At 70.9% G+C, this 55,372-nt stretch carries 50 protein-coding genes, 3 tRNA genes and 1 pseudogene (1 of these 54 only partly in view); 23 read left to right on the top strand and 31 right to left on the bottom strand.

Features of this window, described 5'->3' with window-relative positions; all coding sequences use genetic code 11:
* Positions 1–140: 140 nt before the first annotated feature.
* The 4 genes from ACFVX4_RS02495 to ACFVX4_RS02480 all read right to left on the bottom strand — a co-directional run bounded on the left by ACFVX4_RS02495 (position 141) and on the right by ACFVX4_RS02480 (position 5,790).
* Complete coding sequence (locus ACFVX4_RS02495; protein WP_389971160.1) at positions 141–2,072, bottom strand: ABC transporter ATP-binding protein; 1,932 nt, start codon at positions 2,070–2,072, stop codon at positions 141–143.
* Positions 2,072–3,805, bottom strand: a complete 1,734-nt coding sequence (locus ACFVX4_RS02490) for an ABC transporter ATP-binding protein (protein WP_389971158.1) — start codon at positions 3,803–3,805, stop codon at positions 2,072–2,074. The genes ACFVX4_RS02495 and ACFVX4_RS02490 overlap by 1 nt, the downstream gene beginning before the upstream one ends.
* Before the next feature lie 169 nt (positions 3,806–3,974).
* Positions 3,975–5,420 (bottom strand): FGGY family carbohydrate kinase, encoded by a 1,446-nt coding sequence (locus tag ACFVX4_RS02485; protein WP_389971156.1) that lies wholly within the window; start codon positions 5,418–5,420, stop codon positions 3,975–3,977.
* 70 nt (positions 5,421–5,490) lie between these two features.
* On the bottom strand, positions 5,491–5,790 hold the full coding sequence (locus ACFVX4_RS02480) for a YtxH domain-containing protein (RefSeq protein WP_266419535.1): 300 nt from the start codon (positions 5,788–5,790) through the stop codon (positions 5,491–5,493).
* Between the two features lie 193 nt (positions 5,791–5,983).
* On the opposite strand from ACFVX4_RS02480, the gene ACFVX4_RS02475 reads away from it, so the two are divergent.
* The 6 genes from ACFVX4_RS02475 to ACFVX4_RS02450 all read left to right on the top strand — a co-directional run bounded on the left by ACFVX4_RS02475 (position 5,984) and on the right by ACFVX4_RS02450 (position 10,431).
* A tRNA-Asn gene (locus ACFVX4_RS02475) sits at positions 5,984–6,056 on the top strand.
* A 5-nt stretch (positions 6,057–6,061) separates the two neighbouring features.
* A tRNA-Asn gene (locus tag ACFVX4_RS02470) sits at positions 6,062–6,134 on the top strand.
* Positions 6,135–6,367: 233 nt separating this feature from the next.
* Positions 6,368–6,441 (top strand) — tRNA-Ile (locus ACFVX4_RS02465).
* Positions 6,442–6,895: 454 nt separating this feature from the next.
* The gene (locus ACFVX4_RS02460) at positions 6,896–7,096 is read left to right on the top strand and encodes a hypothetical protein (protein WP_389971153.1); all 201 of its coding nucleotides are present in this window, start codon (positions 6,896–6,898) and stop codon (positions 7,094–7,096) included.
* 128 nt (positions 7,097–7,224) lie between these two features.
* A complete protein-coding gene (locus ACFVX4_RS02455) occupies positions 7,225–9,108 on the top strand; it encodes an ABC transporter ATP-binding protein (RefSeq protein WP_389971151.1) in 1,884 nt (627 codons plus the stop codon).
* Between the two features lie 57 nt (positions 9,109–9,165).
* Positions 9,166–10,431: an MFS transporter gene (locus tag ACFVX4_RS02450; protein WP_389971149.1), complete on the top strand. Its 1,266-nt coding sequence runs from the start codon at positions 9,166–9,168 to the stop codon at positions 10,429–10,431.
* 16 nt (positions 10,432–10,447) lie between these two features.
* Here the strand turns inward: ACFVX4_RS02450 and ACFVX4_RS02445 are convergent, their stop codons facing one another.
* The 3 genes and pseudogenes from ACFVX4_RS02445 to ACFVX4_RS02435 form a co-directional block, all read right to left on the bottom strand.
* Entirely contained in the window at positions 10,448–11,866 is a 1,419-nt protein-coding gene (locus ACFVX4_RS02445; protein WP_389971147.1) for a carboxyl transferase domain-containing protein, read from the bottom strand.
* A complete protein-coding gene (locus tag ACFVX4_RS02440) occupies positions 11,859–13,379 on the bottom strand; it encodes an acyl-CoA synthetase (RefSeq protein WP_389972072.1) in 1,521 nt (506 codons plus the stop codon). Before ACFVX4_RS02440 ends, ACFVX4_RS02445 begins: the two co-directional genes overlap by 8 nt.
* Positions 13,356–13,930 (bottom strand): annotated as a pseudogene (locus ACFVX4_RS02435) (MFS transporter); the annotation flags it as partial. The pseudogene ACFVX4_RS02435 and the gene ACFVX4_RS02440, both read right to left, overlap by 24 nt.
* A gap of 207 nt (positions 13,931–14,137) precedes the next feature.
* Here ACFVX4_RS02435 and ACFVX4_RS02430 point away from each other — a divergent pair.
* Positions 14,138–14,569, top strand: a complete 432-nt coding sequence (locus tag ACFVX4_RS02430) for an Lrp/AsnC family transcriptional regulator (RefSeq protein ID WP_389971145.1) — start codon at positions 14,138–14,140, stop codon at positions 14,567–14,569.
* Here ACFVX4_RS02430 and ACFVX4_RS02425 read toward each other — a convergent pair.
* From ACFVX4_RS02425 to ACFVX4_RS02410, 4 genes are all read right to left on the bottom strand, one after another.
* Positions 14,547–16,145: a GAF domain-containing protein gene (locus ACFVX4_RS02425; RefSeq protein ID WP_389972070.1), complete on the bottom strand. Its 1,599-nt coding sequence runs from the start codon at positions 16,143–16,145 to the stop codon at positions 14,547–14,549. The genes ACFVX4_RS02430 and ACFVX4_RS02425 overlap by 23 nt on opposite strands.
* 32 nt (positions 16,146–16,177) lie before the next feature.
* The gene (locus tag ACFVX4_RS02420) at positions 16,178–17,215 is read right to left on the bottom strand and encodes a rod shape-determining protein (protein ID WP_389971143.1); all 1,038 of its coding nucleotides are present in this window, start codon (positions 17,213–17,215) and stop codon (positions 16,178–16,180) included.
* Between the two features lie 148 nt (positions 17,216–17,363).
* Entirely contained in the window at positions 17,364–17,924 is a 561-nt protein-coding gene (locus ACFVX4_RS02415) for a hypothetical protein (protein ID WP_389971141.1), read from the bottom strand.
* A complete protein-coding gene (locus tag ACFVX4_RS02410; protein WP_389971139.1) occupies positions 17,921–18,400 on the bottom strand; it encodes a MarR family winged helix-turn-helix transcriptional regulator in 480 nt (159 codons plus the stop codon). The genes ACFVX4_RS02415 and ACFVX4_RS02410 overlap by 4 nt, the downstream gene beginning before the upstream one ends.
* A gap of 151 nt (positions 18,401–18,551) precedes the next feature.
* Between ACFVX4_RS02410 and ACFVX4_RS02405 the strand changes: the two genes are divergently transcribed.
* From ACFVX4_RS02405 to ACFVX4_RS02390, 4 genes are all read left to right on the top strand, one after another.
* Complete coding sequence (locus tag ACFVX4_RS02405; protein ID WP_389971137.1) at positions 18,552–19,571, top strand: NADP-dependent oxidoreductase; 1,020 nt, start codon at positions 18,552–18,554, stop codon at positions 19,569–19,571.
* An 89-nt stretch (positions 19,572–19,660) separates the two neighbouring features.
* A complete protein-coding gene (locus tag ACFVX4_RS02400; protein ID WP_266419559.1) occupies positions 19,661–20,089 on the top strand; it encodes an organic hydroperoxide resistance protein in 429 nt (142 codons plus the stop codon).
* A gap of 114 nt (positions 20,090–20,203) precedes the next feature.
* Entirely contained in the window at positions 20,204–20,998 is a 795-nt protein-coding gene (locus tag ACFVX4_RS02395) for an EI24 domain-containing protein (protein ID WP_389971135.1), read from the top strand.
* A gap of 15 nt (positions 20,999–21,013) precedes the next feature.
* Positions 21,014–21,622 carry a LysE family translocator gene (locus ACFVX4_RS02390; RefSeq protein WP_389971133.1) on the top strand — a complete coding sequence of 203 codons (609 nt, stop codon included), beginning with the start codon at positions 21,014–21,016 and terminating at the stop codon, positions 21,620–21,622.
* 21 nt (positions 21,623–21,643) lie between these two features.
* On the opposite strand, the gene ACFVX4_RS02385 is transcribed toward ACFVX4_RS02390, so the two are convergent.
* Positions 21,644–23,602: a flavin monoamine oxidase family protein gene (locus ACFVX4_RS02385; protein ID WP_389971131.1), complete on the bottom strand. Its 1,959-nt coding sequence runs from the start codon at positions 23,600–23,602 to the stop codon at positions 21,644–21,646.
* A gap of 119 nt (positions 23,603–23,721) precedes the next feature.
* A complete protein-coding gene (locus ACFVX4_RS02380; RefSeq protein WP_389971130.1) occupies positions 23,722–24,318 on the bottom strand; it encodes a TetR/AcrR family transcriptional regulator in 597 nt (198 codons plus the stop codon).
* A gap of 152 nt (positions 24,319–24,470) precedes the next feature.
* Between ACFVX4_RS02380 and ACFVX4_RS02375 the strand changes: the two genes are divergently transcribed.
* Positions 24,471–26,942, top strand: coding sequence for a glycoside hydrolase family 3 protein (locus ACFVX4_RS02375; protein ID WP_389971128.1), 2,472 nt, complete (start codon positions 24,471–24,473; stop codon positions 26,940–26,942).
* A 47-nt stretch (positions 26,943–26,989) separates the two neighbouring features.
* On the opposite strand, the gene ACFVX4_RS02370 is transcribed toward ACFVX4_RS02375, so the two are convergent.
* Complete coding sequence (locus ACFVX4_RS02370; protein WP_389971126.1) at positions 26,990–27,988, bottom strand: aldose epimerase family protein; 999 nt, start codon at positions 27,986–27,988, stop codon at positions 26,990–26,992.
* 11 nt (positions 27,989–27,999) lie between these two features.
* Positions 28,000–28,908: an SGNH/GDSL hydrolase family protein gene (locus ACFVX4_RS02365; RefSeq protein WP_389971124.1), complete on the bottom strand. Its 909-nt coding sequence runs from the start codon at positions 28,906–28,908 to the stop codon at positions 28,000–28,002.
* 351 nt (positions 28,909–29,259) lie between these two features.
* Here ACFVX4_RS02365 and ACFVX4_RS02360 point away from each other — a divergent pair, with 351 nt between their 5' ends.
* Entirely contained in the window at positions 29,260–29,754 is a 495-nt protein-coding gene (locus ACFVX4_RS02360) for a DUF3145 domain-containing protein (protein WP_356477923.1), read from the top strand.
* 178 nt (positions 29,755–29,932) lie between these two features.
* Here ACFVX4_RS02360 and fabF read toward each other — a convergent pair whose 3' ends face one another.
* The 5 genes from fabF to ACFVX4_RS02335 all read right to left on the bottom strand — a co-directional run bounded on the left by fabF (position 29,933) and on the right by ACFVX4_RS02335 (position 34,804).
* Entirely contained in the window at positions 29,933–31,195 is a 1,263-nt protein-coding gene (fabF, locus tag ACFVX4_RS02355; protein ID WP_389971122.1) for a beta-ketoacyl-ACP synthase II, read from the bottom strand.
* A 77-nt stretch (positions 31,196–31,272) separates the two neighbouring features.
* Positions 31,273–31,521, bottom strand: coding sequence for an acyl carrier protein (locus ACFVX4_RS02350; protein ID WP_014045780.1), 249 nt, complete (start codon positions 31,519–31,521; stop codon positions 31,273–31,275).
* Positions 31,522–31,585: 64 nt separating this feature from the next.
* The gene (locus tag ACFVX4_RS02345; RefSeq protein WP_389971120.1) at positions 31,586–32,587 is read right to left on the bottom strand and encodes a ketoacyl-ACP synthase III; all 1,002 of its coding nucleotides are present in this window, start codon (positions 32,585–32,587) and stop codon (positions 31,586–31,588) included.
* 13 nt (positions 32,588–32,600) lie between these two features.
* The gene (locus ACFVX4_RS02340) at positions 32,601–33,515 is read right to left on the bottom strand and encodes an ACP S-malonyltransferase (protein ID WP_389972068.1); all 915 of its coding nucleotides are present in this window, start codon (positions 33,513–33,515) and stop codon (positions 32,601–32,603) included.
* A gap of 89 nt (positions 33,516–33,604) precedes the next feature.
* Entirely contained in the window at positions 33,605–34,804 is a 1,200-nt protein-coding gene (locus ACFVX4_RS02335) for a PucR family transcriptional regulator (protein ID WP_389971118.1), read from the bottom strand.
* Positions 34,805–34,920: 116 nt separating this feature from the next.
* On the opposite strand from ACFVX4_RS02335, the gene ACFVX4_RS02330 reads away from it, so the two are divergent.
* Positions 34,921–35,577: a pirin family protein gene (locus ACFVX4_RS02330; protein ID WP_389971116.1), complete on the top strand. Its 657-nt coding sequence runs from the start codon at positions 34,921–34,923 to the stop codon at positions 35,575–35,577.
* 52 nt (positions 35,578–35,629) lie between these two features.
* Here ACFVX4_RS02330 and ACFVX4_RS02325 read toward each other — a convergent pair whose 3' ends face one another.
* Positions 35,630–36,220 (bottom strand): GNAT family N-acetyltransferase, encoded by a 591-nt coding sequence (locus tag ACFVX4_RS02325; protein ID WP_389971114.1) that lies wholly within the window; start codon positions 36,218–36,220, stop codon positions 35,630–35,632.
* A 190-nt stretch (positions 36,221–36,410) separates the two neighbouring features.
* Between ACFVX4_RS02325 and ACFVX4_RS02320 the strand changes: the two genes are divergently transcribed.
* A complete protein-coding gene (locus ACFVX4_RS02320) occupies positions 36,411–37,676 on the top strand; it encodes a DUF4157 domain-containing protein (protein WP_389971112.1) in 1,266 nt (421 codons plus the stop codon).
* Between the two features lie 69 nt (positions 37,677–37,745).
* On the opposite strand, the gene ACFVX4_RS02315 is transcribed toward ACFVX4_RS02320, so the two are convergent.
* Together ACFVX4_RS02315 and ACFVX4_RS02310 are read right to left on the bottom strand one after the other, a co-directional pair.
* A complete protein-coding gene (locus tag ACFVX4_RS02315; protein WP_389971110.1) occupies positions 37,746–38,012 on the bottom strand; it encodes a DUF397 domain-containing protein in 267 nt (88 codons plus the stop codon).
* Complete coding sequence (locus ACFVX4_RS02310) at positions 37,972–38,820, bottom strand: helix-turn-helix transcriptional regulator (protein ID WP_389971108.1); 849 nt, start codon at positions 38,818–38,820, stop codon at positions 37,972–37,974. The genes ACFVX4_RS02315 and ACFVX4_RS02310 overlap by 41 nt, the downstream gene beginning before the upstream one ends.
* An 85-nt stretch (positions 38,821–38,905) precedes the next feature.
* Between ACFVX4_RS02310 and ACFVX4_RS02305 the strand changes: the two genes are divergently transcribed.
* Positions 38,906–39,340 carry an ATP-binding protein gene (locus ACFVX4_RS02305; protein WP_389971106.1) on the top strand — a complete coding sequence of 145 codons (435 nt, stop codon included), beginning with the start codon at positions 38,906–38,908 and terminating at the stop codon, positions 39,338–39,340.
* 6 nt (positions 39,341–39,346) lie between these two features.
* Here the strand turns inward: ACFVX4_RS02305 and ACFVX4_RS02300 are convergent, their stop codons facing one another.
* Positions 39,347–40,168, bottom strand: a complete 822-nt coding sequence (locus ACFVX4_RS02300; RefSeq protein WP_389971104.1) for a serine hydrolase domain-containing protein — start codon at positions 40,166–40,168, stop codon at positions 39,347–39,349.
* Positions 40,169–40,238: 70 nt separating this feature from the next.
* Here ACFVX4_RS02300 and ACFVX4_RS02295 point away from each other — a divergent pair, with 70 nt between their 5' ends.
* Positions 40,239–40,700: a MerR family transcriptional regulator gene (locus ACFVX4_RS02295; RefSeq protein WP_389971102.1), complete on the top strand. Its 462-nt coding sequence runs from the start codon at positions 40,239–40,241 to the stop codon at positions 40,698–40,700.
* The gene (locus ACFVX4_RS02290) at positions 40,700–41,716 is read left to right on the top strand and encodes an aldo/keto reductase (protein WP_389971100.1); all 1,017 of its coding nucleotides are present in this window, start codon (positions 40,700–40,702) and stop codon (positions 41,714–41,716) included. Before ACFVX4_RS02295 ends, ACFVX4_RS02290 begins: the two co-directional genes overlap by 1 nt.
* A 54-nt stretch (positions 41,717–41,770) precedes the next feature.
* On the opposite strand, the gene ACFVX4_RS02285 is transcribed toward ACFVX4_RS02290, so the two are convergent.
* From ACFVX4_RS02285 to ACFVX4_RS02260, 6 genes are all read right to left on the bottom strand, one after another.
* Positions 41,771–42,817 carry an alpha/beta hydrolase gene (locus tag ACFVX4_RS02285; protein ID WP_389971097.1) on the bottom strand — a complete coding sequence of 349 codons (1,047 nt, stop codon included), beginning with the start codon at positions 42,815–42,817 and terminating at the stop codon, positions 41,771–41,773.
* Between the two features lie 180 nt (positions 42,818–42,997).
* Positions 42,998–43,681 carry a response regulator transcription factor gene (locus tag ACFVX4_RS02280; protein WP_266419621.1) on the bottom strand — a complete coding sequence of 228 codons (684 nt, stop codon included), beginning with the start codon at positions 43,679–43,681 and terminating at the stop codon, positions 42,998–43,000.
* The gene (locus ACFVX4_RS02275; protein WP_389971094.1) at positions 43,678–45,018 is read right to left on the bottom strand and encodes a sensor histidine kinase; all 1,341 of its coding nucleotides are present in this window, start codon (positions 45,016–45,018) and stop codon (positions 43,678–43,680) included. The genes ACFVX4_RS02280 and ACFVX4_RS02275 overlap by 4 nt, the downstream gene beginning before the upstream one ends.
* 118 nt (positions 45,019–45,136) lie before the next feature.
* Positions 45,137–46,105 (bottom strand): DUF4429 domain-containing protein, encoded by a 969-nt coding sequence (locus ACFVX4_RS02270; protein WP_389971092.1) that lies wholly within the window; start codon positions 46,103–46,105, stop codon positions 45,137–45,139.
* An 85-nt stretch (positions 46,106–46,190) separates the two neighbouring features.
* A complete protein-coding gene (locus ACFVX4_RS02265; RefSeq protein ID WP_389971090.1) occupies positions 46,191–47,402 on the bottom strand; it encodes an alpha/beta hydrolase in 1,212 nt (403 codons plus the stop codon).
* A 267-nt stretch (positions 47,403–47,669) separates the two neighbouring features.
* On the bottom strand, positions 47,670–48,335 hold the full coding sequence (locus ACFVX4_RS02260; RefSeq protein WP_389971088.1) for a TetR family transcriptional regulator: 666 nt from the start codon (positions 48,333–48,335) through the stop codon (positions 47,670–47,672).
* Positions 48,336–48,452: 117 nt separating this feature from the next.
* Here ACFVX4_RS02260 and ACFVX4_RS02255 point away from each other — a divergent pair, with 117 nt between their 5' ends.
* Entirely contained in the window at positions 48,453–50,063 is a 1,611-nt protein-coding gene (locus ACFVX4_RS02255; protein WP_389971086.1) for an MFS transporter, read from the top strand.
* A 188-nt stretch (positions 50,064–50,251) separates the two neighbouring features.
* Entirely contained in the window at positions 50,252–50,629 is a 378-nt protein-coding gene (locus ACFVX4_RS02250) for a peptidase inhibitor family I36 protein (protein ID WP_389971084.1), read from the top strand.
* Positions 50,630–50,750: 121 nt separating this feature from the next.
* Here the strand turns inward: ACFVX4_RS02250 and aceE are convergent, their stop codons facing one another.
* The gene (aceE, locus tag ACFVX4_RS02245) at positions 50,751–53,492 is read right to left on the bottom strand and encodes a pyruvate dehydrogenase (acetyl-transferring), homodimeric type (RefSeq protein ID WP_389971082.1); all 2,742 of its coding nucleotides are present in this window, start codon (positions 53,490–53,492) and stop codon (positions 50,751–50,753) included.
* A gap of 471 nt (positions 53,493–53,963) precedes the next feature.
* Between aceE and ACFVX4_RS02240 the strand changes: the two genes are divergently transcribed.
* The 3 genes from ACFVX4_RS02240 to ACFVX4_RS02230 form a co-directional block, all read left to right on the top strand.
* Complete coding sequence (locus ACFVX4_RS02240) at positions 53,964–54,401, top strand: DUF3052 domain-containing protein (RefSeq protein WP_114244351.1); 438 nt, start codon at positions 53,964–53,966, stop codon at positions 54,399–54,401.
* Positions 54,402–54,634: 233 nt separating this feature from the next.
* Positions 54,635–55,093 (top strand): peroxiredoxin, encoded by a 459-nt coding sequence (locus tag ACFVX4_RS02235; protein ID WP_266419646.1) that lies wholly within the window; start codon positions 54,635–54,637, stop codon positions 55,091–55,093.
* A gap of 146 nt (positions 55,094–55,239) precedes the next feature.
* Positions 55,240–55,372, top strand: partial view of a TerD family protein gene (locus ACFVX4_RS02230; protein ID WP_037696943.1) — the beginning only. Its footprint extends 443 nt past the window's final position; 133 of the gene's 576 nt are visible here — the first part of the coding sequence; it begins with the start codon at positions 55,240–55,242; its stop codon lies beyond the right edge, outside the window.

The following is a 55,372-nucleotide window of genomic DNA, read 5'->3' as shown; positions in this document are numbered from 1 at the left end:
GAAAGGAGGAAAAAAACACCAAAAGAAAAGGAGGAACCCACCCCTCCAAACACCCCTACCACCCCCCCAGAAAAAGAAAAAACACCCCCCCCCACCCCGCGACCCCCCCCCGGGCCCTCGGGTCCGAACGGGCGGTGTTCCTAGTCGACTTCGGCGACCGCCTGCGCGAACTGCGCCGAATACAGCCGGGCGTAGGCGCCCTCGGCGTCCAACAGCTCCTCGTGCGTGCCCTGTTCGACGATCGAGCCGTTCTCCATCACCAGGATGACGTCGGCGTCCCGGATGGTGGAGAGCCGGTGCGCGATCACAAAGCTCGTACGGCCATGGGCCAGGCGCGCCATCGCCTTCTGGATCAGGACCTCCGTACGGGTGTCGACGGAGCTCGTCGCCTCGTCGAGCACCAGGATCACCGGGTCGGACAGGAATGCCCGCGCGATGGTGATCAGCTGCTTCTCGCCCGCGCTGACGCCGGAGCCCTCGTCGTCGATCACCGTGTCGTAGCCGTCCGGCAGCGTACGGATGAACCGGTCGGCGTGGGCCGCCTTCGCCGCCTCCTCGATCTCCTCACGGGTGACCTCGCGCGACGCTCCGTACGCGATGTTGTCCGCGATCGAACCGCCGAACAGCCAGGTGTCCTGGAGGACCATGCCGATGCCCTGCCGCAGCTCGTCGCGCGACATCTTCGTGACGTCGACCCCGTCCAGCGTGATCCGGCCGCCCGTCACCTCGTAGAACCGCATCAGCAGATTGACGAGCGTGGTCTTGCCGGCCCCGGTCGGGCCGACGATCGCGACCGTGTGACCCGGCTCGACGTTCAGCGACAGATCCTCGATGAGCGGCTTCTCCGGGTCGTAACGGAACGACACCTTCTCCAGCGAGACGCTGCCCCGCAGCTCCTCGGGGCGCTCGCGCTCGCCGGGCGCGGGGTCGGCGCCCTGCTCCTCGGCGTCCAGCAGCTCGAAGATCCGCTCGGCCGAGGCGACACCCGACTGCACCAGGTTCGCCATCGAGGCGACCTGGGTCAGCGGCATCGAGAACTGCCGCGAGTACTGGATGAACGCCTGCACGTCACCGATCGACAGCGACCCCGAAGCGACCCGCAGACCACCCACGACGGCGATCAGCACATAGTTCAGGTTGGAGACGAACATCATCAGCGGCTGCATGATCCCGCTGTTGAACTGCGCCTTGAAACCGGCCTCGTACAGCGCTTCGTTCTGCTCGGCGAAGTCCCTCGCGGACTCCTCCTGCCGGCCGAAGACCTTCACCAGGGTGTGCCCGGTGTACATCTCCTCGATGTGGGCGTTGAGCTTGCCCGTCACCTTCCACTGCTGCACGAACTGCGGCTGCGAGCGCTTGCCGACCTTCGTGGCCACGACCACCGAGAGCGGCACCGTGACCAGGGCGACCAGCGCCAGCAGCGGCGAGACCCAGAACATCATGACGAGCACGCCGACGATGGTGAGCAGGGAGTTGATGAGCTGGCCCGTCGTCTGCTGCATCGTCTGCGAGATGTTGTCGATGTCGTTCGTCGCCCGGCTGAGCACCTCGCCGCGCTTGGCCCGGTCGAAGTACGACAGCGGCAGCCGCGACAGCTTCGTCTGGATGTCCTCGCGCAGCTGGAAGATGATCCGGTTGATGATCCGGATCGACAGCCGGGTCGCCACCAGCATCAGCAGGCCGGCGCCGACATAGACCGCCAGTGCCACCAGCAGGACGTCGCCCACCGCACCGAAGTCGATGCCTCGACCGGGGACGAAGTCCACCCCGGAGAGCATGTCGGCCAGGCCGCTGCTGCTTTTGCGCAGGCCCTCGATGGCCTGGTCCTTGGTCGTCCCCTCGGGCATCTCCCGGCCGACGACCCCGGCGAAGATCAGGTCGGTCGCCCGGCCGAGGATCTTCGGCCCGACCACCGACAGGGCGACGCTCAGCACCGAGGCCGCCAGCATCACGTACAGCGGGGTCTTCTCCGTCGCGAAGCGCCTCAGCAGCCGCTTCGAGGACCCCTTGAAGTCCATGGACCGGTCGGTCGGCGCCCCGCCCGCCATCATGCGTCCGCCAGGCCCGGCCATTACGCGGCCTCCGCTTCCGTCAGCTGGGAGAGCACGATCTCCCGGTACGTTTCATTGCCGTCCATCAGCTCGTGATGGGTGCCCGAGCCGACGACCCGGCCCTCGTCCAGCACCAGGATCCGGTCCGCGTCGCGGATGGTGGACACCCGCTGCGCCACGATCACCACGGTCGCCTCGGACGTCTCGTGCGTCAGCGCCCCGCGCAGCGCGGCGTCGGTGGCGTAGTCGAGTGCGGAGAACGAGTCGTCGAAGAGATAGATCTCCGGGCGCTGCACCAGCGTCCTGGCGATGGCCAGACGCTGCCGCTGCCCGCCCGAGACATTGGTGCCGCCCTGCGCGATCGGCGCGTCCAGACCGTGCTCCAGCGCCGTGACGAACTCCTTGGCCTGCGCGACCTCCAGCGCGTGCCACAGCTCCTCGTCGGTCGCGTCCGGATTTCCGTACCGCAGGTTCGTCGCGACCGTCCCGGAGAACAGATACGGCTTCTGCGGAACGAGACTCACGGTCTTCGCCAGCAGCGCCGGCTCCAGCGTCCGCACATCCGTACCGTCGACCAGCACCTGGCCGTCCGTCACATCGAACAGCCGCGGTACGAGCCCGAGCAGCGTCGACTTCCCGCTGCCCGTCGACCCGATGATCGCGGTGGTCTCGCCGGGGCGGGCCACCAGATCCACCGACCGCAGCACCGGCTCCTCGGCGCCCGGGTAGCGGAAGTCCGCGCCGCGCACCTCCAGATGACCGTGGGCGCGCAGCTCCCGGACCGGCTTGACCGGCGGGACCACGCTGGACTCGGTCTCCAGGACCTCCTGGATGCGCTCGGCACAGACCTCGGCGCGCGGCACCATCATGAACATGAAGGTGGCCATCATCACCGACATGACGATCTGCATCAGATAGGCGAGGAAGGCGGTCAGCGCGCCGATCTCCATGCCGCCGCTGTCGATGCGCTGGGCACCGAACCAGAGCACGGCGATCGACGAGACGTTCACGACCGTCATCACGGTGGGGAACATCAGCGCCATCAGCCGGCCCGTGGACAGCGCCACGTCCGTCAGCTCGGTGTTGGAGCCGCGGAACCGCTCCTCCTCGTAGCCGTCACGGACGAAGGCGCGGATGACCCGGTTGCCGGTGATCTGCTCGCGCAGCACCCGGTTCACCGTGTCGAGTCGCTCCTGCATCGTGCGGAACAGCGGACGCATCCGCTTCACGATGAGGCTCACCGCGATGCCGAGCACCGGCACCACCGCGAGCAGTACCGCCGACAGCGGGACGTCCTGGCCGAGCGCCATGATGATGCCGCCGACGCACATGATCGGGGCCGACACCATCAGGGTGAAGCTCATCAGCACCAGCATCTGGACCTGCTGGACGTCATTGGTCGTACGGGTGATCAGCGAGGGCGCCCCGAATCGTCCGACCTCACGGGCCGAGAACGACTGCACCCGGTCGAAGATCGACGCCCGGACGTCACGGCCGAGCGCGGACGCGGTACGGGCGCCGAAGTAGACGGCCCCCATGTTGCAGACCACCTGGCCGATGCTGACGGCGATCATGATGCCGCCGAATTCGAGGATGTAGCCCGTGTCCCCCTTGACGACACCGTTGTCGATGATGTCGGCGTTCAGGGTGGGCAGGTAGAGGCTGGCGCAGGTCTGCAGCAGTTGGAGGAGGACCAGCAGCAGGATGGGTTTTCTGTACGGACCGAGATAGGCCCGCAGGAGTTTTATGAGCACGCGTGTCTCTCGGAGTCGGCAGAGGGCGGGAGTCGACCCATTTTCCGGCACCGGGGGCCGCGACTGCGAGTAATTTTATTCAAGACCAGGTCAAAAAACAGACCGAGTACACAAGTGGAGGGGTTCATCTCCACCGGTGTACCCGGTCATATCCGCACAGGTGGACGGCTCAGGTTGCGGAGTCGAACGCTCCGGGATGGATCTGGTCCCGCGTCGCCACGTACTGCTGGCGCACCGCCTGCCCGACCGCCAGCTCGTCGCCCGGCTCCAGCACCTGCGCCGCGGCGCCCTGCCAGGCCGGGGGAGTGAGCGGATCGGCCGTCCCTTGCGAGACGCCCAGCGCCCAGGCCGCCTGCCGGGCCGCGCCCAGCGCCGCGTACTCGGCGGGCTGCGGCACGACCACCTGCGTACCGAACAGCGCCGGAGCGAGCCCCTGCACGGCGGGCAGCTCGGCAGCCGCCCCCAGCAGGAAGACCCGCCGCACCTCCACGCCCCGGCCGCGCAGCACATCGAGCGCGTCGGCCAGCGAGCACAGCATCCCCTCGAACGCCGCCCGCGCCAGATGCTCCGGCTTCATCGACTCGCGCCGCAGCCCGCACAGCGTCCCCGCGGCATGCGGCAGCTGCGGCGTCCGCTCGCCCTCCAGGTACGGCAGGAGCACCAGCCCGGACGCGCCCGGCGTGGACTTAAGCGCCAGCGCGGAGAGCTCGTCGAGGCCCTCCACGCCGAGCATCTCGGCGGTCCCGCGCAGCGCCCGTACCGCGTTGGACGTGTGCACCACCGGCAGGTGCTTCCCGGTCGCGTCCGCGAACGAAGTGATCATCCCGGTCGGATCGGACAGCGCCTCGTCATGCACCGCCATGACCGAGCCCGACGCACCCAGCGACACCACCGCGTCGCCGACCCCGACCCCGAGCCCGAACGCCGCCGCCATCGTCTCGCCGGTCCCCGCGGAGATCAGCAGCCCCTCGGGCGTCGTCCCGGCCGCGTCGGCGGGACCGAGCACCTCGGGCAGCGCGGCCTGGTGCCCGAGCGCGAGCTCCACCAGATCGGGCCGGTAGGAGCCGGTGTCCGCCGACCAGTAGCCGGTGCCGGACGCGGCACCCCGGTCGGTGGTCCGCCGGGCGGGACGCCCCAGCAACTGCCAGACCAGCCAGTCGTGCGGCTGGAGCACCGCGGCCACCCGCTGGGCCGCCTCCGGCTCGGTCCGTGCCAGCCAGCGCAGCTTCGACACCGGCTGCGCGGCCTGCGGCACCGCCCCGACCGCCTCGGCCCAGGGCTGCCGCCCGCCGAGTCCGTCGATCAGATCGGCCGCGGCGACCTGCGCCCGCTTGTCGTTGCCGAGCAGCGCCGGGCGGACGAGGTTGCCCTGGCGGTCCAGTGGCACCAGGCCGTGCTGCTGGGCGGAGACGCCGATGGCCTGCACCCCTTCGAGCAGCCCGTCGGTGGCGGCCTCGCCGAGCGAGAGCAGCCACGCCTGCGGGTCGACCTCGGTGGCCTTCGCCTCGACGGGGTGTGCGGCGAACCCCCGGCGCAGCACGGCGCCCGTGTCCGTATCGCAGACGACGATGTGTGTGAAGGCGGAAGAACTGTCCAAGCCGGCGACTATCCCCATGCCCAAGATTCTGCCGCACCGCCGGAGCTTCTCCGTACCGGTTGGTGCGGCAGCGGTGGGGACGGTCCGGCTAGGTGTTGGTGGTGCCCCAGTCGTCCTCGCCGTTCCGGCCGCGGTCCCGCAGCGAGCGCACCCGGTCGGCCACCGAGGCGGGGACCTTGTCGCCGACCTTCTCGCTCACCGAGTGGTACGCCTTGCCGGCCAGATCGCGGCCGCTCTGCGCCGCGGACTCGGCGGTATTGCGCACGGCCGGATTCTGGGCGAACTGGCGTGCGGACTTCTTCAGCTGCTCGTAGCGCTCGCGCCCGGCCCGTGTCCCGATCACGTATCCGAGGGCCAGTCCGGCGATGAACGTGAGCCGGTACCGCATGGCTGCCACCCTTCCTTGCTCAGTGCGACGCTCAGTGCGACGTGTGCTGCCCGCCTACCCGCGGGCACCGGAGATCACCCCGGGGGATACCGATTGGCAAAGCACCCCCCTGCTTGCGCTAATGTATGTGTCGCAGCGAACGCGCGCCGCCCGGCAGCAGCCAGGTAGGTAGGGTTCGGTGCATACGCAGCAATCCCCTGTAGCTCAATTGGCAGAGCAGCCGGCTGTTAACCGGCAGGTTACTGGTTCGAGTCCAGTCGGGGGAGCGCGATCCCCTGTAGCTCAATTGGCAGAGCATTCGGCTGTTAACCGGAGGGTTACTGGTTCGAGTCCAGTCGGGGGAGCGGAACGGAAGAGGACCCCGAGGGGTCCTTTTTCGTATGTCCGCCGACGGTCGTCACCGTGGTGCGTGTGGGATGCGTGTGACTCTTTCGCGTGTACTTCGCTCCCTCCGGAACCGGACGGCCGACGGCGAGGTCTTCATGGTCATGCGAAGCCGACCATCCGGAGCGAGAGATCGTATGACCGGCTATGCTGCGGCAGACGGCGCGCACACTTGTACGCGCCACGCCGAAAAGGGGCGGTAGCTCAGCCGGTTAGAGCAGCGGACTCATAATCCGTCGGCCGTGGGTTCGAGTCCCACCCGCCCCACTGCCGATGTTCCGGCAGAAACGTTATGACCTGCGTATACGTAGGCGCGAGGGCCCTCACGGATTCCGTGGGGGCCCTCACCATAGCCCCGTAGCAAGATCAAGTGGCCGCTCCCCGGCCCGGCGGGTCGTGCCGGTGAGGTCCGGCCGGGGCCCGCCCGTTCCGCGTCGAAGCGTCAGTGCGTCGGTGCGTCAGTGTCCGTACGGGCGGCCCCGATTGTGCGCGGCCGGGCGATGGCCGTGGCGGTGTCGTGAGGTGTGGGGCGCCGTCGGTCGCCCCGACGGATGTCCGGAGAGTCACTTATGACAACGCTCTGAAGGGCTGCGGTATTTCGTCCCTTTTTATCCTTGATTTCGGCTTCTACGACTTGTTGGCCTCAGGGGTCGGACGTAGTGTCGAAAGTGCCGCAGCAAGAGCAAGGAGCGGCGCAACGAACTCCCCAGAGGAGGCGAAGATGAACGTACGCAGCATCTTCGACTACAGGGGCCACGGCGGTGGCGGTGGCTACGGTGGCGGACGCGGCTTCGGACGCGGACGCGGTGGCTACGGACGCGGCTTCGGCTTCGGACGCGGACGCGGCGGTTACGGCCGCGGCGACGGCGGTGGCGGACGTGGCGGTTACGGCCGCGGCGGCGGCGGTGGGTGGGGTTACTGACCCGACACCCCCGACACCATCCCCGAAACGAGGCAGGCTCGCGCTGCGGCGCGGGTCGGTCTCGCGGTTTTGGGGTCCGCGCCTATGGAGATGGTCCATAGTCCGAGCACTTCTGTGACGTGACGCCCATGCGCCTCAGCAGCTCGTCCCGGCGCTCAGCGCCCCCCGAAGAGACTTCTCAGGACTCGGTGACGGATGTCCCGATCCGCACGGATCCCATCAGCATCGTCGTAGCGTTCCGGCGCTTCTGGCCACTGACCAAGGGTGACCGGCGCTGGCTCATCCTCATTCTCCTGTGCGCCGTCCTGGCCGCCATCGCCGAGACCATCACGGTCCTGCTCTTCGCCAAACTCACCGACACCGCTCTGCAGACCGGCTCCGTCAGCGCTTTCTGGAAGCCTGCCGGCCAGTGGCTCGCCGTGGCCGTCATCGGTGCAGTGGTGGGGTATCTGGGCAACTCGCTCGCCGCCTGGGTCGCCGAACGCTTCGTGATGAGGCTGCGGGCACGGGTATTCGGACATCTTCAGACGCTTCCGCCGCACTTTTACCAGCGCAATCGCCGCGGTGACCTGGTGGAGCGGCTGACAGGTGACGTGGAAGCCATCGAAGCGCTCGTGGTCTCCGGCATCGTCGGGGCGGCATCGGCCGTGTTCAGCACGCTCTTCTACGCCGCCGCCGCGCTGTGGCTGCGCTGGGATCTGGCCCTTGCCACCTTTGTCATGGTGCCGCTCTTCTGGTTCACGACCACGCGTTTCGCCGGGCCCCTGCGCGCGGTGTCCCGGCGCGGTCGGGCGGCGGACGGTGCCATCACGGCCGTGGTCGAGGAGACGTTGGTCAACGTCGTCATGACCCAGGCGTACAACAGGCAGCACGATGAGGAGGAGCGGCTTTTCAGCAAGGCGCGTATCCGGCTGAGGACAGCGGTGAAGGCCGTCCGCCTCACCGAGTTCTACGAGCAACTCGTCGAGGTCCTCCAAACGTTGTGCGTCCTGGCGATCATCGGTCTGGGGGCGTGGGAGATCTCCCGGCACCGGATGACGCTCGGACAGCTGCTGGCCTTCGCCGCCTTCATCGGCTACCTCTACCCGCCGATCCGCTCGCTGGGCCAGCTCGGCCTGACGGCCACCGCCGCGACCGCGGGCGCCGAACGACTGCTGGAGATCCTCGACGCCGAGCCCGCGGTCACCGACCCGGGCGATTCCGTGCCCGTGCCGCCGCGGAGCCGGGCGCTCGGCGAGGTGGAGGCGCGTCAGGTGTTCTTCCACTACCCCGGCAGCGACGAGATGGTGCTCCGGGACCTCTCGTTCTCCGCAAGTCCCGGGGAACTGCTGGTCATCACCGGCCCCAGTGGTGCGGGCAAGTCGACCCTGGCGGCGCTGCTGCTGAGGTTCTACGACCCGGACGCCGGCAGCGTACGGCTGGACGGGGTGTCCGTGGACCGGCTGCCGCTGCCCTACCTCCGGCAGAACATCACGCTGCTGCCGCAGGACACGCTGGTCCTGCACGACACCATCGAGAAGAACATCGGCTGCGGAAGCCTCGACGCGAGCCACGACGATGTGGTGCGGGCCGCGCGGGCGGCCGACGCCCACGAGTTCATCCAGGTTCTCCCGGAGGGATATGACACAGTCATTTCCACCGGCACCTCCCGGCTCTCCGGCGGCCAGTTGCAGCGCATCGCCATCGCCCGCGCCATGCTGCGCGACGCGCCCGTTCTCCTCCTCGACGAGCCCACCACCGGACTGGACCGGCTGGCCGCGGAACGCATCCTCGAACCCCTGCGGCGGCTGGCCCGGGGCCGCACCACCATTGTGATCACCCACGACCTGGCCCTGGCCGCGGACGCCGACCGCATCCTCGTCCTGGACGAGGGGCGGCTGGTGGAGTCCGGCACGCACACCCAACTTCTCGACAGGAGCGGCCTGTACGCCACACTGTTCGAGCGCCGCACCCACCCGCACAACGGGACCGCGTACAAGCCTGCCCGGACGTCAGGGATCCACTGGAGGTAGCCGGTCCCCGGCACCCAGCCATAACGGCACGGCCCGACCCGGTCGTTACTATCCGGCGTGACCGAAACGACCGAAGAACCCGCCGCCCGCCGCCGCATATTCGCCGACCTGACACCGCTGCGGAGCTCCCCCGACTACCGGCGGCTCTGGTTCGGGAACACGGTCTCCTGGGTCGGGCAGGGGATGACCTCGCTCGCCGTGTCGCTCCAGGTCTACGACATCACCGGGTCCGCCTTCTCGGTCGGGCTCATCGGACTCTGCTCGTTCCTGCCGCTGGTCGTCTTCGGGCTGTACGGCGGGGCCGTCGCCGACACCATGGACCGCCGCAAGCTGGGCCTGGCCAGCTCCGCCGGGTCGTTCGTGCTCTCCGTCGCCCTGGTCGCCATCACCGTCGCCGGGGTGGAGCAGGTGGGGCTGCTGTACGCGGTCGTCGGCCTCCAGGCGGCCTGCTTCGCGGTCAACGCGCCCGCCCGCAGCTCGATGATCGCCCGGCTGCTGCCGCCCGAGCAGCTGCCCGCCGCCAACGCCCTCACCTCCATGACCAGCACCACCGGCACGCTGGTCGGGCCGATGCTCGGCGGGCTCGTCGTCGGCTGGTGGGGCTACCGGGCCGCGTATACCGTCGACGCCATCACCTTCACCGCCTCGCTCTACGCGATGTGGCGGCTGCCCGCCATGCTGCCGCAGCGCGAGGAGGGCGCGGGGGACAAGCGGGCGTCCGTCGCGGACGGGCTGCGCTTCCTCGGGACCAGGCCCAATCTCCGGATGACCTTCTTCACCGATCTGTGCGCCATGCTGCTGGCCCACCCCCGGGCGCTGTTCCCCGTCGTCGCCGTCCTCTGGTACGGCGGCGACGCGAAGACCACCGGACTGCTGGTCGCCGCCCCGGCGCTCGGCGCGCTGCTCGGCGGGGTGTTCTCCGGCTGGCTGGGGCGCATCCGACGCCACGGCCTCGCCGTGCTGCTCGCCGTCGCCTGCTGGGGCACCGCCATCGCGGTCTTCGGCCTGACCCGGCAGCTCTGGCTCGGGCTGCTCTTCCTGGCGCTCGCCGGGTGCGCGGACACCACTTCGATGGTCTTCCGCAACACCATGCTCCAGGCGGCCGTGCCGGACGAGATGCGAGGGCGGCTCCAGGGCGTGTTCATCGTCGTCGTGGCGGGCGGGCCGAGGCTCGGCGACTTCCTGGCGGGATCGGTCGCCGACCTGACCTCGCCCGGCCTGGCGGTGACCGGGGGCGGGATCGCCTGTGTCGTCGCCGTCTCCCTGCTGGCGCTGCGGTGGCGCGGGTTCGCGCGGTACGACGCGCGGGACCCCCAGCCGTGACCGCCCCGCCCGCGCCTCACCCCCGCGGCACGTCCCCGGCTCCGTCCCGCGGCCCCACCACCGAGCGGGCGAAGCCCAGTTCCACCAGGTCCTGGGGGCGCAGCCGCAGCTGGTCGGCCGTGGCACGCACCTCGTCCGGGGCGCGCTTCAGGATCGCCGCCGCCAGCTCCGGGGCGATCACCGAGAAGTAGCTGTCCCGGGTGACATGGGTGTTCCCCGGTGCCGCGAGGGCCAGCGCGCCGCCCGAACCGCCCTCACCTATCACCAGGGTGGTGACGGGGACCCGGGCCTCCGCCAGCGCCGCGAAGGCGCCTGCGATGGCGGCGCCCGCGCCCGCCCGTTCCGCCTCCGCGTCGTTCGCCGCGCCCGGGGTGTCGATCAGCGTGAGCACGGGAACGCCGAGCCGGTCGGCCAGCCGGATCACCCGCGCCGCCGTGCGGTAACCGGCCGGGCGGGTCGCGGTGCCGCACTGGGCCACGTACGCGATGGACCGGCCGCCGCGCCGCCCGAAACCGCAGAGCAGCCCCGGGTCCGTACCCCCGCAGCGGTCGCCGCCGAGCGGGAGCCGGTGGGCGAAATAGGCGTCCAGATACGCCTCGGCGCGCGGCCGGGCGGGCGAGCGGGCCTGCCGGACCGCGTCCCAGCCGGTCACCGGAAGGCCGGTGGCGGACAGGGCGTCCGGCACGGGGGCGGGGAGCGCCGGGGAGCCCGGGGCGTGGAGCGCCCGCAGCCAGTGGGCCACCGTCCCCGGGAGCTCGTCCGGCGGGACGACCGCGTCGATCTGGCCCGCGGCCAGCTGGCCCTCGGCGGTGTACGCGTGAGGGTCCGCGTCCGGGGGCCGTACCCGGGAACCGGCGAACCCGACCTGGGCGCCCGGCAGCGCCAGGATCACATCGGCGCCCGCGCCCAGCGTGGCCCAGCCGCCCCCCGTCGTCGGGTCGCGCAGGACCGCGAGCTGCGCGGGGCCCGCCGCCCGCAGCCGCGCCGAGGCACGGGCCACCCGCTGGAGCTGGGTCAGGGCGACCATGCCCTCCTGCATCCGGCTGCCGCCCGTCGCGATCAGCGAGACGAGCGGCAGCGCCCGGGTCCGGGCGGCCTCGTACGCGGCCTCCAGCCGGTCCCCGGTGCGCTGCCCCAGCGAGCCGCCCAGGAACCCGAACTCGAACGAGACCAGCACGCAGGCCCGGCCGCCGACCGAGGCGAGGCCGTGGACGACGGACTCCTCCTCGCCGGTACGGGCGGCGGCGCGGGCCCGGGAGTCCGCGTACCCGGCCCAGGCGAGGGGCCCGTCCCCGGCGCCGTCACGGCCGGGCGCGGCGGCGTTCCCGGGCTCCCCGGGCTCCCCGGGCTCCCCGGGCTCCCCGAGCCCCCCGAGCTCCTCGAAGTCCGCGGTGAGTGCCGCGATCGCCGCTCTCGCCGTCAGCCGGTCAGGCATGGAGCGACCGCTTCATGATCTTGCCGAGGTCGTTGCGGGGCAGCGCGTCCAGGTAGCGGACCGTGCGCGGGCGCTTGTGCGGGGACAGCTGGGCGGCCACATGGTCCGCGAGCGCGTCCCCGGACGGCGGCGACGCCGGGTCGGCCGGCACCACCCAGGCGACGATCCGCTCGCCCAGATCCGGGTCCGGCTCACCGGTGACGGCGGCCTCGCGGACGCCGGGGTGGTCCAGGAGCGCGTTCTCGATCTCCCCGGCGCCGATCTTGTAGCCGCCGCTCTTGATCAGGTCGGTGGCCTTGCGCCCGACGATCCGTACGTAGCCGTCGGCATCCCGGGTGGCCATGTCCCCGGTGCGGAACCAGCCGTCCTCGGTGAGTGCGGCGGCCGTGGCGTCGGGGCGGTTCAGATAGCCGGTGAAGAGGTTCGGGCCGCGCACCTGGATCTCGCCGATGGCATCGGGTCCGGCACCGTCCTCGGCGAGGACGGTGCCGTCCTCCTCGACCAGGCGGAGCTCCACGCCACGCAGGGGCGCGCCGACCGTTCCGGGGCGCGGTTCGCCGTCGGCCCGGACGCCCGTGTTCATCAGGGTCTCCGTCATGCCGTACCGCTCGATGACCCGGCGGCCGGTGGCCGTCGCGATCCGCTCGTGGTCGTGCACCGGCAGTGCGGCCGACCCGGACACCAGCAGCCGGGCTCCGGCCAGTGCCTTCGCCAGTCCGGCAGCCCCGGGGCCGGAGCCGTCGAGGGCCTCGGCCAGCCGGTGGTACATCGTCGGTACGCCGAAGAGCATGGTGCCGCCGGACGACAGTTCCCGGGCCACCTCGTCGGTGGAGAACCTGCCCAGGTGCCGCACCGATCCGCCCCGCCGCAGCGGCCCCAGCACGCCCAGGATCAGGCCGTGCACATGGAACAGCGGCAGGGCGTGGACGAGCACGTCGTCGCCGGTCCACTGCCAGGCGTCCTCCAGCGCGTCGAGCGAGGCCGCGATGGCCCGCCGGGGCAGGATCGCGCCCTTGGGCGGGCCCGTGGTGCCGGAGGTGTAGACGATCAGCGCGGGGGACTCGGGGGAGGGCTCGGGGAGCGCGGCGCCGGCGCCCTCCCCGGCCGTGTCGACGTCGATGCGGTCCAGCGCGTCCAGCACCGGCGGGAGCGTGTCGCCCGCCCCGGCCAGCACCACGGTCGGTTCGCTGTCGGCCACGATGTGGGCGAGTTCGCGCGTCCCCGTCTTCGGGTTGAGCGGAACCGCCGGCACCCCGGCACGCAGCGCGGCCACGACGGCGACCACCGTCTCGGGGGTGGGGGTGGCCCAGACGGCGACCCGCCCGGCGCCGGCGAGACGCGCGGCGAGCGCGGTGGAGGCGGTGGCCAACCGGTCGTAGGTCATGGTGTGTTCGCCGAACCGGGTGGCTTCCCGGGTCGAACCGTCATCCGGCACAAAGAGAAGAGGAGTCACCCACCGCACCCTAGGCCCTGTCCCGAACGAGAGACCCTGGTCCCGCTGGAGTCCCCGCATGCGGCCGTACGCGTACACGCACCCCGCGAGCGCCAGGTCCGACAGCAGCATGAAGCCGATCGAGTACGAGCCCTTCGCGCTGTAGATCGCACCCATCACCAGCGGCGGCACGAAGCCGCCCAGGCCGCCCATCGCGCCGACGATCCCGGTCACGCTGCCCACCTTCGCCTGCAGCGTCACCTGCGAGACCAGGGCGAAGACGCTGCCGCTCGCGGTGCCCGGGCCCGCCGCCATGCAGAGCAGCGCGATCGTGCCGCCCGGGGCCAGCGGCGGGTCGAAGGCCTGGACGATCGCCATCAGGGCGGCCAGGCCGAGCGCCGCCGCCGTGACCACGGCCGGGTGGACGCGGTCCGAGAGCCAGCCGCCGATCGGCCGGAAGATGACCGTGACCAGGGCGAACCCGGCGGCCTTCGTGCCGGCGTCGGTGGGTGAGACAGGTCGTACCAGGTCTTCAGATACGTGGGGAGATAGACGCCGAACGCGACGATTCCGCCGAAGCCGATCGCGTACAGCGCGTACAGCGCGGACAGCTCCCAGGTGACCCGCAGGTTGCGGTAGGCGGCCGAGGACGGCGCGTCGACCGTGGTGGGGGACTGCTTGACAGCTGTATACACCCCTTCAGTCGTGGGCGGGCGCAGGCCCTGGGCCCGCCGGAATGCGCCGAGCGGGTCACACGCGGCGGGCCGGGAGCGGGGGCGGGATGCCGCCGGGCGCGACTTGCCCAGTCACGAACCGGAAAAAGCTGCGACAATCGCAGTATGGACCGTCTGGACAGAGAAATCCTCGGCGTCCTCCAGGAGGATGCCCGGATCTCGTACCGCGACCTGGGCGTACGGGTCGGGCTCAGCGCCAACGCGGCGGCCGACCGGGTACGCCGACTGCGCCGCGACGGTGTCATCCGCGGCTTCACGGTGATCATCGATCCGGCCGCCGACACCCGTACCGGCCTGGTCGTCTTCATCGATGTGACGCTGCGGATCGATACGACGAACGAGGTGTTCGAGCGGGCCGTGCTCGCCCTGCCCGGCATCACCGAAGTGGTCCATGTGACCGGCGGCCACGACTATCTCGTACGGGCCACCGTCGCCGACACCGCGGCCCTGGACGGCCTGCTGCGCAGGCTCAAACGGGAGGCGGGGGTCGCCCACTCCAGCACCCGGGTCGCGCTCAGAGCGGCGCCTGCCAGGTGACGGTCGACGGGCGCGAGCCGTCCTCCTCGCGCCCGTCGTCGGCGACCGTCAGCCGGACCGCGGCCCGCCCGTCCGGCAGCTCGGCCGTCGCGTCCACCTCCACCTCGATCGCCGACACCCCGGTCCGCCGGTGCGCGGACGCGAGGGCGCTCCGCAGCGCGGCGAGCAGCTGCCGGTCCACGGGATCCCGGACCAGTGCGTCGACCGCCCCGGTGAAGTGCACCGACGGCGGGAAGCCGAGTACGGCGGCGGCGCCCCCGGTCTCCCGCAGCACCCGGCCGCGGAAGGTGGCGGGGACCTCGGCAGGCGGCTGCTGAAGGGCGAAGATCGCCGTCCGGACCTCCTGAATGGTGGAGTCCAGTTCGTCGACGGCCCTGCCCAGCAGCTCGTCCGTCTCCGGGGCGGCGGCCCGGCGGCGGGTCGACTCCAGCATCATCTCGGTCGCGAACAGCCGCTGGACCACGAGGTCGTGCAGATCGCGGGCGATCCGGTCCCGGTCCTCGTACACCGCGAGCTGTTCCCGGTCGTGCCGGGCGTCCGCCAGGACCAGCGCGAGCGCGGCCTGCGAGGCGAACTGCGTGGCCAGCAGCCGGTCCACGGCCGTGTACGGGCGGTCGCCGCGCCGCCGGGGCAGGGCGAGGGTGCCGATCAGCTGCCCGCCGCTCTGCAACGGCAGCATCATGCTGGGGCCGAACCGGGACCGCACATGTGTCGTCATCCGCGGGTCGGTCGCCGAGTCCTCGATGAACACCGGCTCTCCGCCAAGCAGTTGGACCAGCACCGCGGAGCCGGGCTCGATCGCCGTACCGACGATCCCGGCCGGGTCGTCGAGCGTGGACGCGGTGACGATCTCCATCCCGCCCGCCTCGTTCGGCTGGAGGATGACCCCGGCGCAGGCGTCGGCGAGCGCTCTGGCCCCTTCGGCGACGGTCATCAGCGCGTCGGCCGCGCTCCCGCCGGTCAGCAGCGCGGTGGTGACGGCGGCCGCCCCCTCGATCCAGCGCTCCCGCTGCCGGGCCGCCGCGTACAGCCGGGCATTGGCGATCGCGATGCCGGCCTGCGCGGCCAGCGCCCTCAGCACCGCCGCGTCCGAATCGGTGAAGCCGCCGGTGTGCTTCCCGGTGAGGCAGAGGTTGCCGAAGACCTGGTCGTGACCCTGGATCGGCGCCCCGAGGAAGGGACGCGTCGGCGGATGGCCGGGCGGTACACCGCCGGCCCGCGGGCCGGCGGCCGGATCGTCGCGGTGCGACGGCTCCGGCTCGTCGGCGAGGACGCCGGGCATCCCCGGGTGCCCGTCCGGGAGCCGGCCGATCCGCTGCCGCTCGGTGTCGTCGAGCCCCGAGGTGTACAGCTCACCGATGGTGCCGTGCTCCGGGTCGAACATGCCGAGCGCGCCGTACCGGGCCCCGGTCAGCGCCGTCGCGGTGTCCACGATCTGCTGGAGCATGGCCCGCAGTTCGAGATCGGAGCCGATGCCGAGCACCGCTTCCAGAAGCATCGACAGCGGGGGCTTCTCCGGGACGGGGGCCGCAGCGGCGGCCTTCTCGCCGGACGGCCCGGCGGCCGTGTCCGTCATATCGTCGGTCATACGCCGCACCCCCGGGGTGCTCAGCAGGCGAGCGGGTCGAGGACCATCGGCTCGATCTTTCCGTCCAGCATGGCACCGAGCCCCAGTACCGCGCAGACGTCCGGACGTTCCGCGATGTGCACCTGCATGCCCGTCGCGTCCCGCAGCATCTGGTCGAGACCGGGCAGCAGCGCGCTCCCGCCGACCATCATGATTCCGCAGTCCACGAGGTCGGCCACCAGGTCGGGCGGGCAGTTGCGCAGGATCGCGCCGAGCCCGTCCAGGACCGCGGTCAGCGGTGCGTGGATGGCCTGGCGGAGGGCGGCGGTGTCGACCTGCGCCGAGCGGGCCAGACCGGTCGCCACGTCACGGCCGTGGATCTCGGTCGTGGCGGGCCCCTGCGCGGTCAGATCGCTGCCGCTGAGCGCCAGTTGCAGCGGGCGCAGGGACTGGCTCGGCAGCATCAGCGAATGGTGCTGACGCAGATGCTGGATCACCGCGTGGTCGATGGCGTCGCCGCCGACCGGGATGCGTACGGCGCTCACGATCGAACCGAGCGAGAGCACCGCGATCTGGGTGGTCGCGGCCCCGCACACCATGATCATGGTGGCGGTCGGCTGCTCGACCGGCAGCCCGCAGCCGACGGCCGCCGCGATCAGGGTGTCGACCAGTTCGACCCGACGGGCACCGATCCCGACCAGCGTCTCGACGGCGGCCCGCTGGGCGAGCGGGTCGCTGTCGTGCGGCGTGCAGGCGGCGGCCCGCAGCCGGGGCTTGCGGCGCAGTTGGCGGCGGAGCTTCTCGCCGAGCAGATGGCGGAGCATGCGCTGGGCCATCTCGATGTCGATGACGGTTCCGCCGGAGACCGGGCGGGCCACCCGGATGTAGTCGGGGGTGCGGCCCGTCATCTTTTCGGCGAGCGCGCCGACGGCGATGAGCGACCCGGTACGCGTGTTCACCGCGGCGACGCTCGGCTCGTCGACGACGAGCCCGAGGCCCTTGACGTACACGCGGGTCCGGGCGGCCCCGAGGTCGACGGCGACATGGCAACGGCGCAACTGCTCAAGACTGACGGTCACGGCAGGTTCTCCCGAGTGCGCGGACGGTGGCACCGGCGGGCAGCCGGCTCTCTCGCATACTGCGCCGTTCGGAGGCGTGGCGCGCGCTGGGATGAGCCGTAGGAGGTACACAGCTGACGGGCCGACAGAGGAGGGCGGCGCGCGGGAATCAGCCCGGCAGCAGCCGCTGGAACAGGCCCCAGGTGAACTCGGCGACGTACGGCTCGCCCGTTCCCGGCGCGGTGATCGCGAGCGCCCAGCGGGTCGGCGCACTGCCTTCCATCGGGCGGGCCGGCGGGAAGGCCCGCGCGACCTCGTCGACCGTGCCCGACCAGGGGCGCAGATCCTCGACCGCGCGCAGCTCGGGCACCGGCGCCCCCGGCGCCCGGACCAGCCACTCGTTCCACACCGCGCCGCCCGGCGCGACCATCACCTCGAACCGGAGATCCGGCCAGAGCGGCACCGGCCACCGCAGCGCGTCGCACTCCAGGTCGCCGATCGTGCGGCGTACGGACGACACGGGTTCGCCGAGCACCGAACGGTAGCGGCGCAGGGTGCCCCGTCCGCCGGGCGCCCGCACCATGGCCTGCCAGCGCCGGTTGGCCTCGCGCATCTCGGCGAGCGAGGCGCTCAGCTCGTGCCGGGCGTCCTCGACGAGACCGGGCTGGTGGTCGGCCATCCGGCGCAGCAGGACGAGCTGGAACTCACGGGGGCCGAAGGGCGCGGTCATGGATCCAACGCTTCCACACCCCGGGTCCAGGGCCTATCCGGGGACGGGCCCGGCTCGCCCAGCATCCGGCGCAGCAGGTCCCGCAGCATCGTCCGGTCCCCCTCCGACAGCTCGGCCAGCGGCTCCCGCGCGAAGGTGAGCGAATCGCGCAGCTGCTGCGCCGTCCGGGTGCCCAGCTCCGTCGGCGCGGCCAGCTTCACCCGGCGGTCGGCCGGATCCGGCCTGCGCTCCACCAGGCCGCGCGTCTCCAGCCGGTCGACGATGCCGGTGACGTTCGACGGCTCGCACTTCAGCTTCTGGGCGATCTTGCGCATGGGCATCGGCTCCAGGGCGAGCAGCCCGAGCACCCTCGCCTGCGCACCGGTGAGCGAGTGGGCTGCCGCCGCCTCGTCGTACTCCTCGTAGTAGCGCGCCACGACGGTACCGATGAGCTCGACGACTTCGAGGGTCAGAGGGTCTGTGCGGGTGGTGGCCATGACACCCAGGATAGCCGGTTGCTTGACAAGGTGAAATATTCAGGAGCATGGTTGTTTCACTACATGAAGCATTTTGCTTCCCCGGTGCGGCCCCGACCGCCCCGGTCGGAGCTTCCCCCACCCCGTAGGACATCGAGGAGAACCCGAGCCCATGTCAGCAGCACTTCCCACGTCCGGCCGTGAATGGCACCTCGTCGCCCGCCCCCACGGCTGGCCGAAGGCCGAGGACTTCGCGCTGCGTGAGGCCCCGGTCACCGCTCCCCGCGAGGGCCGTGTCCTCGTCCGCAATCTGCACTTCTCGGTCGACCCGTACATGCGCGGCCGGATGAACGACGTGAAGTCGTACACCCCGCCCTTCAGACTCGACCACCCCATGGACGGCGGAGCGGTCGGCGAGGTCATCGCCTCGAACGCCGAGGGCATCGCGGTCGGCGACCACGTCCTGCACGGCCTCGGCTGGCGCGAGTACGCCGAGGTCCCGGCCGAGCACGCCGTGAAGGTCGACGCGTCGATCGCCCCGCTCTCCGCCTACCTCGGCGTGCTCGGCATGACCGGGCTCACCGCCTACGCGGGCCTCTTCGACGTCGCCTCCTTCAAGGAGGGCGACGCCGTCTTCGTCTCCGGCGCGGCCGGTGCGGTCGGCAGCCAGGTCGGCCAGATGGCGAGGATCAAGGGCGCCTCGCGGGTCATCGGCTCGGCCGGTTCCGACGAGAAGGTCAAGCTCCTCGTCGAGGAGTACGGCTTCGACGCGGCCTTCAACTACCACGACGGCCCGGTGGTGGAGCAGCTGCGCGCGGCGGCCCCCGACGGCATCGACGTCTACTTCGACAACGTCGGCGGCGAGCACCTCGAAGCGGCGATCTCCTCGCTCAATCTGCACGGCCGCGTCACCGTCTGCGGAATGATCGCCCAGTACAACGCCACCGAGCCGACCCCCGGCCCGCGCAACCTCGCCCTCGTCATCGGCAAGCGGCTGCGCATCCAGGGCATGCTCGTCGGCGATCACGCCGCGCTCCAGCCGCAGTTCGTCCAGGACGTCGCCGGCTGGCTGGCCTCGGGCGAGCTGAAGTACCGCGAGACCTTCGTCGAGGGCATCGAGAACGGCTTCGACGCCTTCCTCGGTCTGCTGCGCGGCGAGAACACCGGAAAGATGATCGTCTCCCTCGCCTGACAGCCGCCCCGGCGCACCCGTTAGGCTCATCCACAGGCCGTCGCGATCGTGGGCGCGAGTCGCGGCGCACAGCAGGAGGAATCCTCAGCATGACCATTCAGGACATAACCGTTGCCTACACCGCCGTCGCCACCGCCGAGAACGGCCGTGACGGCCGCGTCTCGTCCGACGACGGAAACCTCGACGTCATCGTCAACCCGCCGAAGGCCATGGGCGGAAGCGGCGCGGGCACCAACCCCGAGCAGCTCTTCGCGGCCGGCTACAGCGCCTGCTTCCAGGGCGCGCTGGGCGTGGTGGCCCGTCAGGAGAAGGCGGACATCTCCGGCTCCACGGTGACCGCCGAGGTCTCCATCGGCAAGACGGCCGAGGGCGGCTTCGGCCTGGAGGTGGCGATCAGCGCCACCATCCCGAACGTCGACACCGCCACCGCGCAGTCGCTCGTCGAGAAGGCCCACCAGGTGTGCCCGTACTCGAACGCCACGCGAGGCAACATCAAGGTCGAGCTGTCGGTCGCCTGACCGCCCCGCTCGCAGCGGACCGAGGGCCGCACCCCGCGAAGGGGTGCGGCCCTCGGTCGTGTCCGCGAGAACCACCCGTCCGGCGGTGCCCTTCCCCACCAGTACGCTGACGCCATGCGTGATCTAGGGGCGGGCTTCGGCTACTTGATAAAGGGACAGCGCTGGGTCGGCCGGCACGGACGGTGGTTCGGCATCGGGCTGCTGCCCGGACTCATCACCCTCGTCCTGTACGCGGCGGCGCTCGTCGGTCTCGGCTACGGCGCCGACGACCTGGTGGACTGGGCGACCCCGTTCGCCGACGACTGGTCCTCGCCCTGGCTCGGCCTGCTCCGCACCACCCTGACCGTGCTGGTCTTCGGCCTCGGACTCTTCCTCGCCGTGATCACGTTCACCGCCGTGACGCTGCTGGTCGGCCAGCCCTTCTACGAGTCGCTCTCCGAGCAGGTCGACCGCACGGAGGGCGGCGAGGTCCCCGAGTCCGGGCTGCCGCTCTGGCGGGAGCTGTGGATCTCCGCCCGCGACAGCATCCGCATCCTGGTGCGGGTGGGGCTCTACGCGGTGCTGCTCTTCGCCCTCGGATTCATCCCGGTGCTCGGACAGACCGTCGTCCCCGTGATCGGCTTCTGCGTCACCGGCTACTTCCTCGCCGAGGAGCTCACCGCCGTCGCGCTCCAGCGCCGCGGCATGGTCCTGAAGGACCGGCTCGCCCTGCTGCGCGGCCGCCGCCTGCTGACCCTCGGCTTCGGCGTGCCGCTGGGGCTCGCCTTCCTGGTCCCGTTCGTCGCCGTGTTCCTGATGCCGGGCGCCGTCGCCGGAGCCACCCTGCTGGCGCGTGACCTGGTGGCGCCCGAGGACGAGGAGGAGGGCGAGGACCCGGCGCCCGCCCCGTACACCCTCGACAAGCACTGAGGAGATCAGCCGCCCATGACCGAGCTCATCGCGGTCGTCGTCATCACCGTCCTCGCCGTCATCAGCCCGGGTGCGGACTTCGCGATGGTCGTCCGCAACAGCTACCTCTACGGCCGTACGACGGGGCTCATGGCCGCCGCCGGAGTCGCCGCGGGCGTGCTCGTCCACGTCACGTACACGATGCTCGGCGTCGGGCTGCTGATCGCCTCGTCGACCGCCCTGTTCACCGCGATCAAGCTGGTCGGCGCGGCCTATCTCGTCTACATCGGGGTCCGGACCTTCTTCGCCCGCGGCGATGTCGACGTCGATCTGGAGTCCAAGCCGCAGCTGACCCGGCTCGGGGCCCTGCGCACCGGATTCCTCACCAACGCGCTGAACCCCAAGACCACGCTCTTCGTCGTGTCGACCTTCACCCAGGTCGTCGGGCCGGAGACCGGTGTGTGGCAGCAGGCCGGCTACGGGCTGTTCATGTCCGCCGCCCATTTCGGCTGGTTCGGCCTGGTCGCGCTGTTCTTCTCGAACTCGCGCCTGCGCACCTCGATGCTGAAGTGGCAGAAGGCCCTCAACCGGGGCATCGGTTCGGTGCTCGTCGGGCTGGGCGTCACCCTGGGCCTGTCCCACTGAGCGACGCCCGCCGGACCCCGGTCAGCTGCTGTGCACCTCCAGCGCCGACCTGACCGCCGACTCCAACGCCCCCTCGATCCAGGCCGGCTTGATCGAGGTGTGGTCGCCGGCGAAGTGCAGCGGCCCCTCGACCGAGCGCACATGGGCGAAGAGTTCGGTGTGCTGGCCCGGCAGCAGCACCGACGCCTCGCCGTACGCGTACGGGTCGCGCATCCACGACTGGGTGGCGCCGGCGCCCGTGTAGAAGACCTCGACGCGCTGCCCGTACACGTCCTGCACCCCGCCCAGGGCGTGCGGGTAGCGCTCGTCGTCGTCCAGCGAGTCCCACTTCAGTGCGTCGTCGGCCCAGCTGTACGAGGCGAGGACGACGCCGCCCGCGCTGCCCTCGATCGGGTGGGAGGGCTGGAACATGAAGCGGTTGGCGTTGTCGGTGACCGATCCGCCGCCGATGACATGCGCCGCCTCGGGCTGGTTGCGCGCGGTGGCCCGGTACGCCGCGTAGTGCACGCGCTGGTTGGGCGGGAGGTGGCCGGACGGTACGGAGGGGTGGGAGCCCAGCAGTGAACCGTCGGCCGGCGCCTTGCCCAGCCGGTAGGCGTCGTACAGACCGGGCTTGATCCGCTCCAGCTCGGTCTTCCAGTCCTTCTCCTCGAACTCCCACCAGCGGCGGCTGAATTCGAGCAGCACCTTGGTCGCCGCGTCGTAGTGGATCTCGGTGATCGCGCGCCGCTTGCCGTACGAGAGCGCGGGCGCGACGGGGATGTGGCGCAGCCCGGAGAACGGCACGGTGATGATCGCCCGGTCACCGCGGAAGGTCTGGCGCACCAGCGGCTTGCCGTCGCGGCCCTCGGAGATCGTCTCGACCTCGACGTGGTCGGTGCCGTAACCGATCCTGGTGGCCCGGCGGTCCAGCCGCACCACGTCCTTGACCCGCTCGTACATCGCGTCGGCAAGCGTGCCCGTACCGCCCGGCAGCTCGAAGAACGCGGTGTCCGGGCTGATCAGGGAGGCCCCGATGAAGCTGTGCACAAAGGCGAGATGGAGCCGGGACGTGAGGTTCTCGACCGTGCCGATGAGGTCGATGGTGCGCTCGTCGAGCTTGGCCGCCTCGGTCAGGAAGCGGAACATCGACCAGTGCCCGTACCGCTGGATGACCCGCGCCCAGCCCTCGACGAGCTCCCGGCCCTCCTTGCCCTCGAACTCCTGCCGCACGGGCTTGAAGGCGTCCCGCACGATCGACGCGGCGGTCTTGTTCTCGAACTCGGCGGGGACCCCGAACGAGCGGTTGATCGCCTGGGGCTTCTGCGCGTAGTCGGCCTTGCGCATCCGGATGCCGTTGACATGGATCCAGGTGCGGTTGACGGGCCGGCCCTCGGCGTCGACGTCCACCAGGTAGAAGCGGCGGCGCTTCAGACCGAAGCCGTCCATGAGGCCGGTGACCAGCGGATGGATGTCGGGGATGCGCATCGCGCCGGCCTCGGCGTTCTGCTTCGGGTCCGCGAACGGCGCCTTCGCCTTCTCGTGGCCGCCCTTGCGGAAGGTCTTGATCCGGCCGCCGACGCGGTTGCCGTTGGCCTCGATGACGGTGACGGTGTGCCCGGCGCTGCGGAGCAGATGGGCGGCGGTGAGCCCGGCCGGGCCGGCGCCGACGATCAGCACCTTCTTGGGGCTCTTGCGGCTGCGCGGCAGGCCCTTGGACAGCAGGATGTCGCGGTAGTGGGGGACCAGCGGCTGGTCCTGTTCGTCGCGTACGAGGATGGCGCGGGCGACGTTCAGGCAGGTGTTCCAGTCCGAGCCGGTGGCCGCGGGAGCTAACGCGGTGCCGGCTGCGGCGGGGGAGCCGGTGGCACCGGGCGCGGCGGCGCTCGCGGTGCCGGTCGCGGCGGAGACGGCGAGGGCGGCGGCACCGGCGGTGGCGCCCGTGATCAGGGTGCGGCGGGAAGGCAGGCCGGGGGAGGTTCCGGCGGGCTCGGTAGTCATGCGGCAACCCTGGGGCGCCCGGAGGGCTGCCCTGCGCCCGGACGCGCGTAGACCGCCCCGAAATCACCCGCAGGTGGCGTTCATTGATCATTGTTCTACCTGCGTCGCCGCAGGCCATGTCATGATTGCGGGTTCTCCGCAGTCCCCGGTCCCGGCGGCTGCAACAGCGCCAGGAAATCCCCGAACGCCGCGGGCATGTCCACCGAATCCGGGTCCAGCAGCCACTGGTACTGGAGCCCGTCCATCACCGCCACGAGCAGCGGCGCCGCGCGCTCCGGAGTCAGCCCGCCCGGCAGCCGTTCGCCGTACTCCGCGCGCAGTATCGCCGCCATGCTCGACCGGACCTGGGTGTAGCGGCGCGTGAAGAACTCCCGCGCGGGATGCCCCTCCGTCACGCTCTCGCCGAGCAGGGCCGAGAACGTCTGGACGATGCCGGGCCGCATCGCGTTGTACTCCACCAGCGAGGCCAGCAGCTCGATCCGCCAGACGCCGTCGCTCCGGGTGGAGCCGCCGGTGTCCCACTGGTCGCGCTCCGCCAGCACGGCGACGAGCAGCGCCTCCTTGGTCGGGAAGTAGTGCAGGAGCCCCTGCTGGCTGAGGCCGACCCGCTCGGCGACCGCGCTCAGCGAGGCGCCGCGGTAGCCGCGCTCGGCGATCACTTCGAGCGTGGCCCGGACGATCTCCGCCCGACGCTCCGTACTCCTGGCCCGCACCATCGCCCCGGCCCCTTTCGGCGCTCCATCGGTCCTGCACTGGGGACCGTACGCCATCCCCAAATATTACGGAGTGATAACGAAACCTACTGCTCTACCTGCGGTGGGGTCAGTATGGAGGCATTCAGTCCAGGTTTCGACGAGGAGGTACGGCCGTGGCAGGCGCGTCCACACCCACCAACCCCGATGCGGTCCGCGAGGCCGCGGTCGACGCGGCGCTCGCCGCACTCGGGCTCGACGACAAGGCGCGGCTGCTGGCCGGCCAGGACATGTGGTCGCTGCCCGCGCTCCCCGCCGTCGGGCTGCGCTCACTGGTGATGTCCGACGGGCCGATCGGGGTCCGGGGCGTCGCCTGGAGCGCCGACGACCCGTCCGTCGCCCTGCCCTCGCCCACCGCGCTGGCCGCGACCTGGGACCCGGCCCTGGCCCGCCGGGCCGGCCGGCTGCTGGCCCAGGAGGCCCACCGCAAGGGGGTGCACGTCCTCCTCGCCCCGACCGTGAACCTCCACCGGTCCCCGCTCGGCGGGCGCCACTTCGAGACGTACAGCGAGGACCCGTACCTCACCGGCGAGATCGGCACCGGCTATGTGCTCGGCGTGCAGGACGGCGGGGTCGGCACGACCGTCAAGCACTTCGTCGCCAACGACGCCGAGACCGACCGCTTCACCGTCGACAACATCGTCGCCCCGCGCACCCTGCGCGAGATCTACCTCGCCCCGTTCGAACGGATCGTCAAGAACGCCCACCCGTGGGGCATCATGGCCGCCTACAACCAGGTCAACGGTTCCACCATGACCGAGCACCGCTACCTGCAGAACGCGGTGCTGCGCGGCGAATGGGGCTTCGACGGCTACATCGTCTCCGACTGGCTGGCCGCCCGCTCCACCGTCGCCGCCGTCAACGGCGGGCTCGACGTCGCGATGCCCGGCCCCAAGACCGTCTACGGCAAGGCGCTCGCCGACGCCGTGCGGGCCGGTGAGGTCGAGGAGTCCGTCGTCGACGGCGCCGTACGCAACGTGCTGCGGCTGGCCGCCCGCGTCGGCATCCTGGACGGCGCACCCCCCGTCGTCGACGAGGCGGGCCGCCCCGATGCCGTCGACGGCGGCGCCCTGGCCCGCGAGATCGCCCGCCGCTCCTTCGTGCTCGTACGCAACGAACGCGCCGCCCTCCCCATCGACCCGGCGGCCGTCCGCAGGGTCGCGGTCAGCGGGGCGCTCGCCCGGGACGCCCGGGTCCTCGGCGGCGGCTCCGCCCAGGTCTTCCCGCACCACGTCGTCAGCCCGCTCGACGGCCTCCTCGCCGCCCTCCCCGAGGGCGTCGTCGACTTCCGCGTCGGCGCCGACCCCAACACCGAACTCACCCCCGCCGAGAAGGGCTTCGAGCTCAGGGCCGTCTGCTACGACGAGGCCGGCACCGTCATCGGCTCCGCACCGCTGCGGGGCGGCACCCTCCAGTGGATCGGCGACGACTTCCCCGAGGGAGTCACCCGCGCGACGCTGCACAGTGTCGAGATCACCGGCACCTTCGTCCCGCGCGACAGCGGCGAGCACGTCTTCGGCACCCGCGGCACCGGGGCGTTCACCCTCACCGTCGCGGGCGAGACCCTGTACGACGGGATCCACCGCGTCACCGGCTCCGACGACCCCGGCGAGGCCTTCTTCGGCAACCCGCTGGAGCGCGGCCGGATCACGCTCACCGCGGGCGAACCCGTCCAGGTCTCGCTGCGGCAGGTCCCCGAGACCCTGGGCGACGACGCGCCGATCCCCGGCGTCTCGTTCGCCTTCTGCCACCTCGGCCCGCGCCGCGACCCGCAGGAGCTGATCGCCGAGGCCGTCGAGGCGGCCCGCGCCGCGGACACCGCGATCGTCGTCGTCGGCACCACCGAACGCGTCGAGTCCGAGGGCTTCGACCGCACCGACCTCAGGCTCCCCGGCCACCAGGACGACCTCGTCCGGGCCGTCGCCGCCGCCAACCCGGACACCGTCGTGATCGTCAACTCCGGCTCCCCGGTGGAGCTCCCGTGGCGCGACGAGGTCGCGGCCGTGCTGCTCGGCTGGTTCCCCGGCCAGGAGGCCGGCCACGCCCTCGCGGACGTCCTGCTCGGCGCCGGGGAACCGGGCGGGCGCCTCCCCACCACCTGGCCGGCCGCGCTCGCCGACGTCCCGGTCTCGAACACCGCCCCCACCGACGGCGAACTCCACTACGACGAGGGCGTCTTCGTCGGCTACCGGGCCTGGGAGAAGGCCGGCACCGCGCCCGCGTACCCCTTCGGCCACGGACTCGGCTACACCACCTGGGAGTACGAGAGCCTGACGGCCGGACCGGACTCCGCCACCGTCCGCGTCCGCAACACCGGCACCCGGCCGGGCGCCGAGACCGTCCAGATCTACCTCGCGCCCCGCGACGACACCGCCGAACGCCCGGTTCGCTGGCTGGCCGGTTTCGCCCGCGTCGAGGCGGCGCCCGGCGAGAGCGCCGAGACGGTGATCGCGCTGGAGCGGCGCGGGTACGAGATCTGGGACGAGGAGGCGTACGACTGGGTCCTGGTCCCCGGCACCTACGAGGTGCAGGCGGCCCGCTCGCTCGGCGACGTACGCCTGACGGCCACCGTGGACATCGAGGAATAGCGGCCGGACGGCAGGGGGCGGGGGCCTTCCCGTCCCCTGCCGCGCCGTCAGCGCACCGTGAATCCGTACACCGTCGTCGAGACGAACTCCTCGCCCGGCCGCAGCACCGTGCTCGGGAACGCGGGCCGGTTCGGGGAGTCGGGGAAGTGCTGGGTCTCCAGTGCGATCCCGGCGCACGGACCGAACGGCCGCCCGTCGAAGTGGTCCGCCGTGTACAGCTGGAGCCCCGGCTCCGTCGTGGTCACGGTCAGCACGCGCCCCGAGGCCGCGTCGTACAGCTCGGCCGCCGGGCCCGTTCCCGCCCCGTCCAGCACGAAGTTGTGGTCGTAGCCCGCGCCGACCGGCCCCGGCTCACGGAAGTCGAACCGGGTCCCGTCCACCGGCAGGAACTCGCCCGTGGGCAGCGACTCGGCGTCCGCCGGAGTGATCCGCCCGGCCGCGATCCGCAGCACCTGCCCGAGCGCGCTGCCGCTGTCGTCGCCCGCGAGGTTCCAGTACGTGTGATTCGTCAGGTTCAGCACCGTCGGCGCGTCGGTCGTCGCCCGGTACGCGATCCGCAGCGCCCCGCCCTCGTCCAGGGTGTAGGCCGCCGACACCGCGAGACGGCCCGGGAAGCCCTCCTCGCCGTCCTCGGAGACCAGCGAGAGCTCGACACCGTCCGCCACCTCCCGCGCCCGCCACACGCGCTTGTCGAAGCCCCTGGCCCCGCCGTGCACCTGGTTGCGCCCCTCGTTCCGCGTCAACCGGTGCGTACGCCCGTCCAGCTCGAACCGGGCCCCGCCGATCCGGTTCGCGTACCGTCCGACCAGCGCGCCGAAGTACGGGCCGGAGAACGTCTCGTACCCGGCGAGGTCCGGCAGCCCGAGCGCGACACCCGCCCGCACCCCGTCCCGGTCCGGCACCTCGACCGACTGCACGATGCCGCCGTACGTCAGCACGCGCACGCGCGTACCGTCCCGTTCCAGCGTCCAGCGGTGCACGGGGGTGTCGTCCGCGAGGATGCCGAAGTCTTCCGTACGTATCGCCGTTCCCGAACCAGTGACCATGATCACGGACCTTACGCCGGAGGCCGGGCGGCGGTGACATTGCGGTACGCGATCTCCGCCAGCCTCGCCTGCCCGTCGCGCCCGGGATGGAACCAGTCCCACTGGCTGAGCTGCCTGCCGGTGAACGGGTAGTCGAAGACCGCCCCGCCGTCGTAACGGCAGCGCAGGTCCTTCGCACAGACCTCCCGGAACACCTTGTTGTACGCCACGACCCGGTCCTGCACCGATGCACGCCGGGCCGCCGCCTGTGCGCCCATGTCGTCCGCGTCGCCCAGCATCGACCGACAGATCCCCAGCTTCCAGATCTGCTTGCCCAGCGCGTTGCCGCGTCCCGTCGACCAGAGCCGCTTGAGATCCGGCACGCTCGACACGTACACCTGCGCCTTGGGTGCCCCGGCCCGCAGCTGACGCATCGACGCCTCGAACGAAGCGCGGAAATCAGCCACCGGCGTCATGTACCGCGCCGAATCCCGGCAGGCGTCATTGGCGCCGATCATCACCGTCACCAGATCGGGTTTCTTCTTCGCGGCCAGCGCCATCTGCTCCGGCAGCTGCGCGATCCTGGCCCCCGTCTCGGCGTGGTTCCAGCTGTGCGAGGCGGCCCCCGACTCACCGAGCAGCCGTACGGCGAGGCTGCGCACCCCGCTGTCCGTGCCCGTCGCCCAGGACACCTCCGGGCAGTCCGCCAGCACCGAACAGGCGTCGAAACCGCGGGTGATGGAGTCGCCGACGGCGGCCACCGAACCCGGCTCGCGGTCCCAGACCGGGCCGGGCCGGGCGGACGGCTGCGCGGCCGCCCCTTTCGTCGTCCCCTCCTGGCCGGAGTCGCAACCGGTCAGAGCGGCCGTGCCGAGCAGTGAGACCGCCGCCAGGACAGCGGCCGCGGTACGCGAACGGTGGCGGGCGGAACGATCCTGCATCCCTTGGTCCCCTCGGTTATGCCCCCGGCAACCCCTGGTGGCACCGGTCGGAAGGCCCGGCCGCCCTGGCGGGTGAAAGCTGAGCGAATGATGGGCCCGGGACCGACCGTACGTCACACCTGGGACCCCGCCGCGCGGTAGCTTTTCCTCGTCGAACCAGCGGCGCTTTCCACCCGCCCGGCTCCACTCGGGTGGCTTTCGGGAAATCACATCACGTCACATACGGCCCCTTTTCAGGAGTTTCACCCCGATGCTGTTTACTGATGACAACCTCGGGATCCGGCCGAGAAGAGACGGTACGGGCGCGAGGCCGCTGGGGAAGGCGAACTTCGTCCCACACTGGAGGTCCCGGTGACGACACGTGGAGTTCTGTACGTTCACTCCGCACCGCGCGCGCTCTGCCCCCATGTCGAGTGGGCGGTGGGCGGTGTCCTCGGTGTGCGGGTCCAACTGGACTGGATCAGACAGCCTGCCGCGCCCGGCACCTGGCGGTCCGAGTTCTCCTGGCAGGCCCGCCCCGGCACGGCGTCCAAGCTGGCCTCCGCGCTGCGGGGCTGGGACCTGCTGCGCTTCGAGGTGACGGCGGAGCCGAGCCCCACGTCGGAGGGCGAGCGCTACAGCTCCACGCCCGGCCTCGGCATCTTCCACGCCGTCACCGGCATGCACGGCGACATCCTGGTGCCCGAGGACCGGCTGCGGGCGGCGCTGGCCCGCTCGGTGCGGGGTGAGACCGACCTGGAGGCCGAGATCGCCAAACTGCTCGGCAAGCCGTGGGACGACGAGCTGGAGTCCTTCCGCCACGCGGGCGAGGGCGCGCCGGTGCGGTGGCTGCACCAGGTGGTGTGAACCTTCGCGAATCGGGGGCGCTGCCCCCGTACCCCCGCTCCTCAATCGCCGGAGGGGCTTGATTTCGCCGGGGCGGAGCCCCGGCTCGGGAAGCGGCGGAACGCCCCATGTGACGGACGATGCCGCCTCCCCACGCAGGGGAAGGCGGCATCGTCGTACCGGAACCGTGGACCGCAGGTCAGACGCTACGGAACGCCAGCACCACGTTGTGCCCGCCGAATCCGAACGAGTTGTTGATCGCGGCGATCGAACCCTCCGGCAGCGGCCGAGGCTTGTCGCGCACGATGTCCGCCTCCACGGCCTCGTCGAGGTGCTCCACGTTGATCGTCGGCGGAGCCATCCGGTGGTGCAGCGCCAGGACCGTCGCGACGGTCTCGATGCCGCCCGCGCCACCGAGGAGATGACCGGTCATCGACTTCGTCGCGGAGATCGCGACATGGTCGAGGTCGTCGCCCAGGACCTTGCGCAGAGCCTTCAGCTCCGCGACGTCGCCCTGCGGCGTCGACGTGGCGTGCGCGTTGAGGTGCACGACCTCGGACGCCTTGAGGTCCGTCTGGTCCAGCAGGTTCTGCATCGCGGCGGCGATGCCGCGCCCGGTCGGCTCCGGCTGCGCGATGTGGTGGGCGTCCGCGGACAGGCCCTGGCCCAGCACCTCGCAGTAGATCTTGGCGCCACGCGAGGCGGCGTGCTCCGCGGACTCCAGGACGACGACCCCGGCACCCTCGCCGAGGACGAAGCCGTCCCGGCCGGTGTCGTACGGACGGGAGGCCTTCTCGGGCTCCTCGTTGTGCTTGGACATCGCCATCATGTTGGCGAACGCGGCGATCGGCAGCGGGTGGATCGCCGCCTCGGTGCCACCGGCGAGGACCACATCGGCGCGGCCGGTGCGGATCATCTCGACGGCGTACCCGATCGCCTCGGCGCCCGAGGCGCAGGCGGAGACCGGGGTGTGGACACCGGCCTGGGCGTTGACCTCCAGGCCGACGTTGGCCGCCGGGCCGTTGGGCATGAGCATGGGCACGGTGTGCGGGGAGACGCGGCGTACGCCCTTCTCCTTGAGCACGTCGTACTGGTCGAGCAGGGTGATCACGCCACCGATACCGGAGGCGATGACCGAGCCCAGCCGCTCGGGCTGGATCTTCTCGTCCTCGCCGGCCTTGCCGGTGAAACCGGCGTCCGCCCAGGCCTCACGGGCCGCGATCAGCGCGAACTGCGCCGAGCGGTCCAGCTTGCGGGCGAGCGGGCGGGGCAGGACGTCGCCCGGGTCGACGGCCGCGAGGGCGGCGATCCGGACGGGCAGCTCGGCGAAACGTTCGCCCTCGAGAGGCTTGACGCCGGAACGACCGGCCATCAGACCTTCCCAGGTCGACGCCGAGTCGCCACCCAGCGGAGTGGTTGCGCCGATACCGGTGACGACCACGGTGCGATTGGTCGAGTTCACTGGAAAATCTTCTCCACGTGTAGAGGGTCGTGAATCAGCGGCGCCACCGCCGGGTGGCGACACAGGAGCAGGCCTGATCAGCCCTGGTGCTTGAGGATGTAGTCGGCAGCGTCGCCGACGGTCTTGAGGTTCTTGACGTCCTCGTCGGGGATCTTCACGTCGAAGCGCTCCTCGGCGGCGACGACGACCTCGACCATGGACAGCGAGTCGACGTCCAGGTCGTCGGTGAAGGACTTGTCCAGCTGGACGTCCTCGACCGGGATCCCGGCGATCTCGTTGACGATCTCGGCGAGACCGGTGACGATCTCTTCCTGAGTGGCGGCCATGTTGGCGCTCCTTCGGTGTTTATCTGCAGGGTTCGGACGTCCGGGCCTAAAAGGCCTGGTGTGCCTAGGGGAGGGTAACGACCGTCGCGGCGTAGACGAGACCCGCCCCGAAGCCGATGACGAGCGCGGTGTCGCCGCTCTTCGCCTGACCGGTCGCCAGAAGCCGCTCCATAGCGAGCGGAATCGAGGCGGCGGAGGTGTTGCCGGTGGTCTCCACGTCGCGCGCGACGGTGACGTTCTCCGGCAGCTTCAGGGTCTTCACCATCGAGTCGATGATCCGCATGTTTGCCTGGTGCGGAATGAAGACGTCCAGGTCTTCCGGGGCGATCCCGGCCGCGTCCAGCGCCTGCTGGGCGACCTTCGCCATCTCGAAGACGGCCCAGCGGAACACCGCCTGGCCCTCCTGCGTGATGGCCGGGAACTTCTCCGGGCGCTCGGCGTGGAACTCGTCCCACGCCACGGTCTGCTTGATGGTCTCGGACTTGTCGCCCTCGGAGCCCCAGACGGTCGGGCCTATGGCCGGCACCTTGGAGGGACCGACGACGACCGCACCGGCGCCGTCGCCGAAGAGGAAGGCCGTCGCGCGGTCCTCCTTGTCGGTGAGGTCGCTGAGCCGCTCCACGCCGATGACGAGCACGTACTCCGCCGAACCCTCGACGACCATGCCCTTGGCGAGGGTCAGCCCGTAGCCGAAGCCCGCGCAGCCGGCCGAGATGTCGAAGGCGGCGGGCTTGCCCGCGCCGACCAGGTGGGCGATCTCGGTCGCGATGGCCGGGGTCTGCTTGAAGTGCGAGACGGTGGAGACGATCACGGCGCCGATCTGGTCGGGCCTGATCCCGGAGTCCGCGATGGCCTTGCCGGACGCCTCGACGGACATCGCGGCCACGGTCTCCTCCTCGGAGGCCCAGTGGCGGGTGGCGATGCCGGAGCGCGAACGGATCCACTCGTCGGACGAGTCGATCGTCTCGAGGATCACCTCGTTGGGCACGACACGGGTCGGGCGGTAGCCGCCGACACCCATGATCCGTGCGTACGGGGCGCCCTGGCTGGGCTTGATCTTCGACATTCTCTCGGGCTCCTTAGGCGCCTGCGTGCTCGGAGATGAGCGCGCGGGCCGCGTCGAGGTCGTCGGGGGTCTTGAGCGCGAGTGTCTGGACACCGGGCAGCGCGCGCTTGGCGAGACCCGTGAGGGTGCCGCCGGGGCAGGCCTCGATGAGAGCCGTGACGCCCAGCTCCTTGAAGGTCTCCATGCACAGGTCCCAGCGGACCGGGTTGGCCACCTGGCCGACCAGCCGGGAGATGACCTCGTCGCCGGTGGCGACGGCCTTCCCGTCGGCGTTCGAGACATATGTCACGGCCGGGTCGGCGGTCTCCAGCTTCGCGGCGGCCTCGCGCAGCCGGTCGACGGCGGGGGCCATGTGGCTCGTGTGGAAGGCACCGGCGACCTTGAGGGGCACCACGCGGCGCACGCCCTCGGGCTTGTCCTCGACCAGCGCGGCGATCTGCGCGGCGGTGCCCGCGGCGACGATCTGGCCGGCCCCGTTGACGTTCGCCGGGGTCAGCCCGAGCTTCTCCAGGTGCGCGACCGACACGTCCGGGTCGCCGCCCAGCAGCGCCGCCATGCCGGTCTCGGTGACCGCCGCGGCCTCGGCCATGGCGAGCCCACGGGTCCGTACGAGACGCAGCGCGGCCTCGTCGCCGATGACTCCGGCGAGGGCTGCGGCGGTGATCTCGCCAACGCTGTGACCTGCGACGACGTTCGGCGACGCGTCGAGCGCGGCGGCCGACAGCAGACCTGCGGCCACCAGCAGCGGCTGTGCCACCGAGGTGTCACGGATCTCGTCCGCGTCGGCCTTGGTGCCGTAGTGGGCGAGGTCGAGCTCGATGGCGTCGGACCAGGCCGCGATGCGGTCGGCGGCACCGGGAAGGTCGAGCCAGGGAGTCAGGAAGCCGGGCGTCTGAGCGCCTTGGCCGGGAGCGACGAGTACGAGCACACTCACACTCTCTCTTGTGAACGGTCCGGAACACCCGTGGGGACAGGGACGAAGAACCGTATGGGGAATTGTTGATGTCCGACAAAAGTCTAGGACTGAGGATCTCTCGCGGCCAAGCGCCCCAGGATCAGGGCGATCCGCAGCGTGAACGCCGAACGAACGTCGGACGGTGACCATCCGGTGACGTCTGTCACACGTCGGAGCCGGTAGCGCACGGTGTTCGGGTGGACGAAGAGCATCCTGGCCGCGCCCTCCAGGCTGCTCGCCTGCTCCAGATACACACTCAGCGTTTCCAGGAGCGCGGAGCCCGCTTCTTCCAGCGGTCTGTAGATCTCCTCCACCAATTGGTCCCGTGCGGCGGGGTCGCCCGCCATCGCGCGCTCCGGCAGCAGATCGTCGGCGAGCACCGGACGCGGGGCGTCCTGCCAGGCACCGCACGCCTTGAGTCCGGCGGCGGCGGCCTGCGCGGACCGGGTGGCCGCCAGCAGGTCGGGCACCACGGGCCCGGCGACGACGGGTCCCGCCGCGTACGGGCCGATCAGCGCCTTTGCGACATGCAGCGGGTTGTCGCTGCCGCCCGCGATGACGACCAGGCGGTTGCCGAGCACTCCGGTCAGGACCTGGAGCTTCGCGTGCCGGGCGGCCCGCCTGATCGCCTCCACGGTCAGCTCGCTGTCGCCGTCCGGGGCGGTGCCGAGCACCACGCAGACGTGCTCGGGGGAGTTCCAGCCGAGCGCCGCGGCGCGTGACACGGCGCCCTCGTCGGCCTCGCCGGACAGCACCGCGTTCACCACGAGCGATTCCAGCCGGGCGTCCCAGGCGCCGCGCGCCTCGGCGGCCTGCGCGTACACCTGGGCGGTCGCGAAGGCGATCTCCCGGGCGTAGACGAGCAGCGCCTCGCGCAGCACCGACTCGTCGCCGGGCGCGGCGACCTCCTCGATCGCGGCCTCCATGACCTCGATCGTCGTACGCACCATCTCTACGGTCTGCCGCAGAGTGATCGCCCGGGTCAGCTCGCGCGGAGCCGTGCCGAACACATCGGTGGAGATGGCCTGCGGGGTCTCCGGGTGCCGGAACCACTCGGTGAACGCCGCGATACCGGCCTGGGCCACCAGGCCGATCCAGGACCGGTTCTCCGGTGGCATCGCCCGGTACCACGGCAGCGACTCGTCCATGCGGGCGATCGCGTTCGCGGCGAGCCGGCCGGAGGACTGTTCCAGGCGTTTCAGGGTCGCGGCATGCAGGTGGGCGGCGTTCGCATCGGGCTGCTCAGGATCGGGTCGGGGCACGGAGACAAGATTGCCTTATCGGGCCACGGGCACGGAGAGCCGGGGCGACCGCGGGTCGTACCGGCGGGTAGCGGCGCGCGGGTCGCGGGGGCGCCGCGCCCGGCTACCGTGGGCAGGTGATTTCCGTACACCGCGCCGAAGACCGTTTCCTGGGCGGGGACCAGGACGCCGGCATCCTGTCCCGGCACGCCTTCTCCTTCGGCAGCTTCTACGACCCGGACAATCTGCGCTTCGGCGCGATCCTGGCCTGCAACTCGGAGCGGCTGGCGCCCGGCGCGGGTTTCGACGAACACCCCCACAGCCATACGGAGATCGTCACCTGGGTCGTCGAGGGCGAGCTGACCCACCGCGACTCCACCGGTCGCGCCACGGTCGTACGGCCCGGCGACCTCCAGCACCTCGGTGCCGCCTCCGGCGTGCGCCATGTCGAACGCAACGACGGCGACGACCCGCTGACGTTCATTCAGATATGGCTGGCGCCGCTCGAACCGGGCGGCGAACCCTCGTACACGATCGTCCCCGGCATCGCCGACTCCACCCCGTACGCCCTCCCGGCGGCCGGTGCGATGCTGCATGTGCGCAGGCTGGGCGCGGGGGAGCGCGCGGCGGTGCCGGACGCGGCGCGGGTGTACGTCCATCTGGTGGCCGGGGGCGTACGGATCGGCGACGAGGAGCTGGAGCCGGGCGACTCGGTGCGGATCACCGGCGAGGAGGGGCTGGAGCTGGTGGCGGCCGGAACGGCCGAGGTGCTGATCTGGGAACTGTCGGCCTGACCTGGGCCCTGTCGTCGAACTGCCGTCTGCCGCGCGGCGTCTGGCACGCACGCTACCGGCCGTCGTCCCGGCGCCACATCGACCACATCGGCGGCCCGGCACGGAACGTCATCTCCTCGTGCACGGCGAAGCCGTGCCGCTGATAGAAGGTGAGATTACGGCGGTTGCTGGACTCCAGGAAGACCGGCCGCCCGTCCGCGTCCGCCCGCTCCAGCAGCCCGCCGAGCACCCGCGCCCCGCGCCCCGTGCCGCGCGCGTCCGCGCGGGTGCCGATGTACTCGACGTACCAGTGCTCGGGACCGGCCGGATGACGGTGCTCCATGGTGAACAACCGCCCGGCGGTACGCGGGAGTTGAGCCCGTCCCGCCCGCAGGAGCGGGCCCGCGTTGCGCAGCAGGTACGTCACCGGCAGCTTCCACTTCCCGGGCTCCGCCCACACCGCCGCGACCGTGCGCTCCGGGTCGGTCCACACCCGGCCGGCCGGGATCTGCTGGGCCAGGTGCGCGGTGAACAGCAGCCGCAGCCGCCGGTCCCGGTCGCGCGGCATCAGCCACGTCCAGACGGGGTCCTCGGCATAGGCGCCGGCGAGCACGGAGGCGAGCGCGGGGACGTCGGCGGCGGTAGCGCGGACTATGTCGGCCATGGCCGAGGAGGGTAGCGGGTTCCCGGGCTGCCTGACCCCGTCCCGCACAGGATGCGTCGAGCGGTCGCGTCGGCCATGGGGGTCTGTCCGGCGAGCCGGCCGATTCTGCCCTCGTGTACCTGGCCCGCACCGCGTGTTCCACGTAGTCATGGAGGGGATGAACCCCGTGCACCCCTCCGAAAGGCTTCTGATGCGCGCACGCGACTCCGATCGCGCCCTCGGCGGCGGCACCCACGAATCCGCTCGCGCGCGTACGCCGGAGAGGAGCCCGGACGCGAGGGAGTTCCCCGCACACATGCCGCTGGCCCTCCAGGGCACCCTGGGCAATGCCGCCGTCGTCCAGCTGCTCCGGCAGGCGGGCCACCCCTGGGCACAGCCCGAGGAGCAGCAGCACGAGGAGCACCAGCACGACGTACAGCGTTCCGCCGTCCACGACGTCCTGCGTACCGGCGGCAAACCCATGGGCGCCGGGCTCCGGGAGGAGATGGAGGCCCGTCTCGGCGCCGACTTCTCCGACGTACGCATTCACGACAACGGCGCCGCCCGCGCCTCGGCCGCCGAGGTCGGTGCCCGCGCCTACACGTCCGGCCACCATGTCGTCGTCGGCCACGGCGGAGGCGACAAACACACCCTCGCCCACGAACTGACCCACGTCATCCAGCAGCGGCAGGGCGCTGTCTCCGGCACCGACAACGGCGCGGGCCTGCGGATTTCCGACCCCTCGGACGCCTACGAACGGGCTGCGGAGCAGAACGCCCGCCGGGTCATGTCAGGACCGGTGCGGAGCCAGGCCCCCAGCGACCGGGAGACCCCCGGACCAGGCGTGTCCCCGACCACGGAGACACCGGTCCAGCGTGCCGGCGACTGGAAGAACAACCCGACCAAGAACGCCCTGTCCGATGCGAAGAAGGCCAACCCGGGCAATGCGCTCGTGCACACCTTGCACCACATCGTGCCCAAGTCGCTGCTCGAGAAATTCGCCGGTCTCCTCACCCCGACCCAGCTGACCGATGTCGTGACCGCTCTGGCGCCGGTCGCCCCGACGGCGTTCACGACGAACAACGACCAGCTCCCCTCCGTCTCCAAGGCTCTGAAGAACGTTCCGGCCAATTTCGCTCTCGGCCCCGAACCAGCGGTCAGGAACGACGACCCGGGCAGCAGCGGACCGGACCTCAACTTCACCGAGGACGGTTCCATCACACCCCGCTCCGAACAGCTGGAGCATGTCTACGACTTCATCGACGTGAAGGTCAGCGCCGGGGTGGCTGTCACGCAGGCGGAGTTGCAGAAAGAATTCATCGATCCGTTGTGGCAGGCCTGCACCGAGCACAACACCGTGGTCACCCGTCTCAACCTCGCCAACGGTGTGGGTCTCGACCCGAACCGGACGGCCTGGTCGGGTGACGCGGCCACGCGGTCCCAGCGCCGGACCCACATGATCGAACCGCTCGTCTGACGAAGGGGGTCGGGGACGACGGTCAGTCGTCCCCGACCCCCTGGGTCGTACGGATGTGTCGCGGCGGTGTCAGACGAGCCCGTCCACGAAGGACCGCCAGGCGGCGGCCCCGATCATCAGGACCGGCCCGTCGGGGCTCTTGCTGTCGCGGACGGGCACGGCGCAGGGGAGGCCGTCGACCACTTCGAGGCACTCGCCGCCGGTGCTTCCGCTGAAACTGGACTTGCGCCATGCGGCACCGCCGGTGACGGTGCACTCGACGCAGTCGCCGCCGGTGTTTCCGCTGTAACTGGACTTACGCCACTGCGCGTTCTTCAAGTCGCGGCTGGTTCCCATAACGCTCCTCCATCACGCGGGCGATCAACGCCGCCGACGCCTCGACGGAGAGGGCAGCGGCCTGCAAGCGAGCGTATCGGAGCGCGGCTTCCCGAATGGTGTCGGGGCAGGCGGTCATATGCCCGGAGATGAGGTCCTCCGTGTAGATGATGTCCGGGTCCTTGTCGAAGCGCATGAGGGTGAAGGACCCATCCAGGCTGGCGTGTTCACCAGCCGCGAAGGGCAGCACCTGGATTTCCGTCCAGCGGCGATTGGTGCGGTCCAACAGGCGGGCAAGTTGGTTCCGCATGACCTCGGGGCCGCCGATCGGCCGGTACAGCGCGGCCTCGTCGAGAATCGCTACGGTGAGCGGCGGCTGTTCCCGTTCCAGGATGCGTTGGCGCTCCATGCGAGCAGCCACCAGTCCTTCGAGGTCGTCCGGCATACCAGTGGCCAGCACGGCCCGCGCGTACTCCTCCGTCTGCAACAGCCCGTAGACCAACTGCGCCTGGTACGTGGAGATGTACGTCGCGCGGGCCTCCATGTCCGCGTACGGCTGGAACCAGGTCGGCAGCTGGCTGCGCAGGACCAGACCGACGAGGCGGGAGAACACGCCGTCCGTGCCGAGTGCCGCGTCCACGCGCTCGGAGAAGTCGCGGGTGGGCACCTTCTTCGCGGTCTCGATCTGACCGATGAGGGAACCGGTGCAGAAGATGATGTCGCCGAGCTGACCTTGTTTGAGGCCGTGGGCCTCCCTCTGGCGGCGCAACTCCCAGCCGTAGTAATCCAGTGGGGAAGCGCTCGGGTCGAGCGTATGGATGTTGGCCACGGCGGGGCACCTCCGGCGTTCAACGCCTCGCGGCGTTCGTTTCCGTACGTAGCCGAGCGTAACCAAACCGCTGCACGCTGGTGACATGAATCACGTAACTGCTCCGCCACCGGACAGCGTGGAACCGACCTATCACGCCGACTTCGCGGTGGGTGAGCACTCCGCACGGCATCTGCGCCGCATCCTGCACCTCTACCTCACCGGCTGGGAACTCCTCGACCTGGCCGACGCGGCGGAGCTGGCGCTGACCGAGCTGATCGCGAACGTGGTGCGGCACGTGCCCGGCCGTCGCTGTCAGACGTTCATCTTCCTGCTCCCGGCCGGGGGCGTGCGCGTCGAGGTCGCGGACGACTGTCCGGACGTGCCGAGGATGGTCCTGGGGGACGAACTCGACGAGGGTGGGCGGGGGTTGCTGCTGGTCGCCGCTCTCACCGACAGATGGGGTGTCGAGCCGCGCCGGGACGGGCGCGGCAAGACGGTGTGGTTCGAGTGCCTGGCCGCGAAGGCGGCCGACGGATGATCTCTCTCAGTGACCGGAGCGGAGCTCCGCGAGCACCGCGTCCGTGAACGGCGGCCACACTTCCGCTGCCCACGGGCCGAAGGCCCGGTCGGTCAGCGCGATGCACGCCGCGCCCGCGACCGGGTCGATCCACAGGAACGTCCCCGACTGCCCGAAGTGCCCGAAGGTCGCGGGCGACGAGGAACCGCCCGTCCAGTGCGGCGACTTGGAGTCACGGATCTCGAAGCCGAGCCCCCAGTCGTTGGGGTTCTGGTGACCGTAGCCCGGCAGTACGCCCTTCAGGCCCGGGTGTACGACGGTCTGCGCGGCCAGCACCGTGTGCGGGTCGAGCAGCTGGGGCACCTGTACCTCCGCCGCGAACCGTACGAGGTCGTCGACGGTCGAGACGCCGTCCTTGGCGGGCGAGCCGTCCACCGTGGTCGCCGTCATGCCCAGCGGTTCCAGCACCGCCTGGCGCACGTAGTCCGGGAACGGGATGTCGGTGGCCTTGGCTATGTGGTCGCCGAGCACCTCGAAGCCCGCGTTGGAGTAGAGCCGGCGGGTGCCGGGCGCGGCCGTCGTACGGTGCTCGTCGAAGGCGAGCCCGCTGGTGTGCGCGAGCAGGTGCCGGACGGTGGACCCTTCCGGACCTGCTGGTTCGTCCAGCTCGACCGCGCCCTCCTCGTACGCCACCAGCGCCGCGTAGGCCGCGATCGGCTTGGTGACGGAGGCGAGCGGGAAACGGTGCGCGGTCGGGCCGTGCGTACCGAGAACGGTGCCGTCCGCTCGTACGACGGCAACCGCCGCGGTGGGGACGGGCCAGTTGTCGATCATCGCCAGGCTCTGCATGCGTACGAGCCTAAACCCGTCCCCGTTTGCGCTTGCTTCGAGTGCACTCCAAGGTTCTAGCGTGGAGGTCATGACGGTGATGGAGAGCACTTCCGTGAAGGTGGACGTCTGCGCCTCGGCCCCGCGGCCGCATCCGCGTCCCGAGGGTCAGGACCGGTACACCATCAGTGAGGTCGCGGCCTTCACCGGGCTCACCGCGCACACCCTGCGCTGGTACGAGCGGATCGGGCTGATGCCGCACGTCGACCGGTCCCACACCGGCCAGCGCCGCTTCACCAACCGTGATCTGGACTGGCTGGCCTTCGTCGGCAAGCTGCGGCTGACCGGGATGCCGGTCGCCGACATGGTCCGGTACGCGGAGCTGCTGCGCGAGGGCGAGCACACCTTCGAGGAACGGCAGGAGCTGCTGGAGGCGACCCGCCGCGACGTGAGGACGCGGATCGCGGAGCTCCAGGACACCCTGGCCGTGCTCGACCACAAGATCGACTTCTATGCGAGCGCCCGACGGGCGCCGGAAAGGCCCAGTGCCTGATGTCTGACGACAAGATCACCACCGTGGAGCTCGGCAACGGCGGCCCGCAGGTCGGCGTGCAGGGACTCGGCTGCATGGGCATGAGCGAGTTCTACGGCGACACCGATGAGCCTTCCGCCCGCGAGACGCTGGAGACGGCGCTGGCGGCGGGCGTCACCCTCTTCGACACCGCGGATGTGTACGGCCTCGGCGCCAACGAGACCTTCCTCGCCCCGTTCGTCGGGGCGCACCGGGACGAGATCACGCTCGCCACGAAGTTCGCCATAGAGCGCAAGGAGGACGACGAGCACTACCGGGGAGTGCGCAACGACCCCGCGTACATCCGCCGGGCCGTCGAGGACAGCCTGCGACGGCTGAACACCGATGTCATCGACCTCTACTACATGCACCGCCGCAACCCGGACGTCCCGCTGGCCGAGTCCGTCGGCGCGATGGCCGAGCTGGTCCAGCAGGGCAAGGTCAAGCAGCTCGGGCTGAGCGAGGTGACCGGCGCGGAGCTGCGCGAGGCGTACGCGGTGCACCCGATCGCGGCCCTCCAGTCCGAGTGGTCGCTCTTCAGCCGGGACGTCGAGCGCAGCGCCGTACCGGCCGCCGTCGAGCTCGGGGTGACCGTCGTGCCGTACTCGCCGCTCGGCCGGGGCTTCCTGACCGGGGCGTTCACGGACGCGGCCAAGGAGCTGTCGGAGGGCGACTTCCGGAGGTACCAGCCTCGCTTCACCGGCGACAACGCAAAGAAGAACGCCGCCCTGCTGGAGCCCGTCCACAAGATCGCGGCGGCGCACGGGGTGTCGGCCGCGCAGGTGGCACTCGCCTGGGTGCAGCAGCGGGCCCAGGTGCACGGGCTGACCGTGGTGCCGATCCCGGGCACCCGCAAGAGCAGCCGGCTGCTGGAGAACGTGGCCGCCACCCGGCTCACGCTGACCGCGGAGGAGCTGGCACAGCTGGAGCCGATCGCGGGGCTGGTGGCCGGGGACCGGTACCCGGACATGAGCTCGACGTCGGCCGCGCGCGAGTAGCCGGTACGGGGCGGGGCAGCCGCCCCGGGCCCACCGCGCCTTCCGTCCCCGGGCTCACCGCGCCCTCCCCTCGGTGATCGCGGCGAAGGCGCGGAGCGAGTCCGTGCCCGGGGCGAAGTAGCCGGTGTGCCCGCGGGCGTCGTCGGCCGGGACGCGGCGTGCGCCGAACTCCGGGACGGCCGGGTCGGTGCCGTGGCCGAGCCCCGCCACCTCGACGTTCGGCACATTGCCGATCCAGTCCGTGGCGTCCTTCGCGGCCCAGACCCGGGCGCCGGTGCGCAGATCGGCGACATCGTCCGCGCGCATCCCGGGCGAGCCGAGGACGACCAGATCCGTGGCGCGCAGCCGGGACGCGGCGAGCCCGCACACGACGGAGCCGTAGCTGTGGCAGAACACGGCGGGCGCGGGCACGCCGTCCGCCGCGAGGCCGTCCGTGAACCGGGTCAGCCGGTCCGCCCCCGCCTCGGCGAGCGAGCCCGTCGCGGCGTCGATGCCGAGGCCCACGGGGGTGGTGTACCCGGCCCAGGCGATGACGGCACTGCCGGGACCGGTGCGGGCGTACAGGGCCTTCGCCATGCCGGCCGGAGTGCCGTACACATCCTTCGTACGGTCGAAGGTTCCGGCGTCGATGTCCGAGCCCGGCACCACGACCGCGACATGACGCGCGGTGCGCAGGTCCCCGAAGACCTCGGCGACCTGACCGCGTCCACGCGGGTCGAACGCGAGGATCTGTCGCCCTCGGCCCTCTCCGAGGTGGGCGTACCGGGGATCGTGACCGGCCCGCAGGGAACGGGCGTTGGCCCGGTAGCGCAACTCGACGGGGACGCCGTCCAGATTGCCGACGACGAGCGGGTGGCGTACGACCAGGGCCTGTTGCTGCGCGGCGGTCAACCCCCGGAAGAACCGGGCCACTTCGGCCGGTGTGCTCCGCCCGGGATCGGGCAGCTCCCGCCCGAGTGCGTGGTCCGCGCGCCAGGACGCGGTGCCCGGGGGCGGCCCGGTGAGGGCCTGCTGGGCGTTCCCGGACGCCCAACCGGCCGTCCCCGCCACCACGGTGGTGGCCAGCGCGACGGCGACCAGGGTCCTTGCGTAACGGCGCATCCCGTCGTCCTCCCTCTCCGGCTGACCCGGCTGTTCCGGCTCACGCGCGCCGTGCGGCGCGACGGAGAGGAAGGTAGGGAGAGGGCGGGTCCGGAGGCGTCACACCAGGGGGCCAAGTGCGGGGTCATACCGGGGTAGGGCACGTTTGCGGTACCGGGCAGGGGGAAGCGGGAAGAACCCTCACCCCTCGCCCGGCACCACCACCCCCGCCTCGTACGCGAAGATCACCGCCTGCGCCCGGTCCCGCAGGTCCAGCTTGGCCAGCACCCGGCCGATGTGCGTCTTCACCGTCTGCTCGGCCAGCACCAGCTTCCCCGCGATCTCCTGGTTGGACAGGCCCCGCGCGATCAGCTCCAGCACCTCCGTCTCGCGCGGAGTCAGCCCGTTCAGCCGCAGCGACTGGCCGCTCCGGGTGGCCCCGGTCGGGCCCTGCCGGGCGAAGTCCGCGATCAGGCGGCGCGTCACGGACGGCGCGAGCAGCGCCTCGCCCGCCGCGACCACCCGCACAGCCGAGATCAGGTCGGCCGGCGGCGCGTCCTTCAGCAGGAAGCCGGACGCCCCGGCGCGCAGCGCCTCGTACACGTAGTCGTCCACGTCGAACGTGGTGAGCATCAGGACCTTCGGCCGGTGCACCACCCCCACCGGCGGGTGCAGCAGCTCGCGGGCCGCCGCCAGGCCGTCCATCTCGGGCATCCGGACATCCATCAGGACCACGTCCGGGTGGACGCTCCGGCTGACGTCGATGCCCTGGCGCCCGTCCGGTGCCTCACCGACCACATCGATGTCGCTCTGCGCCGAGAGCAGCGCCGCGAACCCCGCCCGCACCATGGCCTGGTCGTCGACGATGATCACGCGGATGGTCAAGAGTCCTCCGAGGCCGTGGGCGTAACAGGGGTCAGGGGCAGTCGCGCCGCCACCCGGAAGCCGCCGTCGGGTAGCGGTCCGGTGTCCAGCGTGCCGCCCGTCAACCGTACGCGTTCGCGCATACCGACCAGGCCGTGCCCGGTCCCGGTCGTCTCCAGCGGCGAATCGGGCTGCTCCGCCCGGTCGTTGACCACCAGGACGGTCAGATGCGCGCCGTCGGACGTGATCGATATCCGGGTCCGCGCACCGGGCGCGTGCCGGATCACGTTCGCCAGTGCCTCCTGCACGATCCGGTACGCCGACAGGTCCACCGCCTGCCGTACGTCCGGCAGTTGAGCGGAGAGCGACAGCTCGGCCGGCAGCCCCGCCCGCACTGTCGCCTCCACCAGCTGCTGCACCCGGTCGAGCCCCGGCTGCGGTGCCCGCTCGCCCTCCGTGCCGTCGCTGCGCAGCACCGCGAGCAGCCGCCGCATCTCCGTCAGCGACTCCCGCGCGCTCGCCGCGATCACCTCGAACTCCTCGCGCGCCTGCTCGGGCAGCCCGCTGATCCGGTAGGGCGCGGAGTCGGCCTGGACCGTGATCACGGACATGTGGTGCGCGACCACGTCGTGCAGCTCACGGGCGATCCTGGTGCGCTCCTCCAGCAGCGTGCGCTGCGCCCGCTCGGCCTCGCTGATGGTCTCCTGCTCGGCGAGCCGGCGCTGTGCGTCGCCCCGTTCCCGGATCACCGCACCGATCACTACGGGCACCGCACCGAACACCGGGAGCAGCCCCGCGATGCTGCGGTCAGTGGCGGTCAGGTGCAGGACCAGGCTCGCCGCGGCGGTCAGCGCCCAGACGGAGACCACGGTCCGCCGGGTCTCGCGCAGGGCCACCGCCAGCATCACGAAGAGGTAGCAGATCAGCGTGGGCGGGGGCCACGGCCAGATGCCCATCGGCCGGTCCGGGTACTGCAGCAGTACCAGCGCCCCCACGATGTCGGCGGGGAAGATGATCCACCACGCCTGCAACGGGCGGTGCGCCAGCATCAGCAGCGGCGCGGTCTGGGCGACGGTCAGCAGGCCCGCCAGTCCCTCGGCCATACCGTATTCGTTGGTCAGCACATTGAGCGTGACCGGAACGAAGATCGCCGCGAGGATGAGGACGACCACGTACGGCAGCAGCCTCCGCCACCGTTTGGACGCGTTCGCGAGCGGCGGGACCGGGGGATGGGACGGATGGGAGAGCCCGTGGACGATCTCGCGCAGATTGCGGCGGGCGGCGTTCACCAGGCCGTCGGCGGCGGGCTGCGGGCGCGGCGGCGCCCCGGGCGGGGTGCGGGGCGGGGATGTGGTCATGGCCGCATCAGCCTAGGGAGCGGACCGGGCCGGTGGCGTCATACCCGGGTTCCGGTTCGCCGCCGCCCCTCTCGTACGGGGGTACTACCGGCCGATCGGGCCGACAGGCCGCAAGGCCCTACAACTCGGCGAGCAGTTGGGCCTTCTTGGCGCTGAACTCGTCGTCCGTCACCAGACCGGCCTGGTGCAGCTCCCCGAGGTGCCGGATCCGCTCCGCGATGTCCGCTGGGTCGCGCCGTCCCGTGCCCGCCAGGACGGCCGCGGGCACGGCGGCAGTGGAATGGTTCCTGCGCACCGATTCCAGCACGGCCGCGGCGAACGGCAGCGACTCGTGCACCGGGCCGTAGCCGAGACCGAAGACCACTGCGGCCGGGTCCTGATCGGCCCGGGTGGGGCGGGGCGCCACCGGCTGCGGGCACTGCACCGCGCCCGGATCCGCGACCGTGCCCGCACCGCTGCTCCGGGTGGGGTCCGCGCCCGTGCCCGGCCCCGGGACCGCGTTCTCCAGGCCCCTGGGCACCAGCCGCAGATAGCCCTCGAACGCCTCCGGCGAGCGCCACTCGACACCGCTCAGCTCCGTCACCGGAAACGTCTGGTCGCCGGCCTTCCACTTCGCCGTGGAGGCGCCCGTCCAGAACCAGCGGAAGGAGACCCGGTGCCCGTCGAAGCCGGCCCGGCCGTCGTACGCCTTGAACTGCATCGGCGCCTCGGGCGCCGCGACCAGGAACCGTTCGGCGGGCTCCGCCGCGTCGGGGCCCAGCCGGGCACGCAGTTCGTCCGCGTAGTACTCGGCCAGCGTCTCGCGCTCGGCGGGGAGCACCAGCCGGTACGGATCGCAGCCGTCCTTCAGCTGCCCCGCCGCGGCCTCGACCAACGGGTCGGCGCCCCGTCTCGGCACGGCACGCAGGACCACCGTGCCCCGCTTGCCCGGGGTCAGCGTCACCGACGACAGCGCCGCGTGCGGGACGCGTCGTTCACGGAGGCTCTGGAAGAGCTTCGGTGTGCGGATTCCCCGTTCGAAGCGGATGAGCACGGAGTCGGTGTCGAACTCCCAGGTGGCATGAATTCCGGCCAGCACATCACCCATGTGCCTCATCGTATGCGGCACTTGCCTCGCACGTCCCCCCTCGGAGCAGGCTGTGGTCGATGGTCCGCCAGGGCCCCTGCGCCCGTCAGATGCCCTGGCTTCCGGTGATTCGTTCGCGGCAGCCGCTGTCGGAGACCGCGCAGCTCACCGATTCGTAGGCGCCCACGCCGATGGCGGCGAAGTTGCCGAGGCTCTTGGTACCCGGCTCGAAATAGCCGCTGTGCCCGACCGCGTCGCCCGCCGAGACGATGCGCGCGCCGAAGCCCGGGTCGACCGGGTCGGCCCCGTGGCCCAGGCCGCCGAGCTCCAGGTTCGGTACGTCCTGGATCCAGTCGTCGCGGTCCCGCATCGCCCACACCCTGGCTCCGGTGTGCAACTGCGCGGCGTTCTCCACCCGCATGCCGGGGCTGCCGGCCACCGCGATGTCGCCGACCCTGGAGGGCAGTTCATGTGCGGCGACCCCGCACAGCACCGAGCCGTAGCTGTGGCAGAACAGCGAGACCGGGGCGTCCCCGGGCAGCGCGCCCACCAGCGCGTTCAGCCGCACCGCCCCGCGCTCGGCGAGGTTGCCCAGGGCCGCGTCCATGCCGATACCGGCGGGCGTGGTGTAGTCGGCCCAGGCGATGACGGCGGTACGGATGCCGGGGCGCGCGGCGCGCTCCGCCGCGTACAGCGACTTCGCCATGCCGACCGGGGCGGCGTTCACCTTGGGCGCGGGCCGCTCCAGCGTCAGTAGATTGGTGTCGACGCCGGGGACGATCACGGAGACCCGGTCGGCCCGGTCGAGACTGCCGAACACCTCCGCGGCGCGGCCCTTCCCGGACGGGTCGAAGGCGAGGAAGTGGCGACCGCGGTCGAGCATCGAGTCGAAGCGGTTCATCCGGCGGACCGCCTCGGCGCGGCCGTCGGGGGAGAGCCGCACGTCGTGCATGCGCCGCCGCTCGACCTCCCGCGCCTGCACCACGGCCCGCCGATTGGCGCGGTAGCGCAGGGTGACCGGGGCACCGTTCAAATTGCCCACGACCAAGGGGTACTTGTCGGCCAGTCCGGCGCGCTGCGCGGCCGTGAGCGTGGCGAAGAAACGGGCCAGCCGGTACGACGGCGCGTCGGCGTCCGGCAGCGCATGACCCGCCACCCGGCCCCGCGCCCAGGCGGCGAGTGCGACGGTGCGTGGCTCGTCGGAGTGTTGATGACGTACGGCGGTCCAGCCAGTGGTCGCCAGCATCACGAACACGACCGCGACGGCGAGCAGCGCGCGCCAAGCGGTGAGCGTGGGGGAGGAGTCGAAGGAAGTCACTCCGGCCCACATTAGGAGACGCGCGACGGCAGCCGTGAAGAGGGTGACGCACATCACTCGGCTGCGGGGAATTCGAGCGCGTGCTTTTCACGCTGTGTGGTTGTCACACGCACGCTCAGGCGCGCGGAACGCCTCCGGGACGTCACATGTGGCCGCCGGGGCGCGGCTGTTGTGAAGTCGGTCATGCCGCGGCGGTGAGGCATGCGGCACATCGGACGGGGGCTGTCGTCACGATCGGACGGGTCTGTTGTCACGCCGGGCCCGTCGTCACGCCGAATCGGCGTCCGCCCGCCAGTTTCCGGCCAGCGCCGGTCCGAGCTGGTCCAGGTACGCCTCGGTCAGGGCGCGCAGCGAATCCACATCGGCGTCCCGGCCCCGCCCCCAGAGCTGACCGCTCACCCGCATCACTCCGCAGAACGCGGCCACGGCGACCCTCGGCCGCGGGTCCTCGTCCACGTCGAGCCCCTCGCGCGCGGCGATCAGCAGCGCGACCTGGTTCTCCAGGTCGCTGCACCGTCGCAGGTGGGCGGCGAGCAGCGAGGGCGTCGATTCGATCATCCGGTACGTACGCATGTGGAGTTCGACCGTGACGATCTCCTCGATCGCCTCGCCGATGCTGCTCCAGGCGCAGAGGGCCGCGCTGCGCATCGCCTCGAACGGGGCCTCCGGGGCGGGACGCCGGAGCAGCTCCGAGAGGAAGCGCGACTCGACCATCTCCTGGATGGCGAAGGCGGCCTCCTCCTTGGAGGCGAAGTAGCGGAAGAAGGTGCGCTGGGAGACCTCGACCGCGTCGACGATCTCGTCGACGGTGGTCTCGTCGTACCCCTGGGTGGTGAAAAGATCGAGGGCGGCGTGCAGCAGGGCGTCCCGGGTGCGTCGCTTCTTCCGTTCGCGCAGTCCGGTCGGATGCACGGCCCGCTGCCCATCGGTCACTTAACCGGCCTTCTTTCTCCTGCTTTGTCCAGCTCAGCGTACCTGTGAGCTACGTGACAGTTACCGACTTGTGAAATTGTTTGTCAACTGTCAGAGGCTGACACTAATCTCCCGAGTATGACTAGTCAGACCACCGTCGACAAGGCGTCGCGGGAGCCGCAGGAAACCGCCGCTCCCGCACCTGCCAAGGGGCTGCGCGGCCACCCCTGGCTGACGCTCTTCTCCGTGGCCATCGGCGTGATGATGGTCGCGCTCGACGGCACGATCGTCGCGATCGCCAACCCCGTCATCCAGCAGGACCTGCACGCCTCGCTCGCAGACGTCCAGTGGATCACCAACGGCTACATGCTCGCCCTCGCGGTCTCCCTGATCACTGCGGGCAAACTCGGTGACCGGTTCGGTCACCGCCAGACCTTCCTGATAGGCGTCGTGGGCTTCGCCGCGGCATCCGGGGCGATCGGCCTGTCCGACAGCGTCGCCCTGGTGATCGTGTTCCGGGTGCTCCAGGGCCTCTTCGGCGCCCTGCTGATGCCCGCCGCGCTCGGCCTGCTGCGCGCCACCTTCCCGGCCGAGAAGCTGAACATGGCGATCGGCATCTGGGGCATGGTGATCGGCGCCTCGACCGCGGGTGGCCCGATCCTCGGCGGCGTGCTCGTCGAGCACGTCAGCTGGCAGTCCGTCTTCTTCATCAATGTGCCGGTCGGTGTGATCGCGCTGGTGCTGGGCCTGGTGATCCTCAAGGACCACCGCGCCGAGAACGCGCCGCGCTCCTTCGACATCGGCGGCATCGTGCTGCTGTCGCAGGCGATGTTCTGCCTGATCTGGGCGCTCATCAAGGGATCCGAATGGGGCTGGGGCGACTACAAGACGCTCGGCTTCCTGGGCGCCGCCGTGGCGCTGTTCGTGGTCTTCGCCCTCTCCCAGAAGAACGTCCGGGAACCGCTGATCCCGCTCGCGATGTTCCGGTCCGTGCCGCTGTCCGCGGGCGCGGTCCTGATGGTGCTGATGGCCTTCGCGTTCATGGGCGGGCTGTTCTTCGTCACCTTCTACCTCCAGAACGTGCACGGTCTGAGCCCCGTCGACAGCGGTCTGCACCTGCTGCCGCTGACCGGCATGATGATCGTCGCCTCGCCGCTCGCCGGCGCCATGATCACCAAGTTCGGCCCGCGGGTTCCGCTGGTCGGCGGCATGGTGTGCACGGCGGTCGCCATGTTCGGCATGTCCCAGCTGGACATCGGCACCGGCACCCTGACCATGTCGATCTGGTTCGGTCTGCTCGGCCTCGGCCTCGCCCCGGTGATGGTCGGCGCCACCGAGGTCATCGTCGGCAACGCCCCCATGGAGCTCTCCGGCGTCGCGGGTGGTCTCCAGCAGGCCGCCATGCAGGTCGGCGGCAGCCTCGGTACGGCGGTGCTCGGCGCCGTCATGGCGTCCCAGGTCGACTCCAAGCTGGCCGACAACTGGAAGGCGGCGGAGCTCCCGCCGCTCAGCCCGCAGCAGCTGGACCAGGCGTCCTCGGCCGTCGAGGTCGGCATCCCGCCGGTCGACGGGAACGTTCCGCCGGAGGTCGCGGGGAAGATCGCGGGCGTCGCCCATGACACCTTCGTGTCAGGGATGAGCACGGCGTTCATGGTCGCCGGCATCGTCGCGGTGGTCGCCGCGCTGGTCGCCACGCTCACCAAGCGCGGTGCTAACGCCGAGGCGGGCGCGGGCGCCGGCCACATCTGACCGGTCGCGCGACGACGCCCCGGGCTCCGTGCCCACGCGTCAACACAGTGCGTACAACAGCCCCGCCGGACCCTTCCGGCGGGGCTGTCGCCTATCAGGGTGGTGTGGCCCGAGGCCCCTTCCCCGGGCCTTGCTCCGCAGGTCAGGGTGCATGCAACTGATTCGCACCACCACGGGGGACGACTTCCATGCGTACGACCGTTCTTGCCACCACCCTGGCCGCCGCTTCCCTGGCCGCCACCGCCCTGATCCCGCAGACCGCGGCCCACTCCGCGCCCGTCGGGCTCGGGTCCTGCGCCGCCGGCCAGCTCTGCCTCTGGGACGCGCCGGACTTCACCGGCACCCGCCGGACCCATGAGCTGTCCACGACCGACATCGAGAGCTGTGTCCCGCTGCCGAAGGGCAGCAAGGTCCAGGCGCTCGCCAACCGCACCGGCCGCCCCGTCACCACGTACCAGTCGGCGGAATGCGCCGAGACCGGTGAGTTCGAGACCTACCCGGGCGGCGGCACCTGGGTGCCCCGGTCCCCGTACCAGGTCAGGGCCTTCAAGATCTGGGAGAACTGACCGCAGGACGCAGAACCGGCCGCGGACGCCGGAAGGCGGAGAGCGCCGGCCGCGGACGCCGAAGGGCGGCGGGACCGTTTGGTCCCGCTGCCCTTCATGCGTACTCCGTCGTGCCCGGGGCCTACGCGTCGCCGCCGGCCGCGCCCGGGTTGGCCGCCGTGACATCCAGCAGCTCGTACCGGTCGATGGCCTGCTTCAGCAGCGAACGGTCGACCCGATTCTCCTTCGCGAGCTCGGTGAGCACCGCGAGGACGATCGACTGCGCGTCGATGTGGAAGAACCGGCGGGCCGCGCCACGGGTGTCGGCGAAGCCGAAGCCGTCCGCACCCAGCGACTGGTACGCGCCGGGCACCCAGCGCGAGATCTGGTCCGGCACCGAACGCATCCAGTCCGAGACCGCCACGAACGGACCCTCGGAGCCGGAGAGCTTCCGCGTCACGTACGGGACGCGCTGCTCCTCCTCCGGGTGCAGCAGGTTGTACCGCTCCACGTCCACGGCCTCGCGGCGCAGCTCGTTCCAGGAGGTCGCCGACCAGACGTCCGCCCGGACGTTCCACTCGTCGGCGAGGATCCGCTGCGCCTCGACCGCCCACGGGACCGCCACACCGGACGCCATGATCTGGGCCGGGATCTCGCCCCGCTCGGCGGCCTTGAAGCGGTAGACACCCTTGAGGATGCCCTCGACGTCCACGTTCTCGGGCTCGGCCGGGTGCTGGATCGGCTCGTTGTAGACCGTGAGGTAGTAGAAGACGTCCTCGTTCTCGTCGGGGGTCCCGCCGTACATCCGGCGCAGACCGTCCTTGACGATGTGCGCGATCTCGTAGCCGAACGCCGGGTCGTACGCGACACAGCCCGGGTTGGTCGAGGCGAGCAGCTGCGAGTGGCCGTCCGCGTGCTGGAGACCCTCACCGGTCAGCGTCGTACGGCCGGCGGTCGCACCCAGCACGAAGCCGCGCGCGAGCTGGTCGGCCATCTGCCAGAACTGGTCACCGGTGCGCTGGAAACCGAACATCGAGTAGAAGACGTACACCGGGATCAGCGGCTCGCCGTGCGTGGCGTACGCCGAACCGGCGGCGATCAGGGACGCCGTGCAGCCGGCCTCCGAGATGCCGTCGTGCAGCATCTGACCGGTCGGCGACTCCTTGTACGCGAGCAGCAGATCGCGGTCCACCGCCTCGTACTGCTGGCCCAGCGGATTGTAGATCTTCGCGCTCGGGAAGAAGGCGTCCATACCGAAGGTGCGGTACTCGTCGGGCGCGATCAGCACGAAACGCCTGCCGATCTCCTTGTCCCGCATGAGGTCCTTCAGGATGCGGACGAACGCCATGGTGGTGGCGATCGACTGCTGACCGGAACCCTTCTTCGCGGTCGCGTACGTCTTGTCCTCGGGGAGGGCCAGCGGCTTCGCACGCACCACGCGGGTCGGGACGTAACCGCCCAGACCCTTGCGACGGTCGTGCATGTACTGGATCTCCTCCGAGTCGCGGCCCGGGTGGTAGTAGGGCGGGTAGCCCTCGTCCAGCTGCTTGTCCGTGATCGGGATGTGCAGTCGGTCACGGAACCGCTTGAGGTCCTCGACCGTGAGCTTCTTCATCTGGTGGGTCGCGTTGCGGCCCTCGAAGTTCGGCCCCAGGGTCCAGCCCTTGACCGTCTGCGCCAGGATCACCGTCGGCTGGCCCTTGTGGGCCTTGGCCGCCGCGTAGGCCGCGTAGACCTTCTTGTGGTCGTGACCGCCGCGGCCCAGGTGCAGGATCTGGTCGTCGGTCATGTCCTTGACCATGTCGCGCAGCCGCGCGTCGTCCCCGAAGAAGTGGTCACGGATGTACGCGCCCGACTCGGTGGCGTACGTCTGGAACTGGCCGTCCGGCGTGGTGTTCAGCTTGTTGACCAGGATGCCCGTGCGGTCCTGCGCGAGCAGCGGGTCCCAGGAGCGGTCCCAGACCAGCTTGATGACGTTCCATCCGGCGCCGCGGAACTGCGACTCCAGCTCCTGGATGATCTTGCCGTTGCCGCGCACCGGGCCGTCGAGCCGCTGGAGGTTGCAGTTGACCACGAAGGTGAGGTTGTCCAGGCCCTCACGGGCGGCGATGGAGAGCTGGCCGAGCGACTCGGGCTCGTCCATCTCGCCGTCGCCCAGGTACGCCCAGACATGGGACTTGGAGGTGTCGGCGATGCCGCGCGCCTCCATGTAGCGGTTCATCCGGGCCTGGTAGATCGCGCCGAGCGGGCCGAGGCCCATCGAGACGGTCGGGAACTCCCAGAAGTCCGGCATCAGCCGCGGGTGCGGGTAGCTGGACAGGCCGTTGGGCGCCTTCGACTTCTCCTGGCGGAAGGCGTCGAGCTGCGCCTCGCTCAGCCGGTCGAGCAGGTAGGCGCGGGCGTAGATACCCGGGGACGCGTGCCCCTGGAAGAAGATCTGGTCGCCGCCCAGACCGTCGTCCTTGCCGCGGAAGAAGTGGTTGAAGCCCACGTCGTACAGCGAGGCCGAGGAGGCGAAGGTGGCGATGTGGCCGCCGACACCGATGCCCGGACGCTGGGCGCGCGACACCATCACGGCCGCGTTCCAGCGGGTCGCGTTGAGGACCTTGCGCTCGATCTCCTCGTCGCCGGGGAAGAACGGCTCGTCCTTCGTGGCGATCGTGTTCACGTAGTCCGTACTGCGCATCTCCGGCACGGCGACACGCTTCTCGCGCGCGCGCTCGATGAGCCGGAGCATCAGATAACGGGCCCGCTCACGACCTCGCTCGTCGACCGCGGCGTCGAGCGAGTCGAGCCATTCCTGGGTCTCTTCGGGATCGAAGTCCGGGACCTGGCTCGGCAGGCCGCCAATGATGATCGGGTTGCGATCGGATCCGGAAGCCACGCTGTTCCTTCGCTGTTCGGTGGTGCTCTACGGGGCCTGATCGAGGGAGAACATGCCCCCGGGATGTATGCAAGTACGCCATCACCATCGTGTACCGCGAGGGCGCAAACGTCATCTCTACCGAGGGGTAACCGCCGTGTTGTGAGACATCGCGTACGGAGCGCGGGGATGGTCCGGGCCAAACCGCAACCATACGCCCAACCCGTCCAAGCGTTCCCAAAGGATGTTCGACTCCGAATGGCGGACCGAAACGGCATAAGCTGTGGAAGGACGTAAAGGGTGCGGACGGAAGCGCCGGGCCCCCGCAGGGGGCCTGCCGACAGTGCGGCGACGTGGCAGGGAACGTCACCGTTTAGGCGGTCTCGCACGCTGGGTACTTGCGCGATCCGCCGCTCCCGTGTGGACTACGGCCAACGCCCCGCGCACGCGCGTGGCTGAAGCATTTTCCGAAACATGATCAGGAGGCAACCCGTGAGCGCGACCGCGGACCACGCGGAGGAGCGGACCAACCCGGCAGCACGCCTGGGGTTCGAGCCCGGACAGGTGGTCCAGGAGATCGGCTACGACGACGACGTCGAGCAGGAGCTCCGTGAGGGCATTGAGGCCACTACCGGCCAGGATCTCGTCGATGAGGACTACGACGACGTCGCAGACGTCGTCCTGCTGTGGTTCCGCGACGAGGACGGCGACCTTACGGACGCGCTGGTGGATGCCATTGGTCTGATCGAGGACGGCGGCGCGGTCTGGCTGATGACGCCGAAGACCGGCCGTGATGGGTACGTCGAACCGAGCGACATCAACGAGGCCGCTCAGACGGCCGGTCTCTCCCAGACCAAGAGCATCAACGCGGGCAAGGACTGGACGGGCAGCCGTCTGGTCACGCCGAAGGCGGCCAAAGCCAAGCGCTGAACCACCCTCGACACGCATTCGCCCTGAAGGCCCCCGACGGCACCGAGCCGCCGGGGGCCTTCGTACTGCCGTCGAGTGCCTACTGCCGTCGGGGGTCTTCGCGCAGCCGCCGGGCGGCCGGGGAGCGCCGGGCTGCGCCCGTGCGGGCGCTGCGTGGCCCGCTGCGGGCTCTGCGTAGGGTGGGAGCAACCCGGACGGCCCAGCCCGGTGAACGTAGCGAAGGGACGCTTTTCATGGCGATCGAGGTCGGCACCAAGGCCCCGGATTTCGAGCTGAAGGACAACCACGGCCGGACCGTGAAGCTCTCCGACTTCCGCGGCGAGAAGAACGTCGTGCTGCTGTTCTACCCGTTCGCCTTCACGGGCGTCTGCACGGGTGAGCTCTGCGCGCTCCGCGACGAGCTGCCGAAGTTCGAGAACGACGACACCCAGCTGCTCGCCGTCTCCAACGACTCCATCCACACCCTGCGCGTCTTCGCCGAGCAGGAGGGCCTGGAGTACCCGCTGGTCTCGGACTTCTGGCCGCACGGCGAGACCTCGCGGGCCTACGGCGTCTTCGACGAGGAGAAGGGCTGCGCGGTGCGCGGCACCTTCATCATCGACAAGGAGGGCGTGGTGCGCTGGACCGTCGTCAACGGTCTGCCCGACGCGCGCGACCTCAACGACTACATCAAGGCGCTCGGCGCGCTCTGAACCGGCACCGGCTGATCCGCCGGAGACCCGGCGAAAAGCCTGCTTCGCCGGGAACCGGTCACTAGGATCCAGTCGTTGATCGGATGCCAACGCAACGTGGAGGCGCCGGCGCCAGCCGGCCCCCAAGGAAACCAATGGGAGGACTCGTGGGAGTCAGCCTCAGCAAGGGCGGCAACGTCTCGCTGACCAAGGCCGCGCCCAACCTGACCGCGGTCGTCGTCGGTCTCGGCTGGGACGCTCGGACCACCACCGGTGGTGACTTCGACCTCGACGCCAGCG

The organism is Streptomyces sp. NPDC058240, assembly GCF_042882135.1.
GTDB lineage: Bacteria > Actinomycetota > Actinomycetes > Streptomycetales > Streptomycetaceae > Streptomyces.
Note: the sequence above shows the minus strand (reverse complement) of the source record. Positions and strands in the feature narration are given on the sequence as shown.

Bases quoted from the DNA above. Each gene is read 5' to 3' on its own strand.
- ACFVX4_RS02495 (WP_389971160.1), bottom strand. From the start codon at position 2,072: ATGGCCGGGCCTGGCGGACGCATGATGGCGGGCGGGGCGCCGACCGAC.
- ACFVX4_RS02485 (WP_389971156.1), bottom strand. From the start codon at position 5,420: ATGGGGATAGTCGCCGGCTTGGACAGTTCTTCCGCCTTCACACACATC.
- ACFVX4_RS02480 (WP_266419535.1), bottom strand. From the start codon at position 5,790: ATGCGGTACCGGCTCACGTTCATCGCCGGACTGGCCCTCGGATACGTG.
- ACFVX4_RS02460 (WP_389971153.1), top strand. From the start codon at position 6,896: ATGAACGTACGCAGCATCTTCGACTACAGGGGCCACGGCGGTGGCGGT.
- ACFVX4_RS02455 (WP_389971151.1), top strand. From the start codon at position 7,225: ATGCGCCTCAGCAGCTCGTCCCGGCGCTCAGCGCCCCCCGAAGAGACT.
- ACFVX4_RS02445 (WP_389971147.1), bottom strand. From the start codon at position 11,866: ATGCCTGACCGGCTGACGGCGAGAGCGGCGATCGCGGCACTCACCGCG.
- ACFVX4_RS02440 (WP_389972072.1), bottom strand. From the start codon at position 13,379: ATGCGGGGACTCCAGCGGGACCAGGGTCTCTCGTTCGGGACAGGGCCT.
- ACFVX4_RS02430 (WP_389971145.1), top strand. From the start codon at position 14,138: ATGGACCGTCTGGACAGAGAAATCCTCGGCGTCCTCCAGGAGGATGCC.
- ACFVX4_RS02425 (WP_389972070.1), bottom strand. From the start codon at position 16,145: ATGACGGACACGGCCGCCGGGCCGTCCGGCGAGAAGGCCGCCGCTGCG.
- ACFVX4_RS02415 (WP_389971141.1), bottom strand. From the start codon at position 17,924: ATGACCGCGCCCTTCGGCCCCCGTGAGTTCCAGCTCGTCCTGCTGCGC.
- ACFVX4_RS02410 (WP_389971139.1), bottom strand. From the start codon at position 18,400: ATGGCCACCACCCGCACAGACCCTCTGACCCTCGAAGTCGTCGAGCTC.
- ACFVX4_RS02405 (WP_389971137.1), top strand. From the start codon at position 18,552: ATGTCAGCAGCACTTCCCACGTCCGGCCGTGAATGGCACCTCGTCGCC.
- ACFVX4_RS02400 (WP_266419559.1), top strand. From the start codon at position 19,661: ATGACCATTCAGGACATAACCGTTGCCTACACCGCCGTCGCCACCGCC.
- ACFVX4_RS02395 (WP_389971135.1), top strand. From the start codon at position 20,204: ATGCGTGATCTAGGGGCGGGCTTCGGCTACTTGATAAAGGGACAGCGC.
- ACFVX4_RS02390 (WP_389971133.1), top strand. From the start codon at position 21,014: ATGACCGAGCTCATCGCGGTCGTCGTCATCACCGTCCTCGCCGTCATC.
- ACFVX4_RS02385 (WP_389971131.1), bottom strand. From the start codon at position 23,602: ATGACTACCGAGCCCGCCGGAACCTCCCCCGGCCTGCCTTCCCGCCGC.
- ACFVX4_RS02380 (WP_389971130.1), bottom strand. From the start codon at position 24,318: ATGGTGCGGGCCAGGAGTACGGAGCGTCGGGCGGAGATCGTCCGGGCC.
- ACFVX4_RS02370 (WP_389971126.1), bottom strand. From the start codon at position 27,988: ATGGTCACTGGTTCGGGAACGGCGATACGTACGGAAGACTTCGGCATC.
- ACFVX4_RS02365 (WP_389971124.1), bottom strand. From the start codon at position 28,908: ATGCAGGATCGTTCCGCCCGCCACCGTTCGCGTACCGCGGCCGCTGTC.
- ACFVX4_RS02350 (WP_014045780.1), bottom strand. From the start codon at position 31,521: ATGGCCGCCACTCAGGAAGAGATCGTCACCGGTCTCGCCGAGATCGTC.
- ACFVX4_RS02345 (WP_389971120.1), bottom strand. From the start codon at position 32,587: ATGTCGAAGATCAAGCCCAGCCAGGGCGCCCCGTACGCACGGATCATG.
- ACFVX4_RS02325 (WP_389971114.1), bottom strand. From the start codon at position 36,220: ATGGCCGACATAGTCCGCGCTACCGCCGCCGACGTCCCCGCGCTCGCC.
- ACFVX4_RS02320 (WP_389971112.1), top strand. From the start codon at position 36,411: ATGCGCGCACGCGACTCCGATCGCGCCCTCGGCGGCGGCACCCACGAA.
- ACFVX4_RS02315 (WP_389971110.1), bottom strand. From the start codon at position 38,012: ATGGGAACCAGCCGCGACTTGAAGAACGCGCAGTGGCGTAAGTCCAGT.
- ACFVX4_RS02305 (WP_389971106.1), top strand. From the start codon at position 38,906: ATGAATCACGTAACTGCTCCGCCACCGGACAGCGTGGAACCGACCTAT.
- ACFVX4_RS02300 (WP_389971104.1), bottom strand. From the start codon at position 40,168: ATGCAGAGCCTGGCGATGATCGACAACTGGCCCGTCCCCACCGCGGCG.
- ACFVX4_RS02295 (WP_389971102.1), top strand. From the start codon at position 40,239: ATGACGGTGATGGAGAGCACTTCCGTGAAGGTGGACGTCTGCGCCTCG.
- ACFVX4_RS02290 (WP_389971100.1), top strand. From the start codon at position 40,700: ATGTCTGACGACAAGATCACCACCGTGGAGCTCGGCAACGGCGGCCCG.
- ACFVX4_RS02285 (WP_389971097.1), bottom strand. From the start codon at position 42,817: ATGCGCCGTTACGCAAGGACCCTGGTCGCCGTCGCGCTGGCCACCACC.
- ACFVX4_RS02275 (WP_389971094.1), bottom strand. From the start codon at position 45,018: ATGACCACATCCCCGCCCCGCACCCCGCCCGGGGCGCCGCCGCGCCCG.
- ACFVX4_RS02270 (WP_389971092.1), bottom strand. From the start codon at position 46,105: ATGGGTGATGTGCTGGCCGGAATTCATGCCACCTGGGAGTTCGACACC.
- ACFVX4_RS02255 (WP_389971086.1), top strand. From the start codon at position 48,453: ATGACTAGTCAGACCACCGTCGACAAGGCGTCGCGGGAGCCGCAGGAA.
- ACFVX4_RS02250 (WP_389971084.1), top strand. From the start codon at position 50,252: ATGCGTACGACCGTTCTTGCCACCACCCTGGCCGCCGCTTCCCTGGCC.
- ACFVX4_RS02235 (WP_266419646.1), top strand. From the start codon at position 54,635: ATGGCGATCGAGGTCGGCACCAAGGCCCCGGATTTCGAGCTGAAGGAC.